Source organism: Streptomyces sp. NPDC048297 (assembly GCF_043201585.1).
Classification (GTDB): Bacteria; Actinomycetota; Actinomycetes; order Streptomycetales; family Streptomycetaceae; genus Streptomyces.
On record NZ_JBICZA010000009.1, the window covers coordinates 7,040 to 60,180 of the forward strand.

Below are 53,141 nucleotides of genomic sequence, written 5' to 3' on the forward strand. Positions count from 1 at the left end.
CGGTAGACCGGCGGGCACCGGGCCGGTGGGCGGCGGGCCGATGGCCGGTAGACCGGCGGGCACCGGGCCGGTGGGCGGCGGGCCGATGGCCGGTAGACCGGCGGGCACCGGGCCGGTGGGCGGCGGGCCGATGGCCGGTAGGCGGCGGGCCGACGCCGGTAGAGCGGTAGGGGGCGGCTGGTAGCTGGTAGCTGGTGGCGGAGGGTGGGCCCGGGGGTTGTGGTCCCCGGGCTCACGTCATGGCCGCGGGTCTCAGCTGTTGGCCGCGATGCTGCCGAACGCCGGGTTCAGGGCGCCGATGACGTCCACGCTGTTGCCGGTGAGGTTGACCGGGACGTGGACGGGGACCTGGACGACGTTGCCCGAGCCGACGCCCGGGGAGAACGAGGCTCCACCGACGGCACCGGAGTCCGCGGCGGCGGTACCCGCGCAGGCGCCCGCCGCGATACCCGCGACGGTCACGGCGAGAGCGGCCTTCTTGACGATCTTCATGAGACGGATTCCTCCTGCGGGTGAATGTCCGACCCGGCCGTGGGTCGTGTGCTGATCAACGCCGGAGTGATCCGTGGGGTGCGGGGGCCCGGGGCCGAGGCCCCGTTCGGTCCAGTCGCATGACAACCGGACAGACGTCCTGGTGGCGTCGGCGCGACAGGCCCCCCGAAGGGGGGAACGCGACGGGCCTCCCGGACGGGTCCGGGAGGCCCTTGGCGTGGTCGGTGTCTCAGTGGTTGAGGCCGAGGTTGCCGAATGCCGGGTTCAGCACACCGATGACGCTCACGCTGTTGCCGACGGCGTTCACCGGGACGTGGACCGGGGCCTGGACGACGTTGCCGGAGCCGACACCCGGAGAGTGGCTCGCCTCGCCGCCGGCCCAGGAGCCGGTGGTGGCGGAGGCCATGCCCGCACCGGCGGCCATCAGACCACCGGCCACCATCGTCACGGCCGCTGCCTTCTTCAGGTTCTTCACTTTCCAACCCCTCCTAGGCGTTCACCGCGGCGGTTCACCGCGGCACGCACTGGAGAACGGCGGAGATCGCCGGAGGATGCGCCGTCCGGGTGACATTCCCACGACGGTATGAATCTCAGCCCGGAGCGGAACGTTCCGAATTGCCGTCGGAGGGGTGGCGGGTGTGGGGGCGGGGTGGGAGCAGAGTCGGCGCCGGGTGGGAGCAGAGTGGGCGCCGGGTGGGCGCTTCAGCCGGCCACTCCGTGGCGTACGGCCCACAGTGCGGCCTGGGTGCGATCGGCGAGATCGAGCTTCATCAGGATGTTGGAGACGTGCGTCTTGACGGTCTTCTCGGACAGGACCAGCGCACGGGCGATCTCGCGGTTGGAGCGGCCGTCGGCTATCAGACCGAGCACCTCGCGCTCCCGGTCGGTGAGCGAAGTCCCCCTCCCCTGGCCCGTGGTGGCCTCCTCCTGGAAGAGCAGGGCGCCGGCCACCTCGGGCTGCAGCAGGACGTGTCCGGCGTGCACGGAGCGGATGGCACCGGCGAGCGCGTCGGGGTCCACGTCCTTGTAGACGTATCCGGCGGCGCCCGCGCGCAGGGCCGGGACGACCGTGCGCTGCTCGGTGAAGCTGGTGACGATCAGCACGCGCGCGGGGTTGCCGAGTTCGCGGAGCCGGCGCAGGGCGTCGATGCCGTCCATGCCCGGCATCTTGACGTCCATGAGGACGACGTCGGGCCGCAGTTCCTCGGCGCGGTCGACTCCCTCGGCGCCGTCCGCGGCCTCGCCGACGACCTCGATGTCGTCCTGTACTTCGAGGAACGTGCGCAGGCCCCGGCGGACGACCTGGTGGTCGTCGACGAGCAGCACCTTGATTGCGTCAGCCACCGGGGACCTCCATCTCGATCGTGGTGCCCTTTCCGGGCGCCGATTCCACGGTCAGTGTGCCGCCGACCCCGCTCGCCCGGTCGCGCATCGAGACCAGGCCGAGGTGACGGCCGGCGCGGCGGATCGCGTGGGGGTCGAAGCCGCCGCCGTCGTCGGTGACGCGCAGGACGGCTCCGCCGCCGCGCCGGCCGACGCTCACGTCGACGTGCTCGGCGCCGGAGTGGCGCAGGGCGTTGTGCAGGGCTTCCTGGGCGACCCGCAGCAGGGCCTCCTCCTGGGAGGCGGGCAGGGCGCGGAAGCCGGAGCTGGTGAACGTGACGCGCGCGGTGTGGGCGCGGTCGAGGACCTGCGTCTGGGTGCGCAGGGTGGCGAGCAGGCCGTCCTCGTCGAGGGCGGCGGGGCGCAACTCCACGACGGCTGCGCGCAGTTCGTCGGCGGCCTCGGCGGCGAGCGCGGCGACCTGGTGCAGTTCGCCCTTGGCGCGGGCGGAGTCGCGGTCGACGAGGGCGGCCGCTGCCTGGGCGGTCAGGCGCAGGGAGAAGAGCTTCTGGCTGACCGCGTCGTGCAGTTCGTGGGCGAGGCGGGAGCGTTCCTCGGCGATGGTCAGCTCGCGGCTGCGTTCGTACAGGCGCGCGTTGGTGAGGGCGATGGCGGCGTGCTGGGCGAGGATGGACAGCAGTTCCTCGTCCTGTGCGGTGAAGCCGCAACTGCCTTCCGGTTTCGGGCAGTTCTTGTTGGCCAGGAACAGGGCGCCGATGACCTCGTCGCCGTCACGGATGGGCAGGCCCAGGAAGTCGGACATCTCCGGGTGCGCGGCGGGCCAGCCCTCGAAGCGCGGGTCCTTGCGCACGTCGGCGAGGCGCTCGGGGCGGGGCTCGTGCAGCATCGCGGCGAGGATGCCGTGCTGGCGGGGCAGCGGGCCGATGGCCTTCCACTGGGCGTCGCTGACGCCGTCGACGACGAACTGGGCGAAGCCGCCGTGGTCGTCCGGCACTCCGAGGGCGGCGTACTGCGCGTCGAGCAGCTCGCGGGCCGAGGCGACGATCGTCTTGAGGACGTCGCGCACCTCTAGGTGCCTGCTCATGGCCAGGAGCGCGGAACTCACCGCGGCGAGGCCGGACCGGGGGCCGTGACTCATGTCCTCACGGTACCGGCGGGGTGTGACAGCGCAGATCGGGCCTGTGGCGGCTGGATCAGGGCCGGTGGACCTAGGCCGGACGGAGTAGGTCCCCGGGCTCCCGGCGGACGGGGTAGGTCCCTGGGCCCCCGGCGGTCGGGGTAGGTCCGCGGGCCGTGGTCCGGCGGCGTACGCCGAAGGGCCCCGCCGTTTTGCGGCTCGCGTCCGAGGCGGTGGCGGGGTGGGCGTTCCTACGTTGTGGTCACCGCCCGGAGGGGCGGCAGGCGACGAGGGGACGGATGTCATGCCGGTAGCGATCATCACGGGGGCGTCGAAGGGGCTGGGGCGGGCACTCGCCGGGGCGCTGGCCGCGCGGGGCTGGGACCTGGTGCTCGACGCACGGAGCGCCGGCCCCCTGGAGGAGGCCGCGCGGGCGGTCGCCGCGCAGGCGGTCGCCGCACGTGGCGGGCGCGTGGTGGCGCTGCCCGGGGACGTGGCGGACGCGGGGCACCGGGCGGAGCTGGTGGCGACCGCGCGGCGGCTCGGCGGTGTCGACCTGGTGGTGAGCAACGCGAGCGCGCTGGGTGCCGAGCCGCTGGTGCGGCTGGCGGAGCTGCCCCTGGAGGGGCTGCGGCGGGCCCTGGAGGTGAACGTGGTGGCGGCGCTCGGCCTGGTCCAGGAGGCGCTGGCGCCGCTGCGGGAGTCGGCGGCGGGGGCGGTGATCGCGGTCAGCTCGGACGCGGCGGCCGAGGCGTACGGGACGTGGGGCGGCTACGGCGCCTCGAAGGCGGCCCTGGACCAGCTGGCCGCGGTGCTCGGCGTGGAGGAGCCGGGGCTGCGGGTGTGGGCGGTGGACCCCGGGGACATGGCGACGGACCTGTACGCGGCCGCCGTACCGGACGACGGCGATCCGCGTCCGGCGCCCGCGGATGTCGTACCGGCGTTCCTGCGGCTGCTGGACGAGCGGCCGGCGAGCGGGCGCTATGCGGCGCCGTCGCTGGTGGCGGGGCGATGACCGCGGTGACGGGGCTCGTCCCGCGCGAGCCGGCCAGGTCGTGGGGCAGGGTGCCCGAGGAGTTGTCGGCGCGGGTGCCGGCCGAGCAGCGGGGGCCGGGGCTGGAGCGGGACGCCGTACGGCTGCTGGTGTCGCGGGGCACCGAGGTGTCGCACCACGTGTTCGGGGAGCTTCCGCTGCTGCTGCGGGCCGGGGACCTGCTGGTGGTGAACACCTCGCCCACGCTCGCCGCCGCGGTGGACGGGCGGATCGGGCACGCGCGCGTGGTGGTGCACTTCTCCACGCGCGGTGACGACGGGCGGTGGGCGGTGGAGCTGCGCGAGCCGGACGGGCGGGGCACCACGCGCGCGCGTGTGGAAGAGAGGGGAACCACGCGCGCGCGTGGAGGGAGTGGAGGGAGTGGAGGGAGTGGAGGGAGTGGAGAGGGCGACGGTGTGGGCGGCGTCTTCGGGACGGGTCGCGACGGGCGCGGGGCGGGTGAGTTGGCGGGCGGAGAGGTCCGGCCGACGGGCGAGGAAGTGCAGACGGCAGGCGGAGAAGTGCAACCGGCGGGCGGAGAAGTGCGGTCGGCACGCGGGACGGGTGGGCCGACGGGCAGGGAGAGGCGGCCGACGGGTGGAGAGGTCCGGCCGACGGGCGGGGAAGCGCGGCCGGCAGGCGGAGAGGTGCGGTCGGCAGACGGGACAGGTGGGCCAGCGGGCACGGAGATGCCGCCGACGGACGGAGAAGCGCGGCCGACAGACGGGACGGGTGGGCCAGCGGGCACGGAGATGCCGCCGGAAGGTGGAGAGGTCCGACCGACAGGCGGAGAAGCGCGGCCGGCAAACGGGGCAGGTGGGCCAGCGGGCACGGAGATGCCGCCGACGGACGGAGAAGTGCGGCCGACGGGCGGAGAAGCGCGGCCGGCAAACGGGGCAGGTGGACCAGCGGGCACGGAGAGGCCGCCGACGGACGGAGTGGTCCGGCCGGCGGGGATGGAGGTGCGCTTGGTGGGCGGGGTGCGGTTGGTTCTGGAGGAGCCGTTGAGTGAGCGTGGTGGGCGGTTGTGGTGGGCCCGGGTGTCGGGGGGTGAGGTCCTTTCGGTCCTGCGGGAGCACGGGCGTCCCATCCGTTACTCCTACACGGAGCGGGACCAGCCGCTGTCGGCGTACCGGACGGTGTTCGCGCTGCCCTCGCCCGACGGGGCGGGCAGCGCGGAGATGCCGAGTGCGGCGCGGCCCTTCACCGCGCGGCTGGTGGCGGAGCTGGTGAGCCGGGGGGTGCTGTTCGCGCCGGTCACGCTGCACACGGGGGTGGCGTCGCCGGAGGTGCACGAGCCGCCGTATCCGGAGCGGTTCTCGGTGCCGGAGGCGTCGGCGCGGCTGATCAACGCCGTGCGGGCGGACCGGGCGGGGCGCGAGCGGCTTGCCCGGCGGGGTCGCGGTGGGGGCGAGGCGGCCGGGCGGGTGATCGCGGTCGGGACGACGGCCGTGCGGGCGGTGGAGTCGGCCGCCGGGCCGGACGGGGTGGTGCGGGCGACCGAGGGGTGGACGGATCTGGTGGTGACGCCCGAGCGGGGGGTGCGTGTGGTCGACGGGCTGCTGACCGGGCTGCACGAGCCGGAGGCCTCGCATCTGCTGATGCTCGACGCGGTGGCGGGGCGGGCCGCCGTCGACCGCGGCTACGAGGAGGCGCTGCGCGGGCGCTACCTGTGGCACGAGTTCGGGGACGTCCACCTCCTCCTCCCGGCACAGACCCCTCACACAGAGCGTTGCGGTGGCAACTCTTGGTGAGAACGCTCCACTTTGCTTGTGAGCCCGCACATAGGGCGCACATCACGTACGAACGGACATAGGAGATAAAGCCCCCATGATGAACGGGGCGGATGGTCAGATCTGTCCCGTTTTGCCCTTCCCTGATCCACTACCCGGGATCGTAGGTCACACCTTTGCCAGGGCATTTTGCGGCCGCTAAGAATTGCTTCCGTCGCTCAGCGCCGTGGGGTTCCCCCCGCGGCGTTCGTGCGGGAGGTGAGATTCCCCCGGCGGACGCAGGAGCGACCTCCGCGCTATCGAAGAGGTCCAACGCCATGCCCAAGAACATCCTCAACCGTCGCCATAGTCGTACGCTGACCAAGCAGCACAAGATCGCGATCAGCGGTGTCTGCGCGCTCGGCGCCGCCGCCGTCGTCTTCTCGGCCGTGCCCAGCAACGCCGAGACCGTCACGGCCGGCGCCCCGGCCGCCGCCGCGGCCCCGGTGCAGTACGACAACGCCGCCGTCAAGGACGTGAAGGGCACGGTCACCGACCAGCTCGCCACCGAGACCGTCAAGCTCGACTCCATCGCCGCGCAGCACAAGGCCCGGACCGACGCCGCGACGCAGGCCGCGGTCAAGAAGGCCGCCGTCCAGGCCGCCGTCAAGAAGGCCGCCCAGGACCGCGCCGCCACGGAGGCCGCGAGCCGCTCCACGCAGCGTCTGCAGGTGCAGCCGGTCGCCGCGAAGACCTACGCCAACAACCTCGACGGCTGGATCCGCCAGTCCCTCGACATCATGCGGGCCAAGGGCATCCCGGGCTCCTACTCGGGCCTGCACCGCAACATCATGCGTGAGTCCTCGGGCAACCCGATGGCCATCAACAACTGGGACATCAACGCGATCAACGGCATCCCGTCGAAGGGCCTGCTGCAGGTCATCCCGCCGACCTTCAACACGTACCACGTCGCCGGCACCTCGTGGAACATCTACGACCCGGTCGCCAACATCACCGCCGCCGCCAACTACGCGGCCCACCGCTACGGCACCATCGACAACGTGAACAGCGCGTACTGAGGCCTGCGCGGACCTCTGACCTGACGCGGAAGGGCGGCACCCCACGAGGGGTGCCGCCCTTCACGTCGTACCGGCGCGGATACTTCCGCTACTTCCGCTACTTCCGCATGACCTCCGGCTCGTGCCGGCGCAGGAAGCGGGCGACGAAGAAGCCGCAGACCACACCGAGGACGATCAGGGCCGCCATGTCGATGCCCCAGGCCGTGGCCGTGTGGTCCCACAGCGGGTCCGTGCTGCCCGGGTCGTCGGTGTTCGGCGCGATGTTGTTGAAGTCCAGCGTGGCGCCCGCGGCGGCCACCGCCCAGCGCGACGGCATCAGGTACGAGAACTCGTTCACACCGAGGGTGCCGTGCAGGGTGAAGAGGCAGCCGGTGAAGACGACCTGGATGATCGCGAACATCACCAGCAGCGGCATGGTCTTCTCGGCGGTCTTCACCAGCGAGGAGATCACCAGGCCGAACATCATCGAGGTGAAGCCGAGCGCCATGATCGGCAGGCACAGCTCGAACAGCGTCGAGCCGCCGAGGACGACCCCCTTGTCGGGGATCTCCCGGCTGGAGAAGCCGATCAGGCCGACCATCAGGCCCTGGAGCACGGTGACCGCGCCGAGGACGACCACCTTCGACATCAGGTACGCGGACCGGGACAGGCCGGTCGCGCGTTCCCGCTCGTAGATGACCCGTTCCTTGATCAGCTCACGGACCGAGTTCGCGGCGCCCGCGAAGCACGCGCCGACCGCGAGGATCAGCAGCACCGTGGTCGCCGTGCCGTTCGGGACGTGCGCGCCGGTGCGCGGGTTGATCGCCTCGTTGACCAGCAGGCCCCGCTTGTGGTCGATCAGCAGGCTGACCGCGCCGAGCACGGCCGGCAGGATCACCGTCAGCGCCAGGAAGCCCTTGTCGGAGACGATCACCGACACGTAGCGCCGGACCAGGGTCATCAGCTGTGAGCCCCAGGGCTGCGGCTTGGGCGGTCTGACGGCCTGTATCGGCGACATGTGCGCGGGTACGGACTGCGGGGCGACCGCGTCGATGTCCGCGGCGTACATCTGGTAGTGCTGCGAGCCCTTCCAGCGGCCCGCCCAGTCGTAGTCGCGGTAGTTCTCGAAGGCGGAGAAGACGTCGGCCCAGGTGTCGTAGCCGAAGAAGTTCAGCGCCTCCTCCGGCGGGCCGAAGTAGGCCACCGAGCCGCCGGGCGCCATCACCAGGAGCTTGTCGCAGATCGCCAGCTCGGCCACCGAGTGGGTGACGACGAGGACCGTGCGGCCGTCGTCGGCGAGGCCGCGCAGCAGCTGCATGACATCGCGGTCCATGCCCGGGTCGAGGCCGGAGGTCGGCTCGTCCAGGAAGATCAGCGACGGCTTGGTGAGCAGCTCCAGGGCCACCGAGACGCGCTTGCGCTGGCCACCGGAAAGGGAGGTGACCTTCTTGTCCTTGTGGACGTCGAGCTTCAGCTCGCGCAGCACCTCCTCGATGCGGGCGTCGCGCTCCTGGGCGGTGGTGTCGGCCGGGAAGCGCAGCTTGGCCGCGTACTTCAGGGCCTTCTTGACGGTCAGCTCCTTGTGCAGGATGTCGTCCTGCGGGACCAGACCGATGCGCTGCCGCAGCTCGGCGAACTGCTTGTACAGGTTCCGGTTGTCGTACAGGACGTCGCCCTGGTTGGCGGGCCGGTAGCCGGTCAGCGCCTTGAGCAGGGTCGATTTGCCGGAACCCGACGGGCCGATGACCGCTATCAGGGACTTCTCCGGGACACCGAAGGAGACGTCCTTCAGGATCTGCTTGCCACCGTCGACCGTGACGGTCAGGTGGCGCGCGGAGAAGGAGACCTCACCGGTGTCGACGAACTCCTCGAGGCGGTCGACGACGATCCGGAAGGTGGAGTGACCGACACCGACGATGTCCGCCGGGCCGAGCAGCACCGAGCCGCCCTTGGTGATCGGCATACCGTTGACGTAGGTGCCGTTGTGCGAGCCGAGGTCGCGGATCTCGAAGCGGCCGTCCGGCGTCGAGTGGAACTCGGCGTGGTGCCGGGAGACCTGCAGGTCGGAGACGACCAGCTCGTTCTCCAGGGCACGGCCGATGCGCATGACCCGGCCGACGGCGAACTGGTGGAACGTGGTCGGGCTGCGGTCGCCGTAGACCGGCGGCGCCCCCGCAGCGCCACCGGGCGTCTTCTGCGCGTAACTCTCGCCCGGCCCGCCCTGCTGCTGCGGGAACCCAGGCGGCTGCTGCGCCTGTTGCTGCTGCGGCTGCTGCCAGCCGGCCGCGGGGGCCTGCTGTGCGACGGCCTGGTGCGGTGCCTGCTGAGGCGTCTGTTGCGGTGCCTGCTGTTGCGCCTGCTGTTGCGCCTGCTGAGCCCAGCCGGCGCCCGCGGCCTGGGCGGCGTACGGTGCCGCCTGCTGCTGGGACTGTGCGGGCACGGCGGCGCCGGACAGGCTCACGCGCGGTCCGTCGGTCGCGTTGCCGAGGTTCACCGCCGACCCCGGTCCGAGCTCCACCTGCTGGATCCGCTGGCCCTGCACGAAGGTGCCGTTGGTGCTTCCGTGGTCCTCGATGACCCAACTGCGGCCGTTGAAGCTGACCGTGGCGTGCCGCCAGGACACCCTGGCGTCGTCGAAGACGATGTCACCCTGCGGATCGCGGCCGAGGGTGTAGGACCGGGACGGCTCGAGCGTCCAGGTCCGTCCGTTTGATTCCAGTACGAGTTCCGGCACTCCATGCCCCATGATTTGTCCCCCGAGTTACCCCCATCACAGGGAGTCTAGGGATGTCGAACATCGTGGGGAACTATTTCAGGCTCGCCCCTGTGACCGAAAGTCGGGCCTTGTGACAAGCGCACGTACACGCTTCCGTCCGCACCGTTGACGGGGGTTGAAACCGGGCCGGAGAGTGGTAATCCCCCGCGAGGGGGACAAGCGCGGCCGGGGTGCCGCGGTGCGGATCGGGGGGTCTGCCATGAGCTCTGTCACGGGCGCCGGGAGCGCACGGCACGGCACATCGCTGCCGTGGGGGGACGTCCTGGTGTCGGCGATCGCCGCCGTCAGTTGGGCGTTGGCCGGGATGGCGGCCACGGCCGCGCTCGGACTGCATCTGCTGGGGGCGGACTCGGCGGGCTCACTGGGCCCCATGACGGCGGCCGTTGTGGCGCTCGGGGCGGGTGGTTCGGTCTCCCCTTCGGGCGATGTGTCCGTGTTCGGGCTGAAAGGCGCGGAGGCGCACACGTCCATCGCGATCACGCCACTGGGCGTGAGCCTGGTCGGCGCGCTGTTCCTGTCGTGGTTCTTCCTTCGCTCCTTGCGCGCGGCCGGAGTTGGGATCACGTGCGCCGAACTCCTCGTGCGCGCGGGGGCGGTGGTGGTGCTGTTCGTCGCCGTACTGGGCGGGCTGACGTGGGCCGGACACGATGTCATCACGATCGACGGCGGCTCGCTCGGTCTGGACGGACTGCCGGGCGGGGGCGGCGGGGGCGGCAAGGGCGGCGGGATCAGCATCCCCGGCATGGGCGATCTCGGGAACATCGGAGGGATCGGAGGGATCGGAGGTGGTGGGGGGCTCGGGGGCGGCGGGCTGCCGGACCGGATCGGCGACCTCGTCCGCGGCAAGGCGGCGGTCGGCTTCACCGTGGACACCGCGCCCACCCTCCTCGGCGGCCTCGGCTGGTGCGCCGGAGTTCTGCTGATCGCCCTGCTCGCCTCCCGCCGCACTCCCCTGCCGCGCGGCTGGGAGGCCCTGCACCGGGTGGTACGGCCGGCCGTCTCGGCCCTGGTCACCGTGTTCCTGGTGGCTGTCGCGGCCGGGCTCGCGGCGGCGGCGTACACGGCGATCGGGGACGACCATCCCGGCCGGATCGCCGGGGCGGCCCTGCTCGGCGCCCCGAACGGGGTGTGGCTCGGCATCCCGCTCGGCCTGTTCGTCCCCTGGGACGGCAGGGCCACCGGCGTACTGGGCACCCTGCTCCCCGACCCGCTCGACCGACTCCTGGGCCACGGCTCGGACCAACCGGTCACAGTGGCCCGACTGGCCGACCTGGACGGCCGGGTATGGCTGCTCGCCCTGGCGGCGGCACTGACGATGCTGCTGGCAGGGGTACTCACGGCGGCACGGACTCCGGTGACGGGACTGCTGGGCGCCGCAGGTTCTGCCGGGCCTGGTGTCGCTGGGGGCGCTGGCGGGCCGGGTGGTGTCCGGGGCTTCGCCGGCGCCGGTGGCACCTTAGGCTCCGCCGGCCTGGGCGGCGTCCAGAGCTACGCCGGCCCAAGTGGCACCGCGGGCTCTGCTGGGCCAGGTGGCACCTTAGGCTCCGCCGGCCTGGCCGGCGTCCAGGACTACGCCGGCCCAGGTGGCACCGCGGGCTCTGCTGGGCCAGGTGGCACCTTAGGCTCCGCCGGCCTGGCCGGCGTCCAGGACTACGCCGGCCCAGGTGGCACCTTAGGCTCCGCCGGCCTGGGCGGCGTCCAGGACTACGCCGGCGCCGGTGGCACCTTAGGCTCCGCCGGCCTGGGCGGCGTCCAGAGCTACGCCGGCCCAGGTGGCACCGCGGGCTCTGCCAGCCCGGGCGGCGTCCAGGGCTTCACCAGCCCAGATGGCACCGCAGGCTCTGCTGGCCCAGGTGGCACCGCGGGCCCTGTCGGCCCGGGTAGCGTCCAAGGCTTCGCCGGGGCCGGTGGCACCGCGGGCTCTGCTAGCCCAGGTGGCGCCACAGGCTCCGCCAGCCCAAGTGGCACCGCGGGCTCTGCTGGGCCAGGTGGCACCTTAGGCTCCGCCGGCCTGGCCGGCGTCCAGGACTACGCCGGCCCAGGTGGCACCTTAGGCTCCGCCGGCCTGGGCTGCGTCCAGAGCTACGCCGGCCCAGGTGGCACCGCGGGCTCTGCCAGCCCGGGCGGCGTCCAGGGCTTCACCAGCCCAGATGGCACCGCAGGCTCTGCTGGCCCAGGTGGCACCGCGGCCTCTGTCGGCCCGGGTAGCGTCCAAGGCTTCGCCGGGGCCGGTGGCACCGCGGGCTCTGCTAGCCCAGGTGGCGCCACAGGCTCCGCCAGCCCAGGTGGCACCCCGGGCTTCCCCGGCCCAGGTGGCACCCCGGGCTACGCCGGCCCAGGTGGCACCCCGCGCTACGCCGGTCCCGGTGACACTCCAGACTTCGCCAGCGCCAGTGGCGCCCCGGGCTACGCGGGCCCCAGTAGCACCGCAGGCTCTGCCGGCCCCGGTAGCACCGCGGCCTCTGTCGGCCCGGGTGGCGTCCAAGGCTTCGCCGGTCACGGTGACACCCCAGACTTCACCAGCCCCAGCGGCGCCACAGGCTCTGCCAGCCCCAGTGGTGCCCAAGGCCTCGCCGACCCCGGTGGCGCCCACGGCCTCGCCGACCCCGGTAACGCCCAAAGCCTCGCCAGCCCCGGTGGAACCGCACGTTTCGTCGGTCGATGTGCGCTGCGGCTCGGTGGGGCGACGGCGTTCGCGTTGCCCTTTCTCGCCTGGCTGACGGACGTCTCGGTGAACGCGTCGCTCTCTGTGCTGGGCTTCGACGCCTTCGGCGCGGGCATCGAGCTGCACGGCCGCCTCGGCGCGGCGCTCCTGCTGGGCGCCGTGTGGGGAGCGACCGCGGGGGCGGCGGGCGCGCTGCTCGCCCGCGCGACCGGGGCCGCGGGGTCCCGGGCGGTGGGTCCGGGGCGGGGTGCGGTGGCGATGACCGTGGCGGCGACCGTGGCGGCGACCGTGGCGGTGGCGGCGACGGTGACATCGGCGGTGCGGGAAGGTGAGGGCGGGCCGTACGTGCCGAGGCAGCCGTATCGGCCGCCGAATCCTGACACGAACCCCTACCTCCGGGTGCCAGGCGTCCAGGAGCCCGAGGACGCGCGGCCGCAGTCCGCCGCGCATGACAATGACAGGGACGACGCTGGGGACACGGGGGACGACGTGTACGGCGCCCCGACCATCGCCCGCCCGCTGGACGACCCCGAGCCCTCACCCCGGGGCCGTCGCGGCGCACGCCCCGGCGCACGCTCCCCCAACGCGTCGAGGGAGTGGCCGCCTCCACCGCCTCCGCCCCCGCCCCCGCATTCGCCGGGAAAGCGGCCCGAGTAGCGAGCCCCGGCTTTCCGCCTCTGGCTACGGCTTCTCCAGCCTCTCCGCGTCGCCCCCGCACGCGAAGGTGCACGTCGGGTCGCACCCGTGGCACAGTCGGGACAGGGCCGAGGCCGTACGGCGGATCCCGGCCGATCCGGCCGTGGCGTCGCGGCAAGATCCCCGACACCGGCCGGACACGCATTGTTCCGTGTCCGTCAGGCGGACCTCCCGGGCGCGGGGCACTGGGTGCCGGATACGGTGGTGACACCATGAGCGCTTCGCAGACCCCCGAGGTCCCCACTCTCCTCGTCAAGATTTTCGGCAAGGACAGGCCGGGCATCACGGCCGGCCTCTTCGACACCCTTGCCGCCTACCTCGTCGACGTCGTCGACATCGAGCAGGTGGTCACGCGGGGCCGCCTCGTGCTGTGCGCGCTGATCACGCAGCCGCCGGCCGGCGTCGAGGGGGACCTGCGGGCGACGGTGCACAGCTGGGCCGAGTCCATGAAGATGCAGGCCGAGATCATCTCGGGTCATGGCGACAACCGTCCGCGTGGCATCGGCCGCTCGCTGGTGACCGTTCTCGGCCACCCGCTGACCGCCGAGTCGACGGCCGCCGTCGCCGCCCGTATCGCGAAGACCGGCGGCAACATCGACCGTATCTTCCGCCTCGCCAAGTACCCCGTGACCGCCGTGGAGTTCGCCGTCTCCGGTGTGGAGACCGGGCTGCTGCGCACGGCCCTGGCGTCCGACGCGGCGGCACTGGGTGTCGACATCGCGGTGGTCTCCGCCGGTCTGCACCGGCGTGCCCAGCGGCTGGTGGTCATGGACGTGGACTCCACCCTCATCCAGGACGAGGTCATCGAGCTGTTCGCCGCGCACGCCGGGTGCGAGGACGAGGTCGCCGAGGTGACCGCGGCGGCGATGCGCGGGGAACTGGACTTCGAGCAGTCGCTGCACGCGCGCGTGGCACTGCTGAAGGGGCTGGACGCCTCGGTGGTGGACAAGGTGCGCAGCGAGGTCCGGCTGACGCCGGGCGCGCGCACGCTGATCCGCACCCTGAAGCGGCTCGGCTACCAAGTAGGTGTCGTCTCCGGTGGGTTCACCCAGGTGACGGACGATCTGCAGGACCGGCTGGGGCTGGACTTCGCGCAGGCCAACACGCTGGAGATCGTCGACGGGAAGCTGACCGGCCGGGTCGTCGGGGAGATCGTGGACCGGGCGGGGAAGGCGCGGCTGCTGCGCCGCTTCGCCGCGGAGGCCGGGGTGCCGCTGTCGCAGACGGTGGCGATCGGCGACGGCGCCAACGACCTGGACATGCTGAACGCGGCCGGTCTCGGTGTCGCCTTCAACGCCAAGCCGGTGGTCCGCGAGGCCGCGCACACCGCGGTGAACTTCCCCTTCCTCGACACCGTCCTGTACCTGCTGGGCGTCACCCGTGAAGAGGTCGAGGCGGCGGAGACCCACGACGAGGGCTGAGCCGGCCCGGATGACGGTCGTACGCCGTCCGCCGCACGAGCCGTCCGCCGCGCATGGCAGGAGGGCCCGGCATCATCAGCTGATGCGGCACCCCTCAGCGGTGCCGGGCCCTCCTGCCGTGCGCGCGCTCACTCGGAGGGTGCCCAGTAGTCCGCCAGTGTGGCCGTGCCCGGTTCCAGGGACTTCCAGCCGCCGTCGAAGGACAGCAGCGCGAAGCACGCGGCGGGGAAGCCGCGGCGTCGCATCCGCTCGTCGGCGTCGCCCTCGAAGTCGCCGGACAGGATGTCGGCCAGGCCGTGCACGCCGGGGTTGTGGCCGATGAGGATCACGTTCCGCACGTCGTCCGGGGTCTCGTTGAGCACGGCGATGAGCTCGCCGGGCGAGGCCTCGTAGACCCGCTCCTCGTAGATGGTCCTCGGCCGGTGCTCGAGTTCGTGGACGGCGAGCTTCCAGGTCTCGCGGGTGCGGACGGCGGTGGAGCACACGGCCAGGTCGAAGGCGATACCGGTGTCGGCCAGCTTGCGGCCGGCGACGGCGGCGTCCATGCGGCCCCGCTCCGCGAGAGGGCGCTCATGGTCGGACACCTGGGGCCAGTCGGCTTTCGCATGCCGGAAGAGGACGATCTTGCGGGGTTCTGCGACGCTCATGGGTCCCAGCTTCGCATGAAACAGGCCACCCGGCGCAGGGAGTTGACATGCGGATTCACCGTCACAGGTGGCATCCGGGTCAGTGCGCGAGGAACTGCCGCAGCCGCTCGACGAGATGGGTGACCGCCGGATCGCCGCTCGCCGCGTGGGCGTCCGACGGGTTCAGTATCGGCATGAGCAGGGCGACGAAGGCGAGGGTGGGCAGGGCGAGGGCCCACCAGCGGAGCCGGATGTCGACGCCGCCCGTGGTCACCGGGTGGGTCCGGGGGTGCGTACGGGCCGGCATGGTCGCCTCCGTGGGTCTTCGAGTGGTGTGCGTGGCCGTCCGCCGCGGTCACACTTCGAAGGTACGGATTCCCGGGCTGTCACCCCATCCGGAGTTCCACCCACTTGACCCTGACCCTGACCCCCTAAGGGATGGGGGGACAACCCCACCACGGAGGCCGGCCGGACCGAACCTGCCGGGCCTGCCGGGCCTGCCGGGCCTGCCGAACCGAGGGGACCGACCGGACCGACCCGACCGGTCGGCTCAGGGCGAGGCGATCGTCGCGACGATGGCGATGATCACGAAGATGGCGAAGAACGAGCCGAAGACGATGAGCATCTTCTTCTGGCCGTTCTGCGGGTTCGGGTCGAGGACAGGCTGCTCCATGCGCCCAGTCTCGCACCCTTCGTCCCGCACTGATCGCGCGGGGCGGGCGAGTCGGCAGGGTCCGACGAGTCGGCAAGGTCGGCAGGGTCAGCGGGGTCGGCCTGATGGAACAGCTCGGCCCGGTCGGGCGGGTCGCGGCTAGGACCTGGCCTGCTGCGCCGCCTCCTCCTCCACCGTACGATCGCGGCCCGCCAGGACGCCGACGGCCATCTGGGGCAGCATCAGGCCGGCCATGAGGGCGATCGGCACTCCCCAGCCGCCGCTCTGCTGGTAGAGCACGCCGACCAGCAGCGGGCCGGGGATGGAGATCAGATAGCCGGTGCTCTGCGCGAACGCGGACAGCTGGACGACGCCCGGACCGGTCCGGGCGCGCATGCCGACCATCGTCAGGGCGAGCGGGAAGGCGCAGTTGGAGACGCCGAGCAGCAGGGCCCAGGCCCAGGCGCCGGCGGCCGGCGCGAAGTACAGGCCGGCGTATCCGGCGAGGCCGCAGACGCCCAGGGCCAGCACGATCGGTCCCTGGTGGGGCAGCCGGGTGGCGAGTCGCGGGATGACGAAGGCCAGTGGCACACCCATCACCATGGTGACCGCGAGCAGCAGGCCCGCGGTGCTCGCCGGGACGCCGGCGTCGCGGAAGATCTGCGCCATCCAGCCCATCGTGACGTAGGCGGCGGTGGCCTGGAGACCGAAGAAGACGGCGAGGGCCCAGGCGGTGCGGCTCCGGGTGATCCGCAGCGGGGCCTGCCGGTCCTCCGCCGCGGACGCGGTCTGCGGGGCAGGGGTGGGGGTGGGGGTGGTGCCGGTGCCCCGGTCGCGCACGAGCGGCAGCCAGGGCAGGACGGCGGCGGCCGAGAGCCCGGCCCAGACGGCGAGCCCGTACTGCCAACTGCCGCCCAGGGCATCCGTCGCGGGCACGGTGACGGCCGCGGCGAGAGAGGTGCCGAGGGCCAGCGCCATCGAGTACAGGCCGGTCATGGAGCCGACTCGGTCAGGGAACCAGCGCTTGACGATGACCGGCATCAGAATGTTGCTGACGGCGATGCCCATGAGGGCGAGGGCGCTGGCGGCCAGGAATCCGGCCGTGTTCCCGACGAAGGGCCGGATCAGCAGGCCGGCGGTGATGGCGACCATGCCGGCGCACACCACGGCGGCGGGGCCGAAGCGGCGGGCCAGGCGGGGCGCGGTGACGCCGAAGATCGCGAAGCAGAGAGGGGGCACGGAGGTGAGCAGCCCGGCGACGCTGCCGCTCATGCCGAGGCCGTCGCGGACCTCCTCCAGGAGCGCGCCGAGACTGGTGATGGCCGGGCGGAGATTCAGCGCGGCCAGCATGATGCCGACGACGACCAGCCGTGTCGTCCACGCGCGCGTGGGGGGCGCCTTGCGGACGCCTGCCGGGGTGGTCGTGCCACGCTCGGGCGACGGCACCGAAGACGTCGTAGATGACTCCATATGTGTTTCCGCGGTCCTGGTTTCCTCGCTAGCCATACCGACCATCATAGAATCATGGGATGATTGGTTGTCCATTCCCGGAGGTCCATCGCCCGGACCTCCCGTGCGAAGGTGAGCCATGCCTCTGACCCACCCGCGTCGTTCGGTGCTGTCCGAGCAGGTCATCGCCGAGTTGCGCAATCAGATCACCTCGGGCGAGTGGCCGGTCGGCTCCCGCATCCCGACCGAGCCCGAGCTGGTCGAACAGCTCGGCGTCGCCCGCAACACCGTCCGCGAGGCGGTCCGGGCGCTCGCGCACAACGGCCTGCTGGACATCCGCCAGGGCTCCGGCACCTACGTGGTGGCGACGAGCGAGCTGGCAGGCGTGATGCACCGCAGGTTCGCCGGCGCCGATCCGCGGCACATCGCCGAGCTGCGCTCCACGCTGGAGTCGGCGGCGGCGAAGCTGGCCGCCGAGCGGCGTACCGAGAAGGAACTCAAGCAACTGGAAGCCCTGCTCACGCGGCGCGAGGATGCCTGGCAGGCCGGGGACGCGGAGGCCTTCGTGACGGCCGACTCGACCTTCCACCTGGCCGTGGTGGCCGCCTCCCACAACGACGTCATCACAGCGATGTACGCCGACCTCGGCGAGGTGCTGCGGGACGGGCTGCGCGCGGGCGTCGGCGCCGAGCTGACGCCGGAGGGGCGCATGGACCACACCCGGCTGCTGGACGCGATCCGCGCGGGGGACGCCCAGGCGGCGGCCACGGAGGCGGCGAGCTATCCGTTCCTGTGCCGTCCGGACCCGCTCAGTGGCCCTTCTGGTGACTGATCCAGACCGAGCGGACCTCCTTCCAGCAGCGTCCGGTCAGCCGTACGGTCATGGCGGCCCCGGTGTCCACGGGGGCGCTGTCGGTGTCGATGTCCCACCAGCGGGCGCACTCGATGTGCAGGCGTACCCGGTCGGTGTCGACGTACGGGTTGTGGCAGTAGGCGACCACATGGGATCTGTTCACGGCCGTGCGGCAGGCGGCGCCGAACAACTGCGGCGCGGGCGGCTTGCCGTCGTTCACGCGCGCGTGCGGCAGCGCGTCGCACGGCAGGGACAGGACGAGGGCCAGGGCAACGGTCAGCGGGGCCAGGCTGCGGGACAGACGCACAAGGGGACCTCCTGGGCCGGCTGCGGAGGGGTGCGCGCGGTGGACGCTGCCTCAAGGGTGCGCCGTCGGGGCGGTCCCGGCCCGGCCGGAGGTCCGAACGGATGAGCCGCGGAACGGGACGGACGAGCCGCGGAACGGGCCGAGGCCCGCACCCTCGAGAGGGTGCGGGCCTCGGCCGTCGCTCAAGCGGAACGACAAGCAGCAGCGGCAACGGCAGCAACCGGAGCGGCAGCCCCAGCCGCAATCGCAATCGCAACCGCTACCGCTACCGCTACCGCTACCGCAGCGATCAGGCGCCGATGGCGTGCAGGCCGCCGTCCACGTGGATGATCTCGCCCGTGGTCTTCGGGAACCAGTCGCTCAGCAGGGCGACGATGCCCTTGCCGGCCGGCTCCGGGTCCTTGAGGTCCCACTCCAGCGGGGAGCGGTGGTCCCACACGGAGGCCAGCTCGCCGAAGCCCGGGATGGACTTGGCGGCCATGGAGCCGATGGGGCCGGCCGAGATGAGGTTGCAGCGGATGTTCTGCTTGCCCAGGTCGCGGGCGAGGTAGCGGCTGGTCGCCTCCAGGGCGGCCTTGGCCGGGCCCATCCAGTCGTACTGCGGCCAGGCGTACTGGGCGTCGAAGGTGAGGCCGACGACCGAGCCGCCGTTCTGCATCAGCGGCAGGCAGGCCGTGGTGAGCGACTTCAGGGAGTACGCCGACACGTGCATGGCGGTGGCGACGGACTCGAACGGCGTGTTGAGGAAGTTGCCGCCGAGCGCGTCCTGCGGGGCGAAGCCGATGGAGTGGACGACGCCGTCGAGGCCGCCCAGCTCCTCGCCGACGAGGTCGGCCAGGCGCGCGAGGTGCTCGTCGTTGGTGACGTCCAGCTCGATGACCTTGGTGGGCTTCGGCAGCTTCCTGGCGATGCGCTCGGTCAGCGTGGGCCGCGGGAACGCGGTCAGGATGATCTCCGCGCCCTGCTCCTGGGCCAGCTTGGCCGCGTGGAAGGCGATGGAGGACTCCATCAGCACACCCGTGATCAGGATGCGCTTGCCCTCGAGGATTCCGCTCATGGTGATCAGTGACCCATTCCCAGTCCGCCGTCAACGGGGATGACGGCTCCAGTGATGTACGAGGCGTCGTCCGAGGCGAGGAACCGCACCGTGGCGGCGATCTCCTCCGGCTGCGCGTAGCGGCCGAGCGGCACCTGCGAGACGATGCCGGCGCGCTGCTCGTCGCTCAGCGCACGCGTCATGTCGGTGTCGACGAAGCCGGGCGCGACGACGTTGAAGGTGATGTTGCGCGAGCCCAGCTCACGGGCGAGGGAGCGCGCGAAGCCGACCAGGGCGGCCTTGGAGGCGGCGTAGTTCGCCTGCCCCGCCGAGCCGAGCAGGCCGACCACGGAGGAGATCAGGACGACACGGCCCTTCTTGGCCCGCAGCATGCCGCGGTTGGCGCGCTTGACGACGCGGAAGGTGCCGGTGAGGTTGGTGTCGATGACCGAGGTGAAGTCCTCCTCGGACATGCGCATCAGGAGCTGGTCCTTGGTCACACCGGCGTTGGCGACCAGTATCTCGACCGGACCGTGCTCGGCCTCGATCTCCTTGTAGGCCTGCTCCACCTGCTCGGGGTCGGTGATGTCGCACCTGACGGCGAGGCAGCCCAGCTCCGTCAGGGCGGCCGGCGGCTCACCCGAGCGGTACGTGATCGCGACCTTGTCGCCTGCGTCGGCGAAAGCGCGGGCGATGGCGAGGCCGATGCCCCGGTTTCCTCCGGTGACGAGAACCGAGCGGCTCAACGGATCACCCTTTCGATAGCGGTCTGATGCGTTCCGAACAACCCGCCCGGACACCTCGATGACAGGCGGCTTCACCGAAAACCTATCGGTAGCGCCGCGTCCCAGGGCGAGCGGGCACCGACAGTGGCGCGGTCCGCCTCCTGTCGGGTCCCTACAGTCGGCGGGCTGCCGAGGAGCCCCGTATCAGTCCGCCATTCCAGGGGCGTGAGCGGGCAGGCCCTCGGTGCGAGCTGTCTCGAGCATTCTCAGGTCGTATGTCACGAGTGCGGTCAGGTCGTCCCGCAGGGACAGCGCGCTGGCCACATGGATGGCGTCCAACGTCCTCAAACGCCCGATCAACAAAGCCGCCCCGTCACGCACCTCTCGGGTAAGAAGAATCTCGGTGATCCGGGCGTCCAGATCCTCCATGGCTTTAGGGAAGTGCCCTACGAGGTCCAGAGTCCGTACGGTTTCCACGAACCCGAGCGTGCTGGTGGCCAGCGGCTCCGTGAGTCGCTGCTGCAGGAAATCGTCCAACTCGGCCCAATGACTGCGGCGGGTCATCCACGTGACCAGCGCCGATGTGTCCATGTAGATCAACGGTCGTCTTCCTCGCGCTCCGCCATGAGCACCGCCAGAGGGTCGACATCCTCCGGGACCTTGTAGTGCGGCATGCCGTGCCGATCGGCAGCGGTAACCGGCTTCAGCTTGATCTTTCCCTGTGCCACCAAATGCGCGTAACGCTCCATAGGGCCCCCGGCCGGCGACAGTATGGCGATCACGTTGCCGTGCCGGGTGACCTGGATGGCCTCCCCCTTCTCGACACGCGCGAAGACGGCGCTCGGGTTGTACGAGAACTCGCGAACAGAAATGGTGCTCATGCCGGGCTCCCTTACTGCCGCAGACATTGTGCCTACGTCTTCGCAATTGTACCCACAACGCCTGGACGGCGGCCCGCAAAGCCGCTCACCCGAGTGCGGGGTTTCCGCAGCACTTCTTGTACTTGCGCGCCGAACCGCACCAGCAGGGGCCGTTGCGGGGCGGGGGCCAGTAGACGGCCTGACCGCCGCGAGCCAGTTCCGCCGCGTACGCGGACCACGTGGCTGCGGCGGCGGCAGACTCGCCGGTACTGCGCGCGTATGCCTCCAGACCACTTACCGTCGCCCGACCGACCGCCAGGTGTGTGCCGCCCTGGTCCGACAGCTCCCGCAGGGTACGTTCCACCTGCCGCAGATGGCCGGCGTGGTCATCGCCGTACGAGCTCGCGGCGGACGGCCAGCGCTGAAGCAGTCGGACGAACTCCTCCTGCGGCCAGAACAGCAGGCACGTCGCCGGTGGACTGTGCAGCGTCCCATCCTCGGCCAGAGCGTCCGCGAGCTCCTCGAACTCTGCCGCCAGGGCATCGGGGCCGCCGTCCGCCAACCTCGCCAGACGAACTGGGTCGTGCAGTTCGTCCAGGGGGCGCATCCGGCCGTGCAGAGGCGACGCACGCCGCTGGTGCAGTTCGTCCGCCACGTCGTCCCAGTCGTCGTGCGCCTCACCGAGCAGGCGGCGCACCCGGTGGCGGCCGATGAGCAGCGTCTCCACGTCGAAGCCGTCGGAGCCGTCGGAGGATTCCTCCACAGTGTCCGTTGTCACCGGCGTACCGGCACCCAGGACGTGTGCGATGCCCGCCGTGAACCACGGGGCCGCAGCCGCCGCCCCGTCCTCGGACTCGAAGGCCTCGGCGACGAACGTCCAGGCGCCCCCGTCCCGGGGATGGCGCCTGCGGAACGCGGCGGCCGCCGCGCGGGCCTCGTCCCCGCGCCCGGCATCCCACAGCGCGCTGATGCGCAACGCGTCCACCAGATCCGGCTCCCGGCAGCCCCCGCCCTGCGGGTCCAGCAACCGCTCGTACAGGGCAAGCGCACGCTCGTGCTCGCCGGCGTCGCTCCATGCCTCGGCTGCTTCCCGGAGCAGATCCTCCTGGTCCTCGGGGTACTGTTCCGCCAGCCGTACGCACTCCTCGGCGGCCTGAGCGGGAGAGAGTGCGGGCGCGGCCACACGGAAAGCCGGGGCGCGCCCGCTCGTGCGCTTCGTCTTGCTCTTGCCGGTCGTACGGCGCTTGCTGGACATGGACTCACCGTAGTGTCGCCGAAGTCGAGCGCGCCGGGGAAACTCTCGGCATCACCGCCAGGGACGACGTGTGTGTCCTTCCGTCGGCGCTCTCCCCGGCGTCACGGGGCTCACACGGCACTCACCGTGCGCACGGCGACGACGGACTCGGCGAGGGCCGCGATATCGGACGCCAGGTCACGCCAAGGACGCGCGAGATCGAGGACGTGCTGCCAGATCCTCAGTCTCTCCTCCCCCACCGGCACTTCCACCAGGCCTGGTGCACCCGAGGCGTAGACGAGATGGCCTTCGGAGAGACCGAGGCGGACGCAGTAGGCGGTCATCTGGTAAAGGTCGTCCCGCTGGGGTCTGGTCTTGAACTTGGCGTCGAGGACGACGGCCTGACGCAGCACCCCGTCGTGCGGCGAGGGAAGGTAGTGCACGAGATCCGGCTTGAGTACGTGTCTGCCTTCCACGTCCAGGAAGAAGTTCCGGTCCTGCGGCTCGGGCCTGCCACCGACGCGGTGGCGCAGAGCCTCGCCGACCGCTCGTGCCAGGTACGCCTCGAAGAGCCGCCACATGGTCACCAGCATCCCGTCCACGGCGATCTCCCCCTCCCGGCCGTCGCCGAGTTCGTACGAGGCACCGCGCAGGACGAGGTCCGCGAGGGCGAGAGCATGTGCGTAGCGGGCATTGCGCCGGTCGAGGGTCCAGTGCGGGGCCGGGGCTCCCGCGGGCAGGATGCGCACGCCGTCCAGGCGGGCGGTGAGGCGCTGGAGGGCGGCGCGTGGGACGGGATCGAGACCGGGGACACGCAGGAGTCGACGGGCGGCAGCGAGGAGAAGACGGTTCTCCGGGATGTCGGGGGTGTGGTCGTCGTAGAGGACTTCCAGAGGCACCGGGACGCCTGGCCTGCGGCGGAGCTGGTCGGCGTGGCGGATGCGGCCGCGGACGACGGGCAGCGTGTCGTACGTCTCCCGGTAGTCGTGCAGGACGCCGTGCAGCAGGGCCCGGTCGGCGGCGGAGACGAAGGCGTGTGCGAGAGCGGGCAGGAGGTCGGGGCGGGCCTCGGCGGCGACGGGTCTCGGGTCGAAGTGGACGCGGTCCGGGGCGTACGAGACGAGGTGGAGGAGGCGGTCGACCGGCACCTTGGGGGTGATGGTCAGCTGGACTGTGCCGTCACCGGAGCCGAGACGTACGGAACCGACCCGGTCCCGGGCCTTCAGCCGCCAGTGCGTGGCTGTCGCGGGGCGCATCTGGACGAGTTTCTCGTGCTCGGCGAGCGTCCGGGCCTGGGCCGGCGTGAGGTCCCAACTGGTCCAGCTGTCGCCCTCCTTGAGAGGGATGAGCCCGGCGGTGTCCCGGCAGTGGTGGGGCGGCCGGGTGCGGTGGGCGGTCACGGGTTCGCGGGGGCAGAGTCTTCGTCGGACACGGCGCCGACAGCACCGGCAGCGCCGTCGCCGCCCAGGGGGATCCCCAGCCGGTCGCACAGGACCGGGAGCCCGTAGACCGCCTCCACGTCGGTGCCGTCACCCCAGTGGTGCTCGGTGAGGAGCGGGATGATCTGGGTGCGCCACAACCGTTCGAGAGCGCCGTCACCCGCGTGGGCAAGGTCCTGCATGAAGTAGGAGGGGCCGACGCGGAAGGAGCGGTCGCCGGGGGTGTTCGCGGCGAGCAGGCGGTTGATCTCGTCGAGCAGGCGGACATACGAGTCGTCGTACACGTCCGGGTCGCCGCCCTGTCGCTCCGTACGTCTGCGCAGCCAGGAGGCCAGTACACCCGTCACGGGCGGGGTGTCGGGGTGCAGTTCCATGAAGGAGAAGCGGCGGCGCATGGCTGCGTCCATGTACGCCACCGAGCGGTCGACGGTGTTCATGGTGCCGAGGATGTAGAGGTTGGGCGGGAGGCGGAAGCCGCGGCCGTCGTCGGAGCCGTAGAGGAGGTGGACGCGCTCGGTGCGGTACTCCAGGAGGAAGTACAGCTCGCCGAAGATCTTGGCGAGATGGCCGCGGTTGATCTCGTCGACGACCAGGACGAAGACCTCGGCCGGGCGCCGCTCCGCCTCGTCGGCGAGCTTGCGCAGCGGTCCCTTGACGAGGTCGTAGCCGAGCCCGCCGCCCGTGTCGCCGTCCTGCTTGCCCGCCAGGCGGGGTCGGATGCCCTCGAAGAAGTCCTCGTAGGCATAGGCGGGGTGGAACTGGACCAGGCGGACGTTGGTCGCGCTGGAGGCGCCGGCCAGGTGGCGGGCGAGGGCGAGGACGGTGTACGTCTTGCCGGTGCCGGGCGGCCCGTGGAAGATCAACTGCGGTTTGGCGCGGAGGAGTTCGACGCAGTCCTGGAGCCAGGTCGCGTCGGGCATGTGCAGCGCCTCGGCAAGCTCGGAGGTGGCGTCGGGCAGGACGGCCGGACCGGTCGGGAGCGAGGACGAGCGCGGCATGTCGCCGATCAAAGCGAGGACGGTCTCGGCGTACTCGGTGGCCTCCAGGACCTGGGAGTCCGCGTCCTGGACCACTCCGGAGAGCCCGGAGGGCAGGTCCTTGAAGAAGTCCAGAGGCTTGCTCAGGTTGCGCCAGTCGACGGGGCGCTCCAGCCGCTCCGTGCCATGAGTGGCCGGGCCGCCCACCACTCCGACGTACGTCTCGAAGCCGTCGGTGGACAGCACGATGTCGCCCTTGCGCATGCGGTTGAGGAAGGCGTCGAGCTCGTGGGCGACGGCCTCCCTTCGGGACGGTGCGCTGGCGGGGAGCGCCGCCTCGACCACCTTGCGGACGCTGTTCAGATCGCGGGCGGCCAGGGTCGGGGGCTGGAAGCCCGTGTCGAGGGTGACGACCGAGTCGTCACGCCACGGTCCCCGGATGAGGGGGACGCCGGTGGCCGCGTCCACGCCCCGGATGATCCAAAGCTGTCGGGGCAGGTCCTCGTCGTCCGCCTCCGCAGCCTCGGGCGGCTGCGTCGCCGCGGCCAACGCCTCCCATACCGGCATCCGCCGGTCGGGCAGTGCGCGGACGGTGTCCACGCTGCTCCGCCCCTCGTCGAGCAGGCCTTCCTCGCTGAGCAGCGAGCGCCACTGGTCGCGCTCGAAGGGCCACATCGGCAGCCCGGCCCCCGCCTGCCCGTCCTCCCCGAGCGCCAGATACCAGCCCGGCGGGCGCGTCCCGCGCAGTACCGGCCCGAGGACACCCGGATCGACGTCGAACTCGGAGGCCAACTCCTTCAGGGTGACCCAGTGCCCGCCGTCGGGGAGCTTTTCCAGCGCGGTGACCGCGACGTTGATGAGGAGCTGCTGCCGCTCCCACCGCCGGTAGCGCCGGCCCGCCTCCCCGTAGAAGTCGACCGGGTCCGGCCAGCGGTCGAGTGCGTCGAGGCCGATACCGGTCAGCTGCCAGCGGCGGTTGCCCCGGTAGAGCCATCCGGCCCTGACGAGGTTGATCGCGGCCCGGTTCACGTAGTCCTTGAAGGGCGTGTTGTTCTCCTGCGGGGAGTCGTCCGCCGCGCTCGCCCAGTCCGCCTCCAGTCGTGGCCTGAGCACGAGGACCCGCTCCCACAGCTCCCGGAAGACCATGCCGTCCTGGGTCGCGTCCCTGCGCAGGACGGTGGCAGCGGTGTGGAGAGCTTGGGCCACGACGGTGCTGATGGTAGGCACGGCATCCAATCTTCCGTCGACTCGACAGGCGGATAAGCCTACTTGGCGCTACTGACACTGGCCGAAATCGCACTCCGCCCAGACGGTCTTCCCGGGTCCCAGCCGGTCAGCGACGCCCCAGCGCGTGGCGACGGCCTCGACGAGGAGCAGTCCCCTGCCGCTCTCGGCGTCCGCAGGGGGCTGGGCCCCCGGTTCGGGGGGCTCGGGTCGCCCAGGGTGGGTGTCGGACACTTCGACGCGTACGACACCGGCGGCACGGTCGTGGCTCAGGCGCAGCTCGAAGTCGCGGCCGGGGACGCAGCCGTGGAGGGCAGCGTTTGCGGCGAGTTCCGCGACGACGAGAGCGACGGTCTCGGAGGCCGGGCTGCCGTACGGCACGCCCCACAGGTCGAGCCGGTGTACGGCGAGTCTGCGGGCGAGGCGGGCCCCTCGGCGCGTGGCGGAGAACCGCTGGACGAACACACTTACGGTAACGGCTGCTTGGGCCTCTGGCGCTGGCATGAAGCCAGCGTTCTGGTCCCGCCTGTCCCGCCAACAGGTACGACACCCATACAGACGCGGCTGTATCAGTGCACACTCTGGACTGGGTGGGTAACTCCCCGTGACCCTGGGTGGGTTGGGTGGGGTTGGTGAGGACGCGGAGACGTGAGCACGGGAGGCGCGCGGCGATGACGGTGGACCACGGCGGAGGCGGTACGAGCAACACTGAAGCGGAACTCTCCGACAGTCTCAAGACCTTCGGCGCGGTCCTGAAGGCGCTGCGGGAGGAATCCGGCCTGACGCAGGAGGAGTTCGCGCTGCAAGTGCGGTACTCGGCCGCGTACATCGCCAAGATCGAGCAGGGGAAGCGGTTCCCGCCGGGGGATCTGCCGGCGCGGGCGAAGGAATTACTGGGGCCGGTCGGGACCAAGATCCTCTCGGCGGCGGCGAGGAGCCTGACGAGGAGGGCGGGGCTGGCGTCGTGGTTCCGGCAGTGGGCGGGGATCGAGGAGGAGGCGATCTCCCTGTATGCGTATGAGTGCCGGGCGGTGCCGGGGTTGTTGCAGCCGGAGGGATACATTCGGGCGATCTTCGACCGTCAGATTCCGCCTCTGTCCGAGGAACAGTTCGAGCGACAGTTCGCAGCCCGGCAGGAACGGCAGCGGCTCCTGGCGGAGCGCCCGAACACAGCGTTCTCCTTCCTCATCGAGCAGGCTGTTCTGGAACGCCGGCTCGGAGGTAAGGAGGTGACACGGGAAGTCATCAACAACCTCTTGGAGCAAGGCAGCCGCCGGAACGTCGAGATCCTGCTCATGCCCCTGCGGCAGGAGGATCACTCTGGCGTCGATGGCCAGATGTACCTCGCCGAACGCGACAATCACCAGTGGGTCGGCTATGTCGAGGGACACGACAGCAGCACGCTGCTTGCCGACCCCAAATTGGTCAGCTCCATGCTCCAGCGCTATGGGAAGATGCGGTCACAGGCACTGAGTCGCATGGCCACTGTGGACCTGCTGAGGGAGATGCAAGGAGCGCTATGAGCACGGAACTGGCCTGGTTCAAGAGCAGCTACAGCGGCAGTGGCGGCGGCAATTGCGTGGAGGTCGCCATGCGCCCCGAGGCGGTCCACGTCCGCGACTCCAAGGACAAGGGCATCCGTCCCCTCGCCGTCACGCCGGCCGCCTGGGCAGCGTTCACGGTACTCGCGGCGGGCTCGTCTCTGGACGGCTGAGTTCACGCCGTATGTGACGTTCACGGGCGGGCACGGGAGTTGGTCTCGTGCCCGCCCGTCGGTCTGCGCCCTCGCGTCTACTCCTCTTCGCGCTCGCCGAACAGGTTGAGCAGGTCGAGCTGAATGTCGCCGCCCTGAACCTCGTCCAGACCGAACAGCCCTCCACCTAGCTGGTCGGGGGCGGACTTGCCGCGGCGCTTCTTCTTGGCCGCCGGTGCCGCTGGGCCCTTCGGGGGGCCGCCGGCCGGGACGACACGGGTCAGCGGGCTCGTGCCCGGAGGATGGCGCGGGCCCTGCGCGGGGGGCGGGGTGAGGGAGGGGTGTGTGAAGGGTCGGCCCTCGGCCATCGCCTCGTAGACGCGGACGATCTCCTTCCCGGTGTCCTCGAAGAGCGCGGGCCGCTTGTTCTTGAACGCCCGGAAGCTGTCCAGGATGAGATCCACGTCCGCGCGCTCGATGCCGTACAGGTGGAAGTACGCGGCGTCCAGCTCCGCGCGCATCAGGAAGCGGCGCGTTTCGTCCCAGACGAAGGGGGGGCCGTCATCACCGAGGTATTTCGCCCAGGGGGCCATCTCGTAGGAGGTGTAGGTGAGTTCGAGGACTCGGGGGCGGATCCAGTCCGCTAGGGGGGCGTCCTGGGTCCAAGGAGCGGAAAGGCCGTAGGCGGCGGGGGGCAGGACGGGAAGTTGCTCCAGGTAGGTGTACGTGAGGTGGGCACCCTGCATCTTTTGGCGGGCTGCGAAGTCCAGGGCGAAGGCAGAAAGATTGGCCAACAGGGCGTACAAGGGCTCGTTCGCGGAGGTAGGCAACATCAGCGGCTTGGTGTGTCCCACCGCTGTCCTCGGCAGCACAGACGCGATCACCGTCCGCTCATCAACCGCCCGGCAGACATCTCGCCAGCCCATCAGCCAGCCATGCGTCCAAGGCTCGCGCGACCTACTCTTGTCATCGACGAGCCGATCCTCGACTTCTCTCTCAGCAACCCAGTGGCGTGGCAGTGGCAGAGCCAAAGGGTCTCGGTGCTGCTCCGCATCAAGTCTGGGCAGCGTGTTCATGCGCAACTGGGCTTCGGTGGCGCCTTCGAACGTGCTGAAGCGACTGTCGTAGTGATGCAGGAACTTTCCTTCGTAGAGGGGAAGGTGCCGTTCCGGCCCTTTCTCGAAGACGGTTCCCTGCCGCGTCCACCCCTCAGCCTCCAACGTTGCCTCGCTCTTGAACAGACCCGAAGCGCTAGCCATGTGGAACATAGTCATGAATGGAGCAGAGCCCAGTTTCCACGGGTCCGCTGGACCACCGCTCACACGCCGCAGCAACACCGGCACCCTGGCGTGCATCTCCTCCAGCACCCTCAAGTGCTCCGGGCTCTCACATACCGGCGCCGTCGCCGTATTCGGGTTGATCCGCTTGAATCCCTCCTCATCCAGCATGAACTCCCGCGCGTCCAACTGGTCCGGCCGTCGCGCCCGGAACGCGAGCCGGACTTCGCTCGTCTCACCTGCGCGATCACGCCCTACCACGGTAAAGAGGCAGTACCTATAAGAGTGGTGGACGGCCGGAAACAGCTTCTCCTCGTTCTCGAAGTCCAGCACGCTGGCCATCTGCCGCTTCTCCACCAGATCCGAGAAGAACCCCGCCGTCGTCTTGTCCGTCGCGATCCCCGTCGGCAGCACCAGCCCGGCCATGCCCTTCGGGTCGATCATCTGCCGCGCCTTCTCCGCGAAGACCGCGTACGTGTTCACGTCGCCGAAGCCGGTCCTCGGGAACAGGCCCGACTTCCGGTACATCGTGACCTGGCCCTTGGACTCCCGCTGGTCGAACTGGTACTCCGCGTACAGCTGGCGGTCGCCCTCGTTAGGGCGTCCCTCCTCGTCCACACTCGTCGCGAGCTTCTCGATCATCCGGTCGCGGATGCTGGCCGTGTCCGCCGCGGCGATCTTCTCGTCCCGGGCCGCGAACCACTCCTTCTTCTGGATCTTGACCCGCTCCCAGGGCGGATTACCCAGGACCGCGTCGAAGCCGCCCTGCCAGCCCGTCTCCGGGTTGACGTCCGTGGCGTCACCGTCCTCCACCTTGAAGACGCGCGGGAACTCAAGGTGCCAGTGAAAGAACTGGTTGCGGCGGACGATGTCCCGCAGCATCAGCTCGGCCGCCGCCTCCTCCAGCGGCCGGTCCTCCTTGTCCTTCTCCACGGCACGCAGCACGTTGGTCGTGATCGCCGTGGGTGCGCCCTTGTGCTTGGGCCAGAGGAAGGAGGCGCTCCAGACGTCCGCGACGCGCTTCATGTGCCGCAGCTCGGGCCGCTTCTCGAACTCGCGGTGCGCGCGGGCGTGTTGGCGTACTTCGGCCAGGCTGTGGTCGCCGATCTTCGCAACCTTCTCCGCCTCCACCCGAACGGTCGCCGTGCTGGTCCGCACGCCCCTCTCGGCGAACGGGAGGTGCTCCGCGCCCTTCCGTTCCCGGTCGTTCTGCTGGCGCAGCTTGGTGACGACCGGCTGCTCGTCGCCTTCCAGCTTCTCGAAGGCACCGTCCGGAATGCCCCTCTCCAGCGCGGCCGGGGTCGCGCCGAGCAGGGCGTTGCCGGTCTTCACGCGGTCGTCGAGGTACGCCAGGGGCTCACCGGGGGTCAACGACTCCAGCCACAGCGACACCTTGGCCAGTTCGGCGGCCAGCGGGTTGATGTCGACACCGTGGACGCAGTGGCGTACGACCTTGGCCATCGCCTCGCGGACCAGCTCCGGGGCCGGCTGGCTCTCTCCGTGCACCATCTGCGCGTAACGCAGTGCTATGCGCCGGGCCGCAGCTACCAGGAAATGACCCGAACCACAGGACGGGTCCACGAAGTTGATCCGCAGCAGGTGGTCCGGGACACGCGAGGCGGCGTAGCGCTCTATGACCGGGTCGAGGGCGTTGTCGAGCAGCTTCTCGATCAGAGACGACGGGGTGTAGTAGGAGCCCGTCAGCTTGCGCTTGTTGCCCGCGACGAGGTCCTTGAGCTCGAACAGCTCGTTGTCCGGCTCGCGGGCCGGGACGAGTTCCAGCAGGGACTCGTAGACGCTGCCGAGTTCCTCGGCCCCCAGGTGGCGGTAGTCGACGCGGGTGGTGCGGCCCTTGTCCTTGATGCGGGAGAGCAGGCGGACGGCCTCCAGCAGCCGCTCGTTGGGGAGCTTCGCCATGCGCAGCGGCTCGGAGCCGCCGGGCAGGCGGGTGGGCTGGGCCTCCCGGTCGATCTCGTCCGGCTCGGGGAGGTAGTAGAGGCCGCCGAGTTCGGGGAGCGCCAGCGCGGGTTCCCCGCCGATGGTGCCGAGCGCGTTGAGGACGCGTACGAGGCCCTGCCACAGGTCTGTGTGGTGGTCGCCCTTGCGGCGCGAAGCGATGCGGCGCAGGCGGGCGGTGGAGAAGTACAACCCATAGCGCTCGCGGGCCGCCTGGTTCGCCTTCACCTCGGCCTTGGTGGCCCTGCTGCCCAGGTGTACGAGCAGCGCATCGCGGTCCTCTGCCACGAAGAGGAAGATCAGCTGGTAGGCGAGACGGAGCAGTTCGTGATGGAAGTCGTCCAGGGCACGGCGGCCGCCGACTGTGATCGCCTCGGCCAGGTCCGGGTTGTTCTGCAGGAAGCCCGTGCCGAGGATGTTCAGCGCTTTGGCGACCTGGTCGCGCAGCAGGTTGCGGGAGCGGATGCCCGTTTCGACGGCGAAGTCGCGCCACCACTCCAGACGACAGTCGGCCGGAGTGAGCCGGATGTCCTCGGCAGCGGTGGCCGCCCCAGTCTCCTCGGCCTCCTGTTCCTCGGTCTCCTCTTCCCCGGTCTCCTCCTCGTCTTCCTCAGCGACGGCCGAGCCCCTGCGCTTCTTCTCCGGCTTGGGCACCAGCTCCAGGCGGGAGGCATGCAGTAGCGCGTACATCAGCAGGAAGTCGGAGAAGTCGCCGCCGCCGAAGATCGCTTCGAGGTCGAACTCGACGTAGGCGGAACCGACGAGGGCCGTGGAGTCGCGCAGCAGGCGCAGGACGCGGCCGTTGGACAGGATGCCCCACAGGTGGTCCGGAGAGGCGTTGAGCAGCTCCTGCATCATCGACTGGGGGCTGCGGGAGCTGCCCGCCGACCAGCGGTCGAGGGGGGTGGTCCAGCCGAGGAGGTGGACGGGGAGGTGGTCCTGCCATTGGTGGCTGACCTGGTACGGGTCGCGGCCGGGCAGCCGGATGCCGCCGCGCCGGGCGGGGAGGCGGCCGTAGCCCAGTTCCTCCAGGAGGGTCAGCAGCCAGACGCGGGTCGCCTTCGTCGGGTCGGCCTTGCCGTCGAGTTCCTTCAGCTCCTCCTGGAGGGAGGTGTACGCGGCGCGCAGTGCGTTCCACTTGCGGCTCGCGGCGTCCTCGATGCGCACGCCGCGCCCGAGTCCGTAGTCGGCGGGCGCGCCGCCGGGCAGTTCGGGGTCGCCGACGCGGATCTTGCCGAGGAGGTCGGCGGAGAGCAGGCCGCCCTCGACGCGGACGGCGGCGGAGGCGGGGAGGCGGTCGGGGGCGAGGGCGGTCACCGGTCTCCTCCGGAAGCGGGCTGCTGTGCGGCCGGGGCGTTGAGGTACACGTACACGCCGAGCAGGTCCGGGTCGCCGGACGGCCGGACATCGATGCGGCGTACGGCGGCGGCGCCGCGCTCACGGCCGCGCTGGCCGGCGGCCTCGCGGACCCGCTGGTGGGCGTCGCGCAGCCGGTCCGCGAGGAGTCGTCCGCGGGCGGCCAAGTGGTCGTGGATCTCGTCGTCGTCGAGTTCGGCGGCGGCGCGGGCGGCCTGCTGGTCGCGCAGGGCGGGCAGGGTGTTGAGGTCGGGGGTGGCGGTGAGCAGGGCGGCGGTCTCCTCGTCGGACAGCCAGGCGCGGCGGCCGTCGTCGCCGGTCCGCCAGGCGAGGACCTGGGCGTCGTCGGCGACCAGGACGCGTGGTTCGTCACTCGCCGTGCGGCCGGGCAGGGTCAGGCGGAAGCGGTAGCGGGCGAGCAGCAGGACCGTACGGCGGTCCACGGCGGCGGTGCGGATCACGCCGAGGCGCCGTGCCGGGCGCTCCTCGGACGGCACGGCGGTGTCGACGGCCGCGTCGAGGAGATAGCGGGCGAGGGCACGCACGGCGGGGTCGGTGCGGGACAGGGCGTGTTCGCCGCGGGCGACGGGGAGGTCCTCCCGGAAGACGAGGTCGCGGGCAACGGTCTTGGCGCGGCCCTTGGCCTTCGCCTTGGGCGCGCCGCCCGGCGCCGCGGTCTGGTCACCGTCCTCGTAGAAGCCGAGAGCGTGCTTGAGGCCGGTGGGCAGCGGGTCGACAGGGGCCTTGAAGCCTCGGTCGCGGGCGTCGCCGATCGGCTGAGCGCCCAGCTGGGCCAGGGCCTCGCGGGCGAAGGTGGCGATGTCCCCGGGGTCGCCCAGCGCCTGCCGCAGCGCGTCCAGCTCGGCTTCCACCTCCTCGGGGTGCAGACCGGAGTGGGCGAACTTGGTGAGCACCTTCGACTCGCGTTCGGCCGCCGACTCCCACTCCTTGTGCAGGGCCTCGCGGGCACGACCAAAATCGGGGTCGGCCTCGAAGTCGAGGGTGAGCTGGCCCTCGGGCTGCTTGCCGCGCAGCAGCAGCGCGCTGGCGAGGGCTTCAAGGACGCCTCGGCCCTGGTCGGGGACGAGGACGGCGACACCGGTCTGGTCGGCGATGTCCTTGTGCTTCTGGATGAGAACCTTCAGGACGAGGCCGTCGATACCGGTGTCCGTGTCGTAGACGGTGATCTCGCGGACGCGGCGGCGCGGCTGGCCGAACCGGTCGACGCGGCCCGCCCGCTGGAGGTGGCGGGTCGGGTTCCAGGACAGGTCGAAGTGGATGACGGCGCCGAAGTGCTCCTGAAGGTTGACGCCCTCGGAGAGGCAGTCGGTGGCGACCAGGACGTGCCGGCCGCGGCGGGCTGTCAGCTCGTCGACTCGGGCCTGCCGGGCGTCGGGGTGGAGGGTGCCGGTGACCGCCTCCACGCTGGCGCTGCGGCCCAGTTCCTCCTTGAGGTGCTGGGCGACGTACTCGGCGGTCGGGATGTAGTGGCAGAAGACGATCGGGTCGTAGCCTTCGACCAGCTGCCGCTTGACCCGGTCGACGAGGATGCGCAGCTTGGCGTCGGTCTCGGGGCCGGCCAGGGCGTCCGCCCGGTCGGCGAAGTCGGAGAGGGCCTTGGCCTCGCTCGTACGTCCTCGCGAGGGCTTCTCGGGGGTGGCGACGTCCTCGTCCGGGAGTGAGCCGGGCACCACGTCCATGCCCTCGGCGGTCTCATCGTCGGTGAGTTCGAAGGCGGCGGCCCGGCCCAGCTTGTCCGCCTCGGCCGGGGTGCGGGTGGCGGTGATCAGGGAGCGGGTGCGCAGGGTCGCGGCGGCCGCGGCGGGCGACGACAGGACGCAGCGCAGCAGGGTGAGCGCCGTCCACCAGGACATGCGCTGATGGTGGTCGCCGCCGGAGCCGCGCACCTGCTGGCGGGTGTAGGCGAGGACGTCGGCGACGAAGCGCGCGTAGTCCGCGTCGAGGCGGTAGAGGGCGTCCTGGGTGTCCCGGTCCTCGGGGAAGGGCGTCTCCTGCCCGACGTAGCGCTTGATGTCGTGGCGGCGGCGCTGCACGAAGTGGCGGGCCAGCTTGTCGCGGTCGGCGGACCGGGTGGTGTCCAGGGTGCGCAGGGAGGGGTCGAGCAGGCCGGTGAGCTTGGAGAATGCCTGGGGGTCCCCGCTGTGCGGGGTGGCGGTGACAAGGACGAGGTGGCGGTCGCGTTCGGTACGGTCGGCGAGCGCCGACAGCAGCTCGTACCGCTTCTGCTGCTCGTTGCCGCCCGTTCCGACGCAGGTGTGCGCCTCGTCGACGATGAGGATGTCGGGGCAGTGACGGCGGAACGCGTCGCGGCGCTCGTCCTGCTTGATGAAGTCGGTGGAGACGACGGTGACCGGGTAGTGGTCGAAGATCGAACGGCCGGGGTCGTCGATCGCCTTCTGCAGCCGCGCGGCCGTGGACGGCAGAACCAGCTCCGGCTCCATGCCGAACTTGTCGCGCAGCTCGCGCTGCCACTGCTCCGCGAGCGAGGGCGAGCAGAGCACGGTCATGTTGCGGGCCGAGCCCTGCTCCATGAGCTCCTTCGCGATCAGCGCCGACTCGACGGTCTTGCCGATACCGACGTCGTCGCCGATGAGGAGGCGTACGGGGTCCATGCGCAGCGCCATCATCAGCGGCACCAGCTGGTACTGGCGGGGCTCGACGGCGACCGCGTTCAGGGAACGGAAGGGGCCGGCGCCCGCTGTGGAGGCGATGCGCAGGGCGGTGCGCAGCAGTGAGGCGGAGGCGAAGTCACCGGCCTCGCCAGGAACGGCCCGGGGGCGGCCGAAGCCCGGCTCGCGGACCTCGTCGGGGAAGAGGGCGGCGACGAACTCGCGGTCCCCGTCGAGGGGTTGGGCGAGGACCAGGTTCTCGGTGGTGCCCGGCAGGACGACCCAGTCGCGGTCCCGGGCGCGCACGAGGGTTCCTGGCGCGTGGCCGGTCGCGGTGCTCATCGGTCGCCTCCCCTGTGGTCGCGGCCGATACCGAAGACGTCCGGGTATGCGCGCACGGTGTCCTTCCAGTCGGGTTCGGCGCCGGCCCTGATCACCAGCCAGCCGTCGTCCATCATGCGGTACTCGTCCTGCTCGCCGAGCCGCCGGGCGCCGGCGTACTCCAGGAATACGGCGACCTCCGCGCCGGGGAGGTGGTAGACCACGTCCGCGACGTCGGTGGCGGTCTCGTCGGGGGGCCGGTGCCCGCCGTCCGCGAGAAGGCGCAGGAACGCCTCGACGGGCGTGCCAGGTGCCGTTTCCCGGTGCGCAGCGGGTGCCGTCAAGGGTTCCGGGCGGGACTCGTCCTTCGTACCAGAACGGGCCAGCGCCACCAGCCACGGCGCAGCCCGGTGCCGGTCGATGCGCCGGTGGAAGCCCTGGTTGGAGTAGGACAACAGGCAGTCGTAGCATCCCAGTTCGCAGCGCTCGGGCGCGCCCTCCGCCCGGTCGAGGTCCTTGCCGTCCTCGTCGTAGTGGATGATCCGCAGGGCCTCCCGCGCCACCAGCTTGAGGGCGTTCTCGTCGTCGTACAGCCGACGCAGCACGCCCGCGCCGCCCTCGGCGCTCTCGACGAACAGGGTCCGGCCGCGCCGCTCTGCGTCCGGCAGGTCCTCGCTCTCCAGCTCGGAGTCCTCCAGCTGGAAGTGCGCCTCGATGCCGCGCTCCAGCGCGTACCGCAGGGACACCGCGGTGATGTCGTCGACCGGCTCGGCCAGTCTCAGTACGGCGATGTTCTTGGTGTCCTGCGCGTAGGGAATGACCTGGAGGGTGCGCTGAGCCCGGTCGAAGGACGCCAGGGACTCCTCCTCGGCCGACTCCTCCTGGGCCAGGCGGGCCGCCTTGCTCTCCGAGAGCCATCTGCCGCTGACGGGGTCCAGCCAGAAGCCCTGGCCCGAGCGGTCCTTGGCATCCCGTTTGCGGTAGCCGAGGTTGAGGACGCGGACGCCGGCCGAGTCCCCGTAGGTGACCTCCGCGAGGAGCGCTCCGTCCACGCCGCGTACCTGGGCCTCGTAGGCACCCCCCGGGGCGTACCGGTAGACGGTCCGCAGGTGGAAGCCGCGCTTGAGGCGTTCCTCCTCGTCGGAGGAGATCCGGCGGCGCGGCTCCGCGTGCACCTGCGTGAGCTGCATCAGCTTCGGCAGGGTGCGGTGGAGCGGGACGTCGCAGTTCTCGCAGCGGTCGGCGCCCTCGACCCGGTCGTGCCAGTAGCCGCAGGCCTCGCAGAGCCTGATGTCGCTGGTGGCCACCTGTCCGGGGCGATCGCCCATGGGAACCGTCACGCGGTCGATGGTGTAGCGGTTGCCCTCGTGGTAGATCAGCGCGCCGGGCCCGAACTCGCCGATCGCGATGAAGCGGGGGCGCTGGATGTAGGCGCCGTTGCGCTGCCCGTACATGCCGGCCGAACGCTCTCCGGGCACGTACGCCGCCAGCGGCAGCCGGGGGAAGGAGTAGCCGGGCAGGAACCCCTCGGAGGCGAAGTAGCGGTACGTGTAGAAGTCGCTGTACGACTCGCTGTCGGCCTCGTTGCGCAGCAGCCTCAGCTGGTTCTCGGCCTCGGCACGCCGGCCGGCGGCGCGGTCGCGGTCCCGGCGGCTGAGCGAGAGGTCGTTGGCCCGGCGGTGCTGTTGTTCGACCTCGGTCCGGGCGGTGCGGTAGAGGCGGCGCCAGCGTTCGCACGCCGCGTCCAGACTGCCGAGCGCCTGGCGGACGGTGCGCTCGACCCAGCCGTCGTACCACCAGGAGGCGTCCGAGAGCTCATCGTGGAGGGGGGCGAGGACCTCGGTGGCCCGGCTGATGGCACGCAGCCGGGCGGTCTCGCTGTCCAGGTCGTCCCGCACCCGCGGCAGGAGGTTCAGCGGCCACCGCCCCCCGTCCGGGTCCGCGGTCTCGGCATCGAGCACATCGGTGAGACGGCTGCCGAGGTGGACGCCGGTTTCGGCGAGCCAGACCGAGTGGACGTGGGAGCGGATCAGTTCCTCGTTGGCGAGGTCGAGGCGGGGCGGGGTGACGCTGCCGGACACCATGAGGCCGGGGCGGCGGAAGTAGTACTGGTCGTGCGGGGAACCGGTCGAGCAGTACGTGGTGACGAGCGCGGGCTTACCGCCGCGCCCCGCGCGTCCGGAACGCTGCGCGTAGTTGGCCGGGGTCGGCGGGACGTTGCGCATACCCACGGCGTTCAGCTCGTCGATGTCGACGCCCAGCTCCATCGTCGGGGAGCAGTAAAGGATCTCCAGGTCGCCGTCCCGGAACGCGTCCTCACGGATGCGACGGGTCGTGGAGTCCACCTGCGCGGTGTGCTCGTGGGCCCTGATTCCGGTGAGTCCGGCGGCCCCGGCACGGTACAGGTCGCGGAAGTACGGGTTCACACGGACGTCCGCCTCCGCGTCGGTCACCTTGCGCACCGGATCGGGCTCGGGCCTCGTCCCGTCACCAGGGAGCCAGTGCAGGGCGGAGGCGCGCAGCTGGTGGCCGTAGGAGCCGTCGCGCTCCTCCTGGACGACGGCGAGCAGCCCGCACTCGCGCAGCACGCGCATCAGGTCCCTGATGATCGCGTCGGCGTCGGCGACGGGGATGCGCTTTCCGGCCTGGCCCGGCAGGGCGGCGAACTGGCCGATGCGGCGCAGATAACGGCCGTACCCGCCGAGGCCGCTGAGGTGCACCGTGTCGGCCGCGGTGCCGGTCCGGCCGGGGCCCGCGTAGGCGAGACGGGAGCGGACGCGCGGCTCGCGCGCCGACAGGGCCCAGGGAGCGACGAGGTGGGTCTCGCTGACGCTGCCGAGCCGGTCGAAGCCCTCCTGGGTGAGACATTCCACTTCCACCGCGAGGGAGCGCCGCAGCTCGTCGAGGAGGTTGCGGGCCAGCTGCTCCCGGTGGTCGGCCGAGTCGCCGGTGAGGAGGGGGTGGCAGCCCTCCCAGCACTCGGGGTCGGCCGCGATTTCGGCGAGGTCGGTGTAGTCGAAGCGCAACAGCCCGGTCTGGGAGAGGTTGGGCATGGTGACGCGCCAGCCGCGCTCCAGGTCGGCGTAGACACGGTAGGCAAGCACTTCGCGCAGTGCCGAGTGGGCGAGATCGCGCTGGTGGAACCGGGCGGTCGGCACTCTGGCATAGGTCGCCAGCGGGAGTGCGAGGGCGTCGAAGACGGCCAGGGGCAGCCGGTCGTACGTCAGCCCGCGTTCACCCGCCGTCGCCAGCGCCCGGTACAGGGCGCCGCGCACCTGGCTGACGAGCGCGAAGTCGTTGAAGTGCCCTGCCTGGAGGCTGGCGTCCTGCCGGTTGTCGACGAAGGTGAGGAGCTTGCGGGCCTTCTTCGTCAGGTCGGGTTGCTCGCGCAGGGACCGTACGACGCGGGAACTGATGAGGGAGACGGCGGAGCTGCGGCCCTCCGCGGAGAAGGTGCCCAGCTTGGCGAGGTCCTTGAGCCGCAGCTGCTCGTACGAGGTGCGGCAGTGCAGGCAGAACCGGAACGGAGCGGCGATCCACCAGGCACGCAGCCCCGTGCCGGGCTCGGCGGCCCGACCGTCGGGGCCGATCCACACTTCCTCCGGGAGATCTCCGGAGCGGGCCTTCAGGACCGTGGACCGGCCCTCGTCGTCCGTCTCGACCCAGCTGGCCGGGAGGCGCCGGAACACGGCGTCCTGGTCGTGCTCGTCCGGCCAGGGCCGGTCGTCGCTGACGTAGAGGAAACCGTCGCCGTGGGTGGCCGGGGCGTCGGGGTCCTCCCGGGCCTCGAACACCGTGCCCTCGTGCTCGGCGGGGCGGGTGACCACCAGGTATTCCTTGCCGCAGTCACGGCAGAAGTGCAGCGGGACGAGCGGCTTGTCGCGGTGGTCGGGGACGCGGATCTGGTACTGGCTGGTGATGTGGCGACGGCCGGGAGGCTCGAGGCTGACGTAGACGGTGTCGCCCTTGGACAGGAACTGGTGAAGCCGGAAGGCGAACAGGGGCCTGTCCAGCTCCCGGTGCCGGACCTTCGCACCGACGTGGAGCACGGTCTCGATGGCGCGGTGACATACATCAGCGGATTCCCCGCTCGCGTCAGCCAGCAGGGCGGCAGCCTGCGGGATCGTGAGCGGAGGGCGGCGGACGAGCCGTCCGCTGGGCTCCTCCACGGCCAGGCCCACGGTGTCCTCGACCCAGACGGCGAGGGGATCACAGCTCAGGTCGTCGTACTCGGTCGGGAGCTCGTGGGGCGTGGCGGCCGCTCGGCGTACCGCGTCGGCGAGCGGCTCGTGGGGATGGACTCCGGGGACGGCGGCGGCCCCCGGGTCGGTCGAGCGCTCCAGCGTTTCGCCGATGACCCGGTCCGAGCGGATCTCCGTGCCGAACAGGCGCGAGGCCACGTCGGCGATCTCCTCCCGGGCCTCGGCGAACGTGACGCCTGTGGCCATCGTGGCCGAGGTGCCGACGCACTGGAGGTCGGGTGCTTCGCAGGCGTCCCTCAGCCGACGCACGAGGAGAGCCACGTCGGCTCCTTGACGGCCCCGGTAGGTGTGCAGCTCGTCGAGGGCGAGGAAGCGCAGGCCACGCGCGGCGCCGATCAGTTCCCGCCGCTCGTCGGGGCGGGTGAGGAGATACTCCAGCATCACGTAGTTGGTGAGCAGGATGTCCGGCTTCTTCCGCAGGACCTGGAGCTTCTGCTCGGCGTCCTCCTGGCCGGTGTACCGCGCGAAGGTCACCTTGCGGCGGCGGTCCTCCGGGATGCCCCACGTGAGGTACTTCTCCAGCTCGTGGAGCTGGCTGTTGGCCAGGGCGTTCATGGGGTAGACGACGATCGCCGAAATCCCGTCGGGGTTCGGGTGCCGCAGCACCCGGTCGACGATCGGCACGATGTAGGTCAGGCTCTTGCCCGAGCCGGTGCCTGTGGTGAGTACGTACGAGTCTCCACGGTCGGCGGCGACGATGGCCTCACGCTGGTGCTCATGCAGGGAGAGGGTGCGACTGCCCGGGTCGGTCGGGTGCTTCTTGTGCCGGAAGTACTCCCTGCACATCGGATGCAGCAGACCGTCGTCACACATCGCGGCCACGGTCCCGCCACTGCGGAAGGTCGGGTTCAGGGCCAGCTTGGGATCGGGCCAGCGGGTCTTACGCACGCGCTCGTCGGCGAGATGACTCTCGATCTCCGGGTCCCGAACCGCGACGAGAGAGCTGGTGAACGCCTCGTACTCGGCGATGAGGTCGTGATGGACACCGAAGACGTCCATGGGTCGGCCGGTCCCCCTTGAGTTCTGTATCACCGCTTGCCCGCGTGCCACGCCCCCGTGAGACGGCCGGCAGCCGAGGGGCACTATGCAACTGAGCCACCCTACTGCCCAGCAGGACGCCACGAGCCAGGGCTTTCCCATCCTTGGCGGCCGGGGCGTTCCTCTCCGTCCGCTCCAGCCGAACACCGCGCGTCTTTATCCCAGGAGCGCGCGGAGCGAGACGTGATTCACTGCCTCCGAAGGTCACCACAGGCAAGCGCCCGAAGGGATCCCACCGGTGCCCCACGAAGTCGATCAGTCATTCCTGGCGCTCCCCCTACGCGCCCTCGCCGACGCCGCGCTCGCACGCGCGCGTGCGCTGGGGGCCGAACACGCGGACTTCCGGTTCGAGCGGGTGCGCAGCGCGTCCTGGCGGCTGCGGGACGCCAAGCCGGCCGGGTCGTCCGACACCACCGACCTCGGGTACGCGGTCCGGGTCGTGCACGGCGGTACGTGGGGTTTCGCGTCCGGCGTGGACCTGAGTCTGGACGCGGCCGCGAAGGTCGCCTCGCAGGCGGTGGCGATGGCGAAGCTCTCGGCGCAGGTGATCAGGGCGGCCGGGTCGGACGAGCGCGTGGAGCTGGCCGGTGAGCCGGTGCACGCGGAGAAGACGTGGGTCTCGTCGTACGAGATCGACCCGTTCTCGGTGCCCGCCGAGGAGAAGGCCGCGCTGCTGGAGGACTGGAGTTCGCGGCTGCTGGCGGCGCCGGGCGTGAACCACGTGGACGCCTCGCTGCTCACCGTGCACGAGAACAAGTTCTACGCCGACACCGCGGGCACCGTGACCACCCAGCAGCGGGTTCGGCTGCACCCGCAGCTGACGGCCGTGTCGGTGGACGAGTCCAGCGGCGAGTTCGACTCGATGCGGACCCTGGCCCCGCCGGTCGGGCGCGGCTGGGAGTACCTGACCGGGACCGGCTGGGACTGGGAGTCCGAGCTGGAGCGGATCCCGGAGCTGCTGGCCGAGAAGATGCGGGCGCCGAGCGTGGAGGCGGGCCTGTACGACCTGGTGGTCGACCCGTCCAACCTGTGGCTGACCATCCACGAGTCCATCGGCCACGCCACCGAGCTGGACCGCGCCCTCGGCTACGAGGCCGCCTACGCCGGCACCTCCTTCGCCACCTTCGACCAGCTGGGCAAGCTCAGGTACGGCTCCGAGCTGTTGAACGTCACCGGCGACCGCACCGCCGAGCACGGCCTGGCGACCGTCGGCTTCGACGACGAGGGCGTCGAGGCGCAGTCCTGGGACCTGGTGAAGGACGGCACGCTCGTCGGCTACCAGCTGGACCGCAGGATCGCGAGGCTGACCGGGTTCGACCGGTCCAACGGGTGCGCGTTCGCCGACTCCCCCGGGCATGTGCCGGTGCAGCGGATGGCCAACGTGTCGCTGCGGCCGGATCCCGGCGGGCTGTCCACCGAGGACCTGATCGGGAGCGTGGACCGGGGCATCTACGTCGTCGGCGACCGGTCCTGGTCGATCGACATGCAGCGCTACAACTTCCAGTTCACCGGGCAGCGCTTCTTCAGGATCGAGAACGGGCGAATCACCGGGCAGCTGAAGGACGTCGCCTACCAGGCCACGACCACGGACTTCTGGGGCTCGATGGCGGCCGTGGGCGGCCCGCAGACCTATGTGCTGGGCGGTGCCTTCAACTGCGGCAAGGCCCAGCCGGGCCAGGTCGCCGCCGTGTCCCACGGCTGCCCCTCCGCTCTCTTCAAGGGCGTCAACATTCTGAACACCACGCAGGAGGCCGGTCGATGAGCGCGCGCACCAACAAGCCGCACGAGGTGGTCGAGCGGGCCCTCGCGCTGTCCCGGGCCGACGGGTGCGTCGTCATCGCCGACGAGCACTCGACCGCCAACCTGCGCTGGGCCGGCAACGCGCTGACCACCAACGGCGTGACCCGCGGCCGTACCCTCACGGTGATCGCGACCGTGGACGGCCAGGAGGGCACGGCCTCCGGTGTCGTGTCGCGGTCGGCGGTCACGGCGGACGAGCTGGAGCCGCTGGTGCGGGCCGCCGAGGCCGCCGCGCGGGGCGCCGGACCGGCCGAGGACGCGCAGCCGCTGGTCACCGGGGTGCCGGAGTCCCCCGACTTCGCGGACGCGCCGGCCGAGACGTCGTCCGCGGTGTTCGCGGACTTCGCGCCCGCGCTCGGCGAGGCCTTCGCACGCGCGCGTGCGGGCGGCCGGGAGCTGTACGGCTTCGCCAACCACGAGATGGTCTCCACCTACGTGGGCACGTCGACCGGGCTGCGTCTGAGGCACGACCAGCCCACCGGCACGCTGGAGCTGAACGCCAAGTCCCCGGACCGCACCCGCTCCGCCTGGGCGGGCCGCTCCACCCGGGACTTCAAGGACGTCGACCCCGGCGCCCTGGACGCGGAGCTGGCGGTCCGGCTCGGCTGGGCCGAGCGGCGCGTGGAGCTGCCGGCCGGCCGCTACGAGACGCTGCTGCCGCCGACCGCGGTCGCGGACCTGCTGATCTACCAGCTGTGGTCGGCCTCGGGCCGGGACGCCACCGAGGGGCGCACGGTGTTCTCCAAGCCGGGCGGCGGCACCCGCACGGGCGACCGGCTCAGCGAGCTTGCGCTGACCCTGCGCAGCGACCCGAACGAGCCGGGGCTCGAATACGCGCCGTTCGTGGTGGCCCACTCCTCCGGCGGCGACCAGTCGGTCTTCGACAACGGGCTGCCTGCACACGCCACCGACTGGGTGCGCGAGGGCGTCCTCACGCACCTGACCACCACCCGGCACAGCGCGGGCCTGACCGGGCTGCCGGTCGCCCCGGCGCCCGGGAACCTGATCCTGGACGGCGGTCAGGACCGCTCCCTGGAGGAGATGGTCGCGGACACCGGGCACGGGCTGCTGCTGACCTGCCTGTGGTACATCCGCGAGGTCGACCCGGCGACGCTGCTGCTCACGGGCCTCACCCGGGACGGCGTCTACCTCGTGGAGAACGGGGAGGTCACCGGGCAGGTGAACAACTTCCGGTTCAACGAGTCGCCGGTGGACCTGCTCGGGCGGGCCACGGAGGCGGGCCGTACGGAGAAGACGCTGCCGAGGGAGTGGAGCGACTGGTTCACCCGGGCCGCGATGCCCGCGCTGCGCATCCCGGATTTCAATATGAGCTCTGTCAGTCAGGGCGTATAACCTCGTAGTCGGCTGTCACCCGACCGCCGGCTGATCATCAAGGAGACACGAGAACCGTGACGGACATCGTCGACGAGCTGAAGTGGCGTGGGCTGTTCGCCCTGTCCACCGACGAGGACGCTTTGCGCAAGGCGCTCGCGGACGGTCCCGTCACGTTCTATTGCGGTTTCGACCCGACCGCGCCGTCCCTGCACGTCGGGCACCTGGTGCAGGTGCTCACGGTGCGCCGGCTCCAGCAGGCCGGGCACCGGCCGCTGGCGCTGGTCGGCGGCGCCACGGGCCTGATCGGTGACCCGCGCCCGACCGCCGAGCGCACGCTGAACGCGCCGGAGACGGTGGCCGGCTGGGTGGGCAGGCTGCGCGCCCAGATCGAGCCGTTCCTGTCCTTCGAGGGCGAGAACGCGGCGGTCATGGTCAACAACCTCGACTGGACCGAGGGCCTGTCCGCGATCGAGTTCCTGCGGGACATCGGCAAGCACTTCCGCGTCAACAAGATGCTGACGAAGGACTCCGTGGCCCGCCGCCTGGAGTCCGACCAGGGCATCAGCTACACCGAGTTCAGCTACCAGATCCTGCAGGGCATGGACTTCCTGCAGCTGTACCGGCGGTACGGCTGCACGCTCCAGCAGGGCGGCAGCGACCAGTGGGGCAACCTCACGGCCGGCCTCGACCTGATCCACCGGCTGGAGCCGGAGGCCGAGGCGCACGCCCTGGCGACCCCGCTGATGACCAAGGCGGACGGCACCAAGTTCGGCAAGACCGAGGGCGGCGCCGTCTGGCTCGACCCGGAGATGACGTCGCCGTACGCGTTCTACCAGTTCTGGCTGAACGTGGACGACCGTGACATCTCCACCTACATGCGGATCCTGTCCTTCAGGTCCCGTGAGGAACTGGAGGAGCTGGAGCGGCAGACCGAGGAGCGTCCGCAGGCGCGGGCCGCTCAGCGCGCGCTCGCCGAGGAGCTGACGACGCTGGTGCACGGGGCCGACCAGACGGCCGCCGTGATCGCCGCGTCCAAGGCGCTGTTCGGCCAGGGCGAGCTGGCGGACCTGGACGCGGGGACGCTCGCCGCGGCGCTGTCCGAGGTGCCGCACATCCAGGTCACCGAGCTGGGCCTGGTGGTCGACCTGCTCGCGGAGGTCGGGCTGGTCGCCAGCAAGTCCGCCGCGCGGCGGACCGTGAAGGAGGGCGGCGCCTACGTGAACAACGTGAAGGTCGCCGCGGAGGACGCCGTACCGGCGAAGGAGGACCTGCTCCAGGGGCGGTGGCTGGTGCTGCGGCGCGGGAAGAAGAACCTCGCCGCCGTGGAGGTCGTGTCCGCGTAGCGCCGTAGGGCGTTGACGTGCGCGAGGTGAGCGTGAGCGCGCGGGGTGGGCGGCTGCGGTGCGGTTGTGCCGTGGCCGCCCGCCCTGTGCGACGTACACCCCGCGCGACTACGCCCGCGCGACGAGGCTCAGACACGCGACGAGCCTCAGACGCGCTGCGAGGCTCAGACGCGCTGCCGCTGCTTCCTCTTGCCGAGCGTGGCCATGTAGAGCATGTCGACGGCGAAGACGATGATGATCGCGGCGACGAGCTGGAAGGCGTGCCGGCTCCAGTCGATGCCCCGGGTCTCCGCGACGCCGAGCGCGCGGGCGATCGCGTTGCCCGCGATGGCACCGAGAATGCCGCAGATGGTCGTCAGCCACAGGGGACTGTGCTGCTTGCCCGGGATGACCGCCTTCGCGATGACGCCCAGCACGAATCCCACGATGATCGCCCACAACCAGCCCATGGCTGCCTCCTCGTACGGCTCGACGTGAGCATTACGGCCAGTCTGGGTCGATCCGCCGTTCAGCGCATTCCGGGCGCCCCCCCGTGCGCGCCCCCCCGCCGGCCGCGTTCACGCAGGCAGGAGGCGACCCCGCTCTCGTGGGCGGGGCGGGCGCGGCGTACCGTGGAACGTGTTCCGGCCCGGTTCCCCGCCAGGCCTGGACGGGGTGCGGGCCGGGGAGAGTCCGATGCGGGCGGATGGTGGAATCTGATGCGGAAGCAGCACGGCGGAAGCGTCCAGGTGTTCCGGATCACCGGCGCCCGGACGGGGCTCGCCGAGGACGTCCGGGGACGGCAGCGGCGGTACGTCATCTCGATGGGGATCCGCACCGTCTCGGTGATCCTCGCTGTCTCCCTGTGGAACGTGGAGCGGTACGTCGCCATCGTGGCGCTGGTGCTCGGGGCGTTGCTCCCCTACATCGCGGTGGTCGTCGCGAACGCCGGCCGGGAGCGGCCACCGTCCCTTCCGTCCACGTTCGTGGCGGGCCCGACGCGGCCGATGATCGCTCCGCCGCGTACGCAGGAGACGGAGCAGGAGACGGAGAAGGGGACGGAGCAGGGGACGGCGAAGGCGGCGGAGAAGGGGACCGCCGCGGACGACGCCCCTCCGAGTCCGGCGGGCGGTGCGCGCGGTGAACGGCCCGAGCGGGCCTGACCACGGCGAAGGCGGAAAAAGCGGAAGCCGGCATCCCGCCAACCTCAAGAAATCCTCAGATCAATCATGCAGTTCCGGTGCCGGGCGACGGGTCACCCGTGACATACTGCGTACGCGCTCCGCATCCCCCGTCGGAGCGACAGACCGACGCCGGGCAGCTCCCCCCGTGGCTGCTCGGCGTCGCCTTGTTTGCACGCGTTTTTGTGAGACGAGCCTGTGAGTCCCATCTGTTCTGCGAAGGGTTGCCGTGCCGACGCCGTGTGGGTGCTGGCGTGGAACAACCCGAAGATCCATACGCCGGAGCGGCGCAAGACGTGGCTCGCCTGCGAGGAACACCGGGAGCATCTCGCGCAGTTCCTCGGCGTCCGGGGGTTCCTGAAGGACGTGGTCACGCTCAAGGACTGGGAAGCGGCCCAGGGCTGAAGCGGCCCAGGGCTGAAGCGGCCCAGGGCTGAAGCGGCCCAGGGCTGAAGCGGCCCAGGGCTGAAGCGGCTCAGGGCTGAAGCAGCTCAGAGTTGAAGCAGCTCAGGGCTGAGGACGGCCGGTTCGGGTGGCTCAGCCGCCGATCGCGGACATCGGGCGGTCCGGTTGCACGAACGACGGGTCGTCCAGGCCCGCTCCCGCCTTCTTGCCCCACATCGCCACGCGCCAGATCCGGGCGATCTCCTCGTCGGGGGCGCCTGAGCGCAGGGCGGCACGCAGGTCGGTCTCCTCGGTGGCGAACAGACAGGTGCGTATCTGGCCGTCGGCGGTGAGGCGGGTGCGGTCGCAGGCCGCGCAGAAGGGGCGGGTGACCGAGGCGATCACGCCGACCCGCTGGGGGCCGCCGTTCACCAGCCAGCGCTCCGCGGGGGCCGAGCCGCGCTCCCCGGCGCCCTCGGGGGTGAGGTCGAAGCGGGTGCGCAGGGAGGCCAGGATGTCCCCGGCGGTGACCATGCCCTCGCGCTTCCAGCCGTGCTGGGCGTCCAGGGGCATCTGCTCGATGAAGCGCAGTTCGTACGCGTGCTCCAGGGCCCAGGCCAGCAGGTCGGGGGCCTCGTCGTCGTTCAGGCCCGGCATCAGGACCGTGTTGACCTTGACCGGGGTGAGGCCCGCGTCGTGGGCGGCCCGGAGGCCTTCGATGACGTCCTTGTGGCGGTCGCGGCGGGTGAGGGCCTTGAAGGCGCCGGGACGGAGGGTGTCCAGGGAGACGTTGACCCGGTCCAGGCCCGCCGCCTTGAGGGCGGACGCGGTGCGCGCCAGGCCGATGCCGTTGGTGGTGAGGGACGTCTGGGGGCGCGGGGCGAGGGCGGCGACGCGCTCGACGATGCCGACCAGGCCGGGGCGCAGCAGCGGCTCGCCGCCGGTGAAGCGGACCTCCTCGATGCCGAGCAGGCGGACCGCGATGTCGATGAGGCGGACGATCTCGTCGTCCGTGAGCAGGTCGGGCTTGGCGAGCCACTGCAGCCCTTCCTCGGGCATGCAGTACGTGCACCGCAGATTGCACCGGTCGGTCAGCGAGACCCTCAGGTCGGTGGCCACTCGGCCGTAGGTGTCGATGAGCACGCGGGCCCCCTCCCTCGATCCTCCGTGCGGAATTCGTCTTCCGTCACTTGCGAGACTACGCGAGTGCACTGACAACGACAGTCGCCGGATCTTACGAGGTGCGACGCGGCCGCGTCGTAGGACCGTACGAGCCCTCACGACGCGGCCGTCCGTACGAAACGTCAGTGCGCTCCGGTGCCGGTCAGGGACCGGACTTCCAGCTCCGCGTACTTGCCGGCGTCCGGTTCCTCCTTCGACAGCAGGGTGCCCACGACGCCCAGCAGGAAGCCGACCGGGATCGAGATGATGCCGGGGTTCTCCAGCGGGAACCAGTGGAAGTCGACGTCGGGGAACATCGAGGTGGGCTTGCCGGACACGACGGGCGAGAACAGCACCAGGCCGACGGCGCTGACCAGGCCGCCGTAGATCGACCACAGGGCGCCCGCGGTGGTGAACCGCTTCCAGAACAGGCTGTAGAGGAGGGTCGGCAGGTTCGCGGAGGCGGCGACCGCGAAGGCGAGGGCGACCAGGCCGGCGACGTTCAGGTCGCGGGAGAGGGCGCCGAGGACGATCGAGACGGCGCCGATGCCGACGGTGGCGTAGCGGGCCGCGTTGATCTCCTGCTTCTCGGTGGCCTGCCCCTTCTTGATGACGTTCGCGTAGATGTCGTGCGCGAACGACGAGGAAGAGGCGAGCGTGAGGCCCGCGACGACCGCGAGGATGGTGGCGAAGGCGACCGCGGAGATGGTGGCGAGCAGGATCGCGCCCCAGTTGGAGTCGACGCCGCCGAGGTGCAGGGCGAGCAGGGGCGCGGCCGTGTTGCCCGCCTTGTTGGAGGCGATGATCTCGTCCGGTTTGATCAGCGCGGCGGCGCCGAAGCCGAGGGCGAGGGTCATCAGGTAGAAGGCGCCGATCAGGCCGATCGCCCAGATCACGGACTTGCGGGCGGCCTTGGCCGTGGGGACCGTGTAGAAGCGGATCAGGATGTGCGGCAGGCCCGCGGTGCCGAGGACCAGGGCGATGCCGAGGGAGATGAAGTCCAGCTTGGTGGTGCCGGTGGCGCCGTACTTCAGGCCGGGCTCCAGGAACGCCGAGCCCTTGCCGCTGTTGTCGGCGGCCTGGCCGAGCAGGTCCGAGATGTTGAAGTGGAACTTCAGCAGCACCAGGAACGTCAGCAGCAGGGCGCCGATGATGAGCAGGACGGCCTTGACCATCTGGACCCAGGTGGTGCCCTTCATGCCGCCGATGGTGACGTACACGATCATCAGGAGGCCGACCAGGGCGACGATGCCGATCTTGCCGCCGTCGCTGGTGATGCCGAGCAGCAGGGAGACCAGGACGCCGGCGCCGGCCATCTGGGCGAGCAGGTAGAAGATCGACACGACGATCGTGGAGGTGCCGGCGGCCGTGCGGACCGGGCGCTGCCGCATGCGGTATGCCAGCACGTCGCCCATGGTGTAGCGGCCGGAGTTGCGCAGCGGTTCGGCGACCAGGAGCAGGGCGACGAGCCAGGCGACCAGGAAGCCGATGGAGTACAGGAAGCCGTCGTAGCCGAACAGGGCGATGGCGCCGGCGATGCCGAGGAAGGACGCGGCGGACATGTAGTCGCCGGAGACGGCGAGGCCGTTCTGGAAGCCGGTGAACTGGCGGCCTCCCGCGTAGAAGTCGGCGGCGTCCTTGGTCTGGCGGCCGGCCCAGACGGTGATGACCAGGGTCGCGGCGACGAACACCGCGAACAGGGTGATGATCAGCGGCCGGTGCTGGGTCGCCTCGCCGGCGGCCAGCAGGGCGTGTGGTGCGGGGCTCATGCGCCGCCCTCCATCCGGGACTTGATGGCCTCGGCCTTGGGGTCGAGCTTGGCGGCGGCGTGCCGGGCGTACCACCAGGCGATGAGGAACGTGGTGAGGAACTGGGCGAGGCCCAGGACGAGGGCCACGTTGATGTTGCCGGCGACCTTGGTGCCCATGAAGCCGCCCGCGTAGTTGGAGAGCAGGACGTACAGCAGGTACCAGGCGATGAAGGCGATCGTCAGGGGGAAGGCGAAGGAGCGGTAGGCGCGACGCAGCTCACCGAACTCCGCGCTCTGCTCGACCTGGGTGAACTCCTCGGTGGACGGAAGATGGGCCTGGGAATTCGCGGGGGGTGGTGTCTCGGTTGCCATGGAGTCTCCTCGCGTCACGGGCATACGCTTCTGACCTCACAGGACGGGAACCACGTGACGTGGAGTCATGTTTCCACTCCGTTCTGTGATTCCGGTGGGGGCACGATCTTTATGGCGCCTCCTTTCACGGTCACGGCGCCACGCGCGGCGCGGTTCAAGTCCGCTGGACTCTTTCGGAGATCACCCTGCGGGGATTAGCGTCGCCCTGCACCGCCCGTCATGTACCTGCCCGAGCACCACCTGTGTCTCGGGCGGTTTCGTATCCGGATGATGTGGAGATCCCATGGCTCATCTGCGCTCCAGACGTCGGCTCGCGCTCGCCGTGCCGGTCGTGCTGTCCCTGACCGCCTCGCTCGGCTTCCTGCCCATGGCGGCCTCGGCGGCGGCCACCCCGGCGGCCACTCCGGCGGTCACGGCGGCGCGGGCGGCGGACGGCCCCGGCCTCGCGTACGTGGTCAACACCAGGACGGACGACCGCACGATCACGTCGGTGCGGCAGGCCATCACCCGAAACGGCGGCACGGTGGTGGCGAGTTACGACCGGATCGGCGTGATCGTCGTCCACTCCGCGAATCCCGACTTCGGCAGGCGGATGCGCGCGGTGCGGGGCGTGGACTCGGCGGGTGCGACGCGGACCGCGCCGCTGACCGCGGCCGGGACCACGGACGAGGGTGCGGTCCAGGTCCTGTCGAAGGCGCAGGCGGCGAAGGTCTCCCGGGCCGCGACGGCGGGCGAGGAGCCCCTGGAGGCCGACCAGTGGGACCTGCGGGCGATCGGCGCCGACAAGGCCGCCAAGGTCAACCCGGGCAGCGGGAACGTGACCGTCGGTGTGATCGACACCGGCGTCGACGACACCCACCCGGACATCGCCCCGAACTTCTCCGCCTCGCAGAGCGCCAACTGCGTCAGCGGCAAGGCGGACACGACGTACGGCGCCTGGCGGCCGGTGGACGCCGACCACTACCACGGCACGCATGTGGCGGGCGAGATAGCCGCGGCCCGCAACGGCATCGGCGTCGCGGGGGTCGCCCCCGGGGTGAAGGTCGCGAGCATCACCGTCGCCCAGCCCGACTCGACGCAGCTGTTCTACCCGGAGAGCGTCGTCTGCGCCTTCGTGTTCGCCGCCGACCACGGCATCGAGGTCACCAACAACAGCTATTACGTGGACCCGTGGCTGTACAACTGCATGGACGACCCCGATCAACATGCCATAGTCGACGCGGTCAACAGGGCCCAGCAGTACGCACAGCGCAAGGGCACGCTCAATGTGGCCTCGGCGGGCAACTCGAACGACGACCTCGACGCGGACGCGCTCGCGGACGACTCCAGCCCGGACGACTCCACCGCCGTTCCCCGGACGGTCGACCCGCACACGTGCTTCGACGTGCCGACCCAGCTGCCCGGTGTGGTCACCGTGAGCGCGGTGGGCGTCAAGGGCGCCAAGTCGTACTACTCCAGCTACGGCCGGGGTGTCATCGACGTGGCGGCACCCGGCGGCGACAAGTTCCAGATCCCGGACACGCCGTCGAAGAACGGCCGCATCCTGTCCACGCTGCCGAACGACCAGTACGGCTTCCTCCAGGGCACGTCGATGGCGTCCCCGCACGTGGCCGCCGTGGCCGCGCTGCTGAAGTCGGCCCACCCGCACGCCACCCCCGCCCAGCTGCAGGCCCTCCTGAAGGCCCAGGCGGACAACCCGGGCTGCCCGAGCGGGCCCTACGACGGGGACGGCGACGGGGTCGTGGACGCGACCTGCGTCGGCGGCGAGCGCGTCAACGGCTTCTACGGTTTCGGCGTCGTCGACGCGCTGCGCGCGGTCAGGTAGCCCGCGCCGATCCGGCTTCCCGCACGGCACACTCGTACTGCGAACGAACTGGAGAGACAGACACATGACAGCGCCCCAGCCGCGCTACCGCCGCGCCCTGGTGATCCCGGTCGGGATGGCCATGGCCACGGCTCTCGCGTTCCTGCCCGACGTCACGGCGTCCGCGGCCGACGTCACGCCCGCCGCCTCCGTCTCCGGCGCCACTTCCGTCTCCGCCGCCACTTCCGTCTCCGGCGCGGCAGCCGCCGACGGCCCCTCGCTCAGCTATGTCGTCAACGTCCGCCCCGGGCGAGGAATCTCGGCCCATGTGAAGAAGGCCGTCACCGAGGCCGGCGGATCGGTGGTGATCTCGTACGACCGGATCGGCGTGATCGTCGTCCACTCCTCGAACCCGGACTTCGCCAAGGTGATCCGCAGGGTCGACGGGGTCGACTCGGCCGGTGCCACCCGGCACACGCCCCTGCCCGCGCAGTCCACCACCGACATGGGCACGCCGAAGGTGCTGAGCGCCGCCGAGGTCGCCGCGGCCGACCGGCAGGCGAGCGCGGGACAGGATCCGCTGGAGCCGCTCCAGTGGGACCTGCCGGCCATCAACGCGGACAAGGCGCACGAGAAGACGCTGGGCAGCCGGGACGTCACGGTCGCCGTCATCGACACGGGCGTCGACGACACCCACCCGGACATCGCGCCCAACTTCGACCGCGAGGCGTCCGCCAACTGCGTGTCGGGCAAGCCGGACACGACGGACGGCGCCTGGCGGCCGAGCGCGGCGGAGAGCCCGCACGGCACGCACGTGGCCGGTGAGATCGCGGCGGCGAAGAACGGCGTGGGCGTCACGGGCGTGGCGCCGGGCGTCAGGGTGGCGGGCATCAAGGTCGCGAACCCGGACGGGTACTTCTACACGGAGGCCGTCGTCTGCGGCTTCATGTGGGCGGCCGAGCACCACGTGGACGTGACCAACAACAGCTATTACACCGACCCGTGGTACTTCAACTGCGCCGACGACCCGGACCAGAAGGCGCTCGTCGACGCCATCACCCGGGCCTCGCTGTACGCGGAGAAGAAGGGCACGGTCAACGTCGCCGCGGCGGGCAACGAGAACTACGACCTCGCGTCGCACTCGATCACCGACCCGGTCTCGCCGAACGACGGCACCCCGTCGGACCGCGTCGTCGACCCGCACAAGTGCTTCGACATACCGACCCAGCTGCCCGGCGTGGTCACCGTGGCCGCCACCGGCGCGAAGGGCCTGAAGTCGTCGTTCTCCAACTACGGCCTCGGCGTGATCGACATCGCGGCCCCGGGCGGCGACTCGACGGCCTACCAGACGCCGGCACCCCCGGCGACCAGCGGCCTCATCCTGGGCCCGCTGCCGGGCGGCAAGTGGGGCTACATGGCCGGTACGTCGATGGCGACGCCGCACGTCGTCGGCGTGGCCGCGTTGATCAAGTCAACCCATCCGCACGCGCCCGCCTCCCTGGTGAAGGCGCTGCTGTACGCGGAGGCCAACGCCACACCGTGCACGGATCCGTACGACATCAACGGTGACGGCAAGGTCGACGCGGTGTGCCAGGGGTCGAAGAACCACAACGGCTTCTACGGCTGGGGCACGGCGGACGCACTGGCCGCGGTGACCAGGTAGGGCCGTCCGGAGGGGACTGAATCGGTCCGGTGACGGCCGATGAGGTCCGGTGACGGCCGATGAGGTCCGGTGACGGCCGATGAGGTCCGGTGACGGCCGATGAGGTCCGGTGACGGCCGATGAGGTCCGGTGACGGCCGA

At 71.1% G+C, this 53,141-nt stretch carries 39 protein-coding genes and 3 pseudogenes; 17 read left to right on the plus strand and 25 right to left on the minus strand.

The window, feature by feature from the left end:
- Positions 1–252: 252 nt before the first annotated feature.
- The 4 genes from ACGFYV_RS11985 to ACGFYV_RS12000 form a co-directional block, all read right to left on the minus strand.
- On the minus strand, positions 253–492 hold the full coding sequence (locus ACGFYV_RS11985; protein ID WP_393878233.1) for a chaplin family protein: 240 nt from the start codon (positions 490–492) through the stop codon (positions 253–255).
- A gap of 229 nt (positions 493–721) precedes the next feature.
- Complete coding sequence (locus ACGFYV_RS11990; protein ID WP_393878234.1) at positions 722–967, minus strand: chaplin; 246 nt, start codon at positions 965–967, stop codon at positions 722–724.
- Positions 968–1,194: 227 nt separating this feature from the next.
- Positions 1,195–1,836: a response regulator gene (locus ACGFYV_RS11995; RefSeq protein WP_393878235.1), complete on the minus strand. Its 642-nt coding sequence runs from the start codon at positions 1,834–1,836 to the stop codon at positions 1,195–1,197.
- Entirely contained in the window at positions 1,829–2,974 is a 1,146-nt protein-coding gene (locus ACGFYV_RS12000) for a GAF domain-containing sensor histidine kinase (protein WP_393878236.1), read from the minus strand. The genes ACGFYV_RS11995 and ACGFYV_RS12000 overlap by 8 nt, the downstream gene beginning before the upstream one ends.
- A 283-nt stretch (positions 2,975–3,257) precedes the next feature.
- On the opposite strand from ACGFYV_RS12000, the gene ACGFYV_RS12005 reads away from it, so the two are divergent.
- From ACGFYV_RS12005 to ACGFYV_RS12020, 4 genes and pseudogenes are all read left to right on the plus strand, one after another.
- Positions 3,258–3,968 carry an SDR family NAD(P)-dependent oxidoreductase gene (locus tag ACGFYV_RS12005; RefSeq protein ID WP_393878237.1) on the plus strand — a complete coding sequence of 237 codons (711 nt, stop codon included), beginning with the start codon at positions 3,258–3,260 and terminating at the stop codon, positions 3,966–3,968.
- Positions 3,965–4,231: pseudogene (locus ACGFYV_RS12010) on the plus strand (S-adenosylmethionine:tRNA ribosyltransferase-isomerase); the annotation flags it as partial. The gene ACGFYV_RS12005 and the pseudogene ACGFYV_RS12010, both read left to right, overlap by 4 nt.
- Positions 4,232–4,840: 609 nt before the next feature.
- Positions 4,841–5,740 (plus strand): annotated as a pseudogene (locus ACGFYV_RS12015) (S-adenosylmethionine:tRNA ribosyltransferase-isomerase); the annotation flags it as partial.
- Positions 5,741–6,036: 296 nt separating this feature from the next.
- On the plus strand, positions 6,037–6,777 hold the full coding sequence (locus ACGFYV_RS12020; protein WP_393878238.1) for a transglycosylase SLT domain-containing protein: 741 nt from the start codon (positions 6,037–6,039) through the stop codon (positions 6,775–6,777).
- Between the two features lie 97 nt (positions 6,778–6,874).
- Here the strand turns inward: ACGFYV_RS12020 and ACGFYV_RS12025 are convergent, their stop codons facing one another.
- Complete coding sequence (locus ACGFYV_RS12025) at positions 6,875–9,502, minus strand: FHA domain-containing protein (protein WP_393878239.1); 2,628 nt, start codon at positions 9,500–9,502, stop codon at positions 6,875–6,877.
- Between the two features lie 229 nt (positions 9,503–9,731).
- Here ACGFYV_RS12025 and ACGFYV_RS12030 point away from each other — a divergent pair.
- The 3 genes and pseudogenes from ACGFYV_RS12030 to serB form a co-directional block, all read left to right on the plus strand.
- Positions 9,732–11,363: pseudogene (locus ACGFYV_RS12030) on the plus strand (streptophobe family protein); the annotation flags it as partial.
- Positions 11,364–12,200: 837 nt separating this feature from the next.
- Complete coding sequence (locus tag ACGFYV_RS12035) at positions 12,201–12,854, plus strand: streptophobe family protein (RefSeq protein WP_393878433.1); 654 nt, start codon at positions 12,201–12,203, stop codon at positions 12,852–12,854.
- 251 nt (positions 12,855–13,105) lie between these two features.
- On the plus strand, positions 13,106–14,314 hold the full coding sequence (gene serB, locus ACGFYV_RS12040; protein WP_393878240.1) for a phosphoserine phosphatase SerB: 1,209 nt from the start codon (positions 13,106–13,108) through the stop codon (positions 14,312–14,314).
- A 128-nt stretch (positions 14,315–14,442) separates the two neighbouring features.
- Here the strand turns inward: serB and ACGFYV_RS12045 are convergent, their stop codons facing one another.
- From ACGFYV_RS12045 to ACGFYV_RS12060, 4 genes are all read right to left on the minus strand, one after another.
- Complete coding sequence (locus ACGFYV_RS12045; RefSeq protein WP_393878241.1) at positions 14,443–14,961, minus strand: SixA phosphatase family protein; 519 nt, start codon at positions 14,959–14,961, stop codon at positions 14,443–14,445.
- 79 nt (positions 14,962–15,040) lie between these two features.
- Positions 15,041–15,247: a hypothetical protein gene (locus ACGFYV_RS12050; RefSeq protein WP_393878242.1), complete on the minus strand. Its 207-nt coding sequence runs from the start codon at positions 15,245–15,247 to the stop codon at positions 15,041–15,043.
- Between the two features lie 243 nt (positions 15,248–15,490).
- Positions 15,491–15,613, minus strand: a complete 123-nt coding sequence (locus tag ACGFYV_RS12055; RefSeq protein WP_393878243.1) for an SGM_5486 family transporter-associated protein — start codon at positions 15,611–15,613, stop codon at positions 15,491–15,493.
- Between the two features lie 138 nt (positions 15,614–15,751).
- Complete coding sequence (locus ACGFYV_RS12060; protein ID WP_393878244.1) at positions 15,752–17,110, minus strand: CynX/NimT family MFS transporter; 1,359 nt, start codon at positions 17,108–17,110, stop codon at positions 15,752–15,754.
- Positions 17,111–17,180: 70 nt separating this feature from the next.
- On the opposite strand from ACGFYV_RS12060, the gene ACGFYV_RS12065 reads away from it, so the two are divergent.
- Entirely contained in the window at positions 17,181–17,873 is a 693-nt protein-coding gene (locus tag ACGFYV_RS12065) for a FadR/GntR family transcriptional regulator (RefSeq protein WP_393878245.1), read from the plus strand.
- Here ACGFYV_RS12065 and ACGFYV_RS12070 read toward each other — a convergent pair.
- From ACGFYV_RS12070 to ACGFYV_RS12110, 9 genes are all read right to left on the minus strand, one after another.
- On the minus strand, positions 17,851–18,201 hold the full coding sequence (locus ACGFYV_RS12070; protein WP_393878246.1) for a hypothetical protein: 351 nt from the start codon (positions 18,199–18,201) through the stop codon (positions 17,851–17,853). The genes ACGFYV_RS12065 and ACGFYV_RS12070 overlap by 23 nt on opposite strands.
- A gap of 289 nt (positions 18,202–18,490) precedes the next feature.
- Entirely contained in the window at positions 18,491–19,258 is a 768-nt protein-coding gene (fabI, locus tag ACGFYV_RS12075; RefSeq protein ID WP_393878247.1) for an enoyl-ACP reductase FabI, read from the minus strand.
- Between the two features lie 5 nt (positions 19,259–19,263).
- Complete coding sequence (gene fabG / locus ACGFYV_RS12080; RefSeq protein WP_393878248.1) at positions 19,264–19,983, minus strand: 3-oxoacyl-[acyl-carrier-protein] reductase; 720 nt, start codon at positions 19,981–19,983, stop codon at positions 19,264–19,266.
- Positions 19,984–20,166: 183 nt separating this feature from the next.
- Positions 20,167–20,553 carry a type II toxin-antitoxin system VapC family toxin gene (locus ACGFYV_RS12085; RefSeq protein ID WP_393878434.1) on the minus strand — a complete coding sequence of 129 codons (387 nt, stop codon included), beginning with the start codon at positions 20,551–20,553 and terminating at the stop codon, positions 20,167–20,169.
- 5 nt (positions 20,554–20,558) lie between these two features.
- A complete protein-coding gene (locus ACGFYV_RS12090) occupies positions 20,559–20,843 on the minus strand; it encodes a type II toxin-antitoxin system Phd/YefM family antitoxin (RefSeq protein WP_393878249.1) in 285 nt (94 codons plus the stop codon).
- Between the two features lie 85 nt (positions 20,844–20,928).
- The gene (locus tag ACGFYV_RS12095; protein WP_393878250.1) at positions 20,929–22,077 is read right to left on the minus strand and encodes an SEC-C domain-containing protein; all 1,149 of its coding nucleotides are present in this window, start codon (positions 22,075–22,077) and stop codon (positions 20,929–20,931) included.
- 110 nt (positions 22,078–22,187) lie between these two features.
- Positions 22,188–23,456, minus strand: a complete 1,269-nt coding sequence (locus ACGFYV_RS12100) for an McrC family protein (RefSeq protein ID WP_393878251.1) — start codon at positions 23,454–23,456, stop codon at positions 22,188–22,190.
- Positions 23,453–25,699: an McrB family protein gene (locus ACGFYV_RS12105; protein ID WP_393878252.1), complete on the minus strand. Its 2,247-nt coding sequence runs from the start codon at positions 25,697–25,699 to the stop codon at positions 23,453–23,455. Before ACGFYV_RS12105 ends, ACGFYV_RS12100 begins: the two co-directional genes overlap by 4 nt.
- Positions 25,700–25,747: 48 nt before the next feature.
- Positions 25,748–26,161 carry an ATP-binding protein gene (locus tag ACGFYV_RS12110; protein ID WP_393878253.1) on the minus strand — a complete coding sequence of 138 codons (414 nt, stop codon included), beginning with the start codon at positions 26,159–26,161 and terminating at the stop codon, positions 25,748–25,750.
- A 206-nt stretch (positions 26,162–26,367) separates the two neighbouring features.
- On the opposite strand from ACGFYV_RS12110, the gene ACGFYV_RS12115 reads away from it, so the two are divergent.
- The gene (locus tag ACGFYV_RS12115; protein WP_393878254.1) at positions 26,368–27,219 is read left to right on the plus strand and encodes a helix-turn-helix domain-containing protein; all 852 of its coding nucleotides are present in this window, start codon (positions 26,368–26,370) and stop codon (positions 27,217–27,219) included.
- Complete coding sequence (locus tag ACGFYV_RS12120; RefSeq protein ID WP_393878255.1) at positions 27,216–27,410, plus strand: DUF397 domain-containing protein; 195 nt, start codon at positions 27,216–27,218, stop codon at positions 27,408–27,410. Before ACGFYV_RS12115 ends, ACGFYV_RS12120 begins: the two co-directional genes overlap by 4 nt.
- A 77-nt stretch (positions 27,411–27,487) precedes the next feature.
- On the opposite strand, the gene ACGFYV_RS12125 is transcribed toward ACGFYV_RS12120, so the two are convergent.
- The 3 genes from ACGFYV_RS12125 to ACGFYV_RS12135 are packed head-to-tail and all read right to left on the minus strand — an operon-like array spanning position 27,488 to position 40,190.
- The gene (locus tag ACGFYV_RS12125; RefSeq protein ID WP_393878256.1) at positions 27,488–31,939 is read right to left on the minus strand and encodes an Eco57I restriction-modification methylase domain-containing protein; all 4,452 of its coding nucleotides are present in this window, start codon (positions 31,937–31,939) and stop codon (positions 27,488–27,490) included.
- Positions 31,936–34,950, minus strand: a complete 3,015-nt coding sequence (locus ACGFYV_RS12130; protein WP_393878257.1) for a helicase-related protein — start codon at positions 34,948–34,950, stop codon at positions 31,936–31,938. The genes ACGFYV_RS12125 and ACGFYV_RS12130 overlap by 4 nt, the downstream gene beginning before the upstream one ends.
- Positions 34,947–40,190 (minus strand): DEAD/DEAH box helicase, encoded by a 5,244-nt coding sequence (locus tag ACGFYV_RS12135; RefSeq protein WP_393878258.1) that lies wholly within the window; start codon positions 40,188–40,190, stop codon positions 34,947–34,949. Before ACGFYV_RS12135 ends, ACGFYV_RS12130 begins: the two co-directional genes overlap by 4 nt.
- A 277-nt stretch (positions 40,191–40,467) precedes the next feature.
- On the opposite strand from ACGFYV_RS12135, the gene ACGFYV_RS12140 reads away from it, so the two are divergent.
- From ACGFYV_RS12140 to tyrS, 3 genes are read left to right on the plus strand one after another with little or no spacing between them, the layout of a single operon-like run.
- Entirely contained in the window at positions 40,468–41,991 is a 1,524-nt protein-coding gene (locus ACGFYV_RS12140) for a TldD/PmbA family protein (protein ID WP_393878259.1), read from the plus strand.
- A complete protein-coding gene (locus ACGFYV_RS12145; RefSeq protein WP_393878260.1) occupies positions 41,988–43,382 on the plus strand; it encodes a metallopeptidase TldD-related protein in 1,395 nt (464 codons plus the stop codon). The genes ACGFYV_RS12140 and ACGFYV_RS12145 overlap by 4 nt, the downstream gene beginning before the upstream one ends.
- 56 nt (positions 43,383–43,438) lie before the next feature.
- Positions 43,439–44,707, plus strand: a complete 1,269-nt coding sequence (gene tyrS, locus ACGFYV_RS12150; RefSeq protein WP_393878261.1) for a tyrosine--tRNA ligase — start codon at positions 43,439–43,441, stop codon at positions 44,705–44,707.
- Between the two features lie 164 nt (positions 44,708–44,871).
- On the opposite strand, the gene ACGFYV_RS12155 is transcribed toward tyrS, so the two are convergent.
- Positions 44,872–45,156: a GlsB/YeaQ/YmgE family stress response membrane protein gene (locus ACGFYV_RS12155; protein ID WP_393878262.1), complete on the minus strand. Its 285-nt coding sequence runs from the start codon at positions 45,154–45,156 to the stop codon at positions 44,872–44,874.
- A gap of 249 nt (positions 45,157–45,405) precedes the next feature.
- Here ACGFYV_RS12155 and ACGFYV_RS12160 point away from each other — a divergent pair, with 249 nt between their 5' ends.
- Together ACGFYV_RS12160 and ACGFYV_RS12165 are read left to right on the plus strand one after the other, a co-directional pair.
- The gene (locus tag ACGFYV_RS12160; protein ID WP_393878263.1) at positions 45,406–45,849 is read left to right on the plus strand and encodes a DUF3099 domain-containing protein; all 444 of its coding nucleotides are present in this window, start codon (positions 45,406–45,408) and stop codon (positions 45,847–45,849) included.
- 216 nt (positions 45,850–46,065) lie between these two features.
- Positions 46,066–46,272, plus strand: coding sequence for a hypothetical protein (locus ACGFYV_RS12165; protein WP_393878264.1), 207 nt, complete (start codon positions 46,066–46,068; stop codon positions 46,270–46,272).
- Between the two features lie 132 nt (positions 46,273–46,404).
- Here ACGFYV_RS12165 and moaA read toward each other — a convergent pair whose 3' ends face one another.
- The 3 genes from moaA to ACGFYV_RS12180 form a co-directional block, all read right to left on the minus strand.
- Positions 46,405–47,394: a GTP 3',8-cyclase MoaA gene (gene moaA, locus ACGFYV_RS12170; RefSeq protein WP_393878265.1), complete on the minus strand. Its 990-nt coding sequence runs from the start codon at positions 47,392–47,394 to the stop codon at positions 46,405–46,407.
- Positions 47,395–47,555: 161 nt separating this feature from the next.
- The gene (locus ACGFYV_RS12175) at positions 47,556–49,181 is read right to left on the minus strand and encodes a cation acetate symporter (RefSeq protein ID WP_393878266.1); all 1,626 of its coding nucleotides are present in this window, start codon (positions 49,179–49,181) and stop codon (positions 47,556–47,558) included.
- Entirely contained in the window at positions 49,178–49,534 is a 357-nt protein-coding gene (locus ACGFYV_RS12180) for a DUF485 domain-containing protein (RefSeq protein ID WP_393878267.1), read from the minus strand. The genes ACGFYV_RS12175 and ACGFYV_RS12180 overlap by 4 nt, the downstream gene beginning before the upstream one ends.
- 283 nt (positions 49,535–49,817) lie before the next feature.
- Between ACGFYV_RS12180 and ACGFYV_RS12185 the strand changes: the two genes are divergently transcribed.
- Positions 49,818–51,359: a S8 family serine peptidase gene (locus tag ACGFYV_RS12185; RefSeq protein ID WP_393878268.1), complete on the plus strand. Its 1,542-nt coding sequence runs from the start codon at positions 49,818–49,820 to the stop codon at positions 51,357–51,359.
- Positions 51,360–51,423: 64 nt separating this feature from the next.
- On the plus strand, positions 51,424–53,001 hold the full coding sequence (locus ACGFYV_RS12190; RefSeq protein WP_393878269.1) for a S8 family serine peptidase: 1,578 nt from the start codon (positions 51,424–51,426) through the stop codon (positions 52,999–53,001).
- Positions 53,002–53,141 lie beyond the last annotated feature (140 nt).

Bases quoted from the DNA above. Each gene is read 5' to 3' on its own strand.
- ACGFYV_RS11985 (WP_393878233.1), bottom strand. From the start codon at position 492: ATGAAGATCGTCAAGAAGGCCGCTCTCGCCGTGACCGTCGCGGGTATC.
- ACGFYV_RS12000 (WP_393878236.1), bottom strand. From the start codon at position 2,974: ATGAGTCACGGCCCCCGGTCCGGCCTCGCCGCGGTGAGTTCCGCGCTC.
- ACGFYV_RS12005 (WP_393878237.1), top strand. From the start codon at position 3,258: ATGCCGGTAGCGATCATCACGGGGGCGTCGAAGGGGCTGGGGCGGGCA.
- ACGFYV_RS12020 (WP_393878238.1), top strand. From the start codon at position 6,037: ATGCCCAAGAACATCCTCAACCGTCGCCATAGTCGTACGCTGACCAAG.
- ACGFYV_RS12025 (WP_393878239.1), bottom strand. From the start codon at position 9,502: ATGGGGCATGGAGTGCCGGAACTCGTACTGGAATCAAACGGACGGACC.
- serB (WP_393878240.1), top strand. From the start codon at position 13,106: ATGAGCGCTTCGCAGACCCCCGAGGTCCCCACTCTCCTCGTCAAGATT.
- ACGFYV_RS12045 (WP_393878241.1), bottom strand. From the start codon at position 14,961: ATGAGCGTCGCAGAACCCCGCAAGATCGTCCTCTTCCGGCATGCGAAA.
- ACGFYV_RS12050 (WP_393878242.1), bottom strand. From the start codon at position 15,247: ATGCCGGCCCGTACGCACCCCCGGACCCACCCGGTGACCACGGGCGGC.
- ACGFYV_RS12055 (WP_393878243.1), bottom strand. From the start codon at position 15,613: ATGGAGCAGCCTGTCCTCGACCCGAACCCGCAGAACGGCCAGAAGAAG.
- ACGFYV_RS12060 (WP_393878244.1), bottom strand. From the start codon at position 17,110: ATGATGGTCGGTATGGCTAGCGAGGAAACCAGGACCGCGGAAACACAT.
- ACGFYV_RS12065 (WP_393878245.1), top strand. From the start codon at position 17,181: ATGCCTCTGACCCACCCGCGTCGTTCGGTGCTGTCCGAGCAGGTCATC.
- fabI (WP_393878247.1), bottom strand. From the start codon at position 19,258: ATGAGCGGAATCCTCGAGGGCAAGCGCATCCTGATCACGGGTGTGCTG.
- ACGFYV_RS12085 (WP_393878434.1), bottom strand. From the start codon at position 20,553: ATGGACACATCGGCGCTGGTCACGTGGATGACCCGCCGCAGTCATTGG.
- ACGFYV_RS12090 (WP_393878249.1), bottom strand. From the start codon at position 20,843: ATGAGCACCATTTCTGTTCGCGAGTTCTCGTACAACCCGAGCGCCGTC.
- ACGFYV_RS12095 (WP_393878250.1), bottom strand. From the start codon at position 22,077: ATGTCCAGCAAGCGCCGTACGACCGGCAAGAGCAAGACGAAGCGCACG.
- ACGFYV_RS12115 (WP_393878254.1), top strand. From the start codon at position 26,368: ATGACGGTGGACCACGGCGGAGGCGGTACGAGCAACACTGAAGCGGAA.
- ACGFYV_RS12120 (WP_393878255.1), top strand. From the start codon at position 27,216: ATGAGCACGGAACTGGCCTGGTTCAAGAGCAGCTACAGCGGCAGTGGC.
- ACGFYV_RS12130 (WP_393878257.1), bottom strand. From the start codon at position 34,950: ATGAGCACCGCGACCGGCCACGCGCCAGGAACCCTCGTGCGCGCCCGG.
- ACGFYV_RS12135 (WP_393878258.1), bottom strand. From the start codon at position 40,190: ATGGACGTCTTCGGTGTCCATCACGACCTCATCGCCGAGTACGAGGCG.
- ACGFYV_RS12145 (WP_393878260.1), top strand. From the start codon at position 41,988: ATGAGCGCGCGCACCAACAAGCCGCACGAGGTGGTCGAGCGGGCCCTC.
- ACGFYV_RS12155 (WP_393878262.1), bottom strand. From the start codon at position 45,156: ATGGGCTGGTTGTGGGCGATCATCGTGGGATTCGTGCTGGGCGTCATC.
- ACGFYV_RS12160 (WP_393878263.1), top strand. From the start codon at position 45,406: ATGCGGAAGCAGCACGGCGGAAGCGTCCAGGTGTTCCGGATCACCGGC.
- ACGFYV_RS12175 (WP_393878266.1), bottom strand. From the start codon at position 49,181: ATGAGCCCCGCACCACACGCCCTGCTGGCCGCCGGCGAGGCGACCCAG.
- ACGFYV_RS12180 (WP_393878267.1), bottom strand. From the start codon at position 49,534: ATGGCAACCGAGACACCACCCCCCGCGAATTCCCAGGCCCATCTTCCG.
- ACGFYV_RS12185 (WP_393878268.1), top strand. From the start codon at position 49,818: ATGGCTCATCTGCGCTCCAGACGTCGGCTCGCGCTCGCCGTGCCGGTC.
- ACGFYV_RS12190 (WP_393878269.1), top strand. From the start codon at position 51,424: ATGACAGCGCCCCAGCCGCGCTACCGCCGCGCCCTGGTGATCCCGGTC.